This is a genomic window from Geobacillus sp. 47C-IIb, from assembly GCF_014679705.1.
Taxonomy (GTDB): Bacteria; Bacillota; Bacilli; order Bacillales; family Anoxybacillaceae; genus Geobacillus; species Geobacillus thermodenitrificans.
The window spans coordinates 2,541,669-2,599,339 of record NZ_CP061473.1; the positions used below are offsets into that span (position 1 = coordinate 2,541,669).

The 57,671-nt window shown below is 49.0% G+C and carries 49 protein-coding genes, 21 tRNA genes, 3 rRNA genes and 2 riboswitches (2 of these 75 cut by a window edge); of the genes, 61 read left to right on the top strand and 12 right to left on the bottom strand.

From position 1 onward, the window contains the following. From IC804_RS12780 to IC804_RS12895, 24 genes are all read left to right on the top strand, one after another. A 16S ribosomal RNA gene (locus IC804_RS12780) occupies nucleotides 1-1,543 on the top strand (it extends 14 nt beyond the left edge of the window). A gap of 387 nt (nucleotides 1,544-1,930) precedes the next feature. Then, a 23S ribosomal RNA gene (locus IC804_RS12785) occupies nucleotides 1,931-4,859 on the top strand. Between the two features lie 281 nt (nucleotides 4,860-5,140). Further along, nucleotides 5,141-5,257 (top strand): 5S ribosomal RNA (gene rrf, locus IC804_RS12790). The 16S, 23S and 5S rRNA genes sit together here with 21 tRNA genes alongside, the layout of an rRNA operon. 9 nt (nucleotides 5,258-5,266) lie before the next feature. Further along, nucleotides 5,267-5,342: transfer RNA gene (locus IC804_RS12795), tRNA-Val, on the top strand. Between the two features lie 11 nt (nucleotides 5,343-5,353). Further along, nucleotides 5,354-5,430 (top strand) — tRNA-Met (locus tag IC804_RS12800). 4 nt (nucleotides 5,431-5,434) lie between these two features. Continuing rightward, nucleotides 5,435-5,510: transfer RNA gene (locus tag IC804_RS12805), tRNA-Asp, on the top strand. 177 nt (nucleotides 5,511-5,687) lie between these two features. Further along, a tRNA-Phe gene (locus IC804_RS12810) sits at nucleotides 5,688-5,763 on the top strand. A 13-nt stretch (nucleotides 5,764-5,776) separates the two neighbouring features. Next, a tRNA-Thr gene (locus IC804_RS12815) sits at nucleotides 5,777-5,849 on the top strand. Between the two features lie 10 nt (nucleotides 5,850-5,859). Further along, a tRNA-Lys gene (locus IC804_RS12820) sits at nucleotides 5,860-5,932 on the top strand. 7 nt (nucleotides 5,933-5,939) lie between these two features. After that, a tRNA-Gly gene (locus IC804_RS12825) sits at nucleotides 5,940-6,014 on the top strand. A 7-nt stretch (nucleotides 6,015-6,021) separates the two neighbouring features. Then, nucleotides 6,022-6,107 (top strand) — tRNA-Leu (locus tag IC804_RS12830). 3 nt (nucleotides 6,108-6,110) lie between these two features. After that, nucleotides 6,111-6,184: transfer RNA gene (locus IC804_RS12835), tRNA-Arg, on the top strand. Nucleotides 6,185-6,188: 4 nt separating this feature from the next. Beyond that, nucleotides 6,189-6,262: transfer RNA gene (locus IC804_RS12840), tRNA-Pro, on the top strand. Nucleotides 6,263-6,271: 9 nt separating this feature from the next. Further along, nucleotides 6,272-6,347 (top strand) — tRNA-Ala (locus IC804_RS12845). 17 nt (nucleotides 6,348-6,364) lie between these two features. After that, nucleotides 6,365-6,438: transfer RNA gene (locus IC804_RS12850), tRNA-Met, on the top strand. Between the two features lie 8 nt (nucleotides 6,439-6,446). Then, nucleotides 6,447-6,523: transfer RNA gene (locus tag IC804_RS12855), tRNA-Ile, on the top strand. 17 nt (nucleotides 6,524-6,540) lie between these two features. Next, a tRNA-Ser gene (locus IC804_RS12860) sits at nucleotides 6,541-6,631 on the top strand. 30 nt (nucleotides 6,632-6,661) lie between these two features. Then, a tRNA-Thr gene (locus tag IC804_RS12865) sits at nucleotides 6,662-6,737 on the top strand. Between the two features lie 8 nt (nucleotides 6,738-6,745). Next, a tRNA-His gene (locus IC804_RS12870) sits at nucleotides 6,746-6,818 on the top strand. A 30-nt stretch (nucleotides 6,819-6,848) separates the two neighbouring features. Next, nucleotides 6,849-6,919: transfer RNA gene (locus IC804_RS12875), tRNA-Gly, on the top strand. 5 nt (nucleotides 6,920-6,924) lie between these two features. Next, a tRNA-Ile gene (locus IC804_RS12880) sits at nucleotides 6,925-7,001 on the top strand. Between the two features lie 242 nt (nucleotides 7,002-7,243). After that, nucleotides 7,244-7,318: transfer RNA gene (locus IC804_RS12885), tRNA-Asn, on the top strand. Between the two features lie 4 nt (nucleotides 7,319-7,322). Next, a tRNA-Ser gene (locus tag IC804_RS12890) sits at nucleotides 7,323-7,415 on the top strand. Between the two features lie 5 nt (nucleotides 7,416-7,420). Then, nucleotides 7,421-7,492: transfer RNA gene (locus IC804_RS12895), tRNA-Glu, on the top strand. A gap of 180 nt (nucleotides 7,493-7,672) precedes the next feature. On the opposite strand, the gene IC804_RS12900 is transcribed toward IC804_RS12895, so the two are convergent. Further along, nucleotides 7,673-8,338, bottom strand: coding sequence for a B3/B4 domain-containing protein (locus IC804_RS12900; protein ID WP_081157345.1), 666 nt, complete (start codon nucleotides 8,336-8,338; stop codon nucleotides 7,673-7,675). Between the two features lie 52 nt (nucleotides 8,339-8,390). Here IC804_RS12900 and queG point away from each other — a divergent pair, with 52 nt between their 5' ends. The 5 genes from queG to yhbH all read left to right on the top strand — a co-directional run bounded on the left by queG (nucleotide 8,391) and on the right by yhbH (nucleotide 14,558). Continuing rightward, the gene (queG, locus tag IC804_RS12905) at nucleotides 8,391-9,533 is read left to right on the top strand and encodes a tRNA epoxyqueuosine(34) reductase QueG (RefSeq protein WP_008881667.1); all 1,143 of its coding nucleotides are present in this window, start codon (nucleotides 8,391-8,393) and stop codon (nucleotides 9,531-9,533) included. A gap of 58 nt (nucleotides 9,534-9,591) precedes the next feature. Continuing rightward, nucleotides 9,592-10,458 (top strand): amidase domain-containing protein, encoded by an 867-nt coding sequence (locus IC804_RS12910; protein ID WP_011886819.1) that lies wholly within the window; start codon nucleotides 9,592-9,594, stop codon nucleotides 10,456-10,458. A gap of 23 nt (nucleotides 10,459-10,481) precedes the next feature. Further along, on the top strand, nucleotides 10,482-10,955 hold the full coding sequence (gene trmL, locus IC804_RS12915; RefSeq protein WP_008881664.1) for a tRNA (uridine(34)/cytosine(34)/5-carboxymethylaminomethyluridine(34)-2'-O)-methyltransferase TrmL: 474 nt from the start codon (nucleotides 10,482-10,484) through the stop codon (nucleotides 10,953-10,955). A gap of 324 nt (nucleotides 10,956-11,279) precedes the next feature. Beyond that, a complete protein-coding gene (locus IC804_RS12920) occupies nucleotides 11,280-13,175 on the top strand; it encodes a PrkA family serine protein kinase (RefSeq protein ID WP_011886821.1) in 1,896 nt (631 codons plus the stop codon). A 225-nt stretch (nucleotides 13,176-13,400) separates the two neighbouring features. Further along, nucleotides 13,401-14,558 (top strand): sporulation protein YhbH, encoded by a 1,158-nt coding sequence (gene yhbH, locus IC804_RS12925; RefSeq protein ID WP_008881660.1) that lies wholly within the window; start codon nucleotides 13,401-13,403, stop codon nucleotides 14,556-14,558. A gap of 72 nt (nucleotides 14,559-14,630) precedes the next feature. Here the strand turns inward: yhbH and IC804_RS12930 are convergent, their stop codons facing one another. After that, nucleotides 14,631-15,320 carry a hypothetical protein gene (locus tag IC804_RS12930; protein ID WP_011886822.1) on the bottom strand — a complete coding sequence of 230 codons (690 nt, stop codon included), beginning with the start codon at nucleotides 15,318-15,320 and terminating at the stop codon, nucleotides 14,631-14,633. A 277-nt stretch (nucleotides 15,321-15,597) separates the two neighbouring features. Between IC804_RS12930 and IC804_RS12935 the strand changes: the two genes are divergently transcribed. Further along, nucleotides 15,598-16,575: a LacI family DNA-binding transcriptional regulator gene (locus tag IC804_RS12935; RefSeq protein WP_029761470.1), complete on the top strand. Its 978-nt coding sequence runs from the start codon at nucleotides 15,598-15,600 to the stop codon at nucleotides 16,573-16,575. A gap of 1 nt (nucleotide 16,576) precedes the next feature. On the opposite strand, the gene IC804_RS12940 is transcribed toward IC804_RS12935, so the two are convergent. Next, a complete protein-coding gene (locus IC804_RS12940; RefSeq protein WP_011886824.1) occupies nucleotides 16,577-17,257 on the bottom strand; it encodes a response regulator in 681 nt (226 codons plus the stop codon). A gap of 65 nt (nucleotides 17,258-17,322) precedes the next feature. Next, complete coding sequence (locus IC804_RS12945; protein ID WP_008881655.1) at nucleotides 17,323-18,900, bottom strand: ATP-binding protein; 1,578 nt, start codon at nucleotides 18,898-18,900, stop codon at nucleotides 17,323-17,325. Nucleotides 18,901-19,006: 106 nt separating this feature from the next. Here IC804_RS12945 and IC804_RS12950 point away from each other — a divergent pair, with 106 nt between their 5' ends. The 5 genes from IC804_RS12950 to IC804_RS12970 all read left to right on the top strand — a co-directional run bounded on the left by IC804_RS12950 (nucleotide 19,007) and on the right by IC804_RS12970 (nucleotide 24,964). Beyond that, the gene (locus IC804_RS12950; protein ID WP_011886825.1) at nucleotides 19,007-20,053 is read left to right on the top strand and encodes a TRAP transporter substrate-binding protein; all 1,047 of its coding nucleotides are present in this window, start codon (nucleotides 19,007-19,009) and stop codon (nucleotides 20,051-20,053) included. A gap of 179 nt (nucleotides 20,054-20,232) precedes the next feature. Then, nucleotides 20,233-21,498 (top strand): dicarboxylate/amino acid:cation symporter, encoded by a 1,266-nt coding sequence (locus tag IC804_RS12955; protein WP_011886826.1) that lies wholly within the window; start codon nucleotides 20,233-20,235, stop codon nucleotides 21,496-21,498. A gap of 309 nt (nucleotides 21,499-21,807) precedes the next feature. Beyond that, nucleotides 21,808-22,635 (top strand): aldo/keto reductase, encoded by an 828-nt coding sequence (locus tag IC804_RS12960; protein ID WP_008881652.1) that lies wholly within the window; start codon nucleotides 21,808-21,810, stop codon nucleotides 22,633-22,635. A 156-nt stretch (nucleotides 22,636-22,791) separates the two neighbouring features. Then, nucleotides 22,792-23,481, top strand: coding sequence for a zinc metallopeptidase (locus IC804_RS12965; RefSeq protein WP_008881651.1), 690 nt, complete (start codon nucleotides 22,792-22,794; stop codon nucleotides 23,479-23,481). Between the two features lie 130 nt (nucleotides 23,482-23,611). Then, entirely contained in the window at nucleotides 23,612-24,964 is a 1,353-nt protein-coding gene (locus tag IC804_RS12970) for a hemolysin family protein (protein ID WP_011886828.1), read from the top strand. A gap of 76 nt (nucleotides 24,965-25,040) precedes the next feature. Here the strand turns inward: IC804_RS12970 and IC804_RS12975 are convergent, their stop codons facing one another. Continuing rightward, nucleotides 25,041-25,940 carry an RluA family pseudouridine synthase gene (locus IC804_RS12975; protein WP_008881649.1) on the bottom strand — a complete coding sequence of 300 codons (900 nt, stop codon included), beginning with the start codon at nucleotides 25,938-25,940 and terminating at the stop codon, nucleotides 25,041-25,043. A 138-nt stretch (nucleotides 25,941-26,078) separates the two neighbouring features. On the opposite strand from IC804_RS12975, the gene IC804_RS12980 reads away from it, so the two are divergent. Further along, nucleotides 26,079-26,477 carry a YhcU family protein gene (locus IC804_RS12980; protein ID WP_008881648.1) on the top strand — a complete coding sequence of 133 codons (399 nt, stop codon included), beginning with the start codon at nucleotides 26,079-26,081 and terminating at the stop codon, nucleotides 26,475-26,477. 36 nt (nucleotides 26,478-26,513) lie between these two features. On the opposite strand, the gene IC804_RS12985 is transcribed toward IC804_RS12980, so the two are convergent. After that, nucleotides 26,514-26,990, bottom strand: coding sequence for a thioredoxin family protein (locus IC804_RS12985; RefSeq protein ID WP_008881647.1), 477 nt, complete (start codon nucleotides 26,988-26,990; stop codon nucleotides 26,514-26,516). Beyond that, nucleotides 26,987-27,424, bottom strand: coding sequence for a disulfide formation protein C (locus IC804_RS12990; protein ID WP_060475651.1), 438 nt, complete (start codon nucleotides 27,422-27,424; stop codon nucleotides 26,987-26,989). Before IC804_RS12990 ends, IC804_RS12985 begins: the two co-directional genes overlap by 4 nt. Nucleotides 27,425-27,665: 241 nt before the next feature. Between IC804_RS12990 and IC804_RS12995 the strand changes: the two genes are divergently transcribed. Together IC804_RS12995 and IC804_RS13000 are read left to right on the top strand one after the other, a co-directional pair. Further along, nucleotides 27,666-28,112 carry a CBS domain-containing protein gene (locus tag IC804_RS12995; RefSeq protein ID WP_008881645.1) on the top strand — a complete coding sequence of 149 codons (447 nt, stop codon included), beginning with the start codon at nucleotides 27,666-27,668 and terminating at the stop codon, nucleotides 28,110-28,112. Nucleotides 28,113-28,225: 113 nt separating this feature from the next. Further along, nucleotides 28,226-29,983: a phospho-sugar mutase gene (locus IC804_RS13000; RefSeq protein WP_011886832.1), complete on the top strand. Its 1,758-nt coding sequence runs from the start codon at nucleotides 28,226-28,228 to the stop codon at nucleotides 29,981-29,983. Nucleotides 29,984-30,035: 52 nt separating this feature from the next. Here the strand turns inward: IC804_RS13000 and IC804_RS13005 are convergent, their stop codons facing one another. Further along, nucleotides 30,036-30,293 carry a YhdB family protein gene (locus IC804_RS13005; protein WP_008881643.1) on the bottom strand — a complete coding sequence of 86 codons (258 nt, stop codon included), beginning with the start codon at nucleotides 30,291-30,293 and terminating at the stop codon, nucleotides 30,036-30,038. A gap of 180 nt (nucleotides 30,294-30,473) precedes the next feature. Here IC804_RS13005 and IC804_RS13010 point away from each other — a divergent pair, with 180 nt between their 5' ends. After that, a complete protein-coding gene (locus IC804_RS13010; protein ID WP_029761466.1) occupies nucleotides 30,474-30,722 on the top strand; it encodes a hypothetical protein in 249 nt (82 codons plus the stop codon). A 30-nt stretch (nucleotides 30,723-30,752) separates the two neighbouring features. Here the strand turns inward: IC804_RS13010 and IC804_RS13015 are convergent, their stop codons facing one another. After that, nucleotides 30,753-31,358, bottom strand: coding sequence for a DedA family protein (locus IC804_RS13015; protein ID WP_029761465.1), 606 nt, complete (start codon nucleotides 31,356-31,358; stop codon nucleotides 30,753-30,755). Between the two features lie 158 nt (nucleotides 31,359-31,516). Between IC804_RS13015 and IC804_RS13020 the strand changes: the two genes are divergently transcribed. From IC804_RS13020 to IC804_RS13050, 7 genes are all read left to right on the top strand, one after another. Continuing rightward, a complete protein-coding gene (locus IC804_RS13020) occupies nucleotides 31,517-32,938 on the top strand; it encodes a SpoVR family protein (RefSeq protein ID WP_011886835.1) in 1,422 nt (473 codons plus the stop codon). A gap of 284 nt (nucleotides 32,939-33,222) precedes the next feature. Further along, nucleotides 33,223-34,569 (top strand): cytochrome ubiquinol oxidase subunit I, encoded by a 1,347-nt coding sequence (locus IC804_RS13025; protein WP_008881637.1) that lies wholly within the window; start codon nucleotides 33,223-33,225, stop codon nucleotides 34,567-34,569. Then, nucleotides 34,566-35,594, top strand: coding sequence for a cytochrome d ubiquinol oxidase subunit II (locus IC804_RS13030; RefSeq protein WP_011886837.1), 1,029 nt, complete (start codon nucleotides 34,566-34,568; stop codon nucleotides 35,592-35,594). Before IC804_RS13025 ends, IC804_RS13030 begins: the two co-directional genes overlap by 4 nt. 186 nt (nucleotides 35,595-35,780) lie before the next feature. Then, on the top strand, nucleotides 35,781-36,071 hold the full coding sequence (locus IC804_RS13035) for a hypothetical protein (RefSeq protein ID WP_008881634.1): 291 nt from the start codon (nucleotides 35,781-35,783) through the stop codon (nucleotides 36,069-36,071). 107 nt (nucleotides 36,072-36,178) lie between these two features. After that, nucleotides 36,179-36,281: riboswitch (guanidine-I (ykkC/yxkD leader) on the top strand. A 56-nt stretch (nucleotides 36,282-36,337) separates the two neighbouring features. Beyond that, complete coding sequence (gene sugE / locus IC804_RS13040; RefSeq protein WP_008881633.1) at nucleotides 36,338-36,658, top strand: quaternary ammonium compound efflux SMR transporter SugE; 321 nt, start codon at nucleotides 36,338-36,340, stop codon at nucleotides 36,656-36,658. Nucleotides 36,659-37,071: 413 nt separating this feature from the next. Beyond that, on the top strand, nucleotides 37,072-37,344 hold the full coding sequence (locus tag IC804_RS13045) for a YkvA family protein (protein ID WP_008881632.1): 273 nt from the start codon (nucleotides 37,072-37,074) through the stop codon (nucleotides 37,342-37,344). 12 nt (nucleotides 37,345-37,356) lie between these two features. Continuing rightward, nucleotides 37,357-38,049, top strand: a complete 693-nt coding sequence (locus IC804_RS13050; RefSeq protein WP_029761461.1) for a TerC family protein — start codon at nucleotides 37,357-37,359, stop codon at nucleotides 38,047-38,049. A gap of 38 nt (nucleotides 38,050-38,087) precedes the next feature. On the opposite strand, the gene IC804_RS13055 is transcribed toward IC804_RS13050, so the two are convergent. After that, nucleotides 38,088-38,537: a hypothetical protein gene (locus tag IC804_RS13055; RefSeq protein ID WP_011886839.1), complete on the bottom strand. Its 450-nt coding sequence runs from the start codon at nucleotides 38,535-38,537 to the stop codon at nucleotides 38,088-38,090. Between the two features lie 286 nt (nucleotides 38,538-38,823). Between IC804_RS13055 and IC804_RS13060 the strand changes: the two genes are divergently transcribed. From IC804_RS13060 to IC804_RS13085, 6 genes are all read left to right on the top strand, one after another. Further along, nucleotides 38,824-40,902, top strand: a complete 2,079-nt coding sequence (locus tag IC804_RS13060; RefSeq protein ID WP_011886840.1) for a carbon starvation CstA family protein — start codon at nucleotides 38,824-38,826, stop codon at nucleotides 40,900-40,902. Next, nucleotides 40,895-41,098: a YbdD/YjiX family protein gene (locus IC804_RS13065; RefSeq protein WP_011886841.1), complete on the top strand. Its 204-nt coding sequence runs from the start codon at nucleotides 40,895-40,897 to the stop codon at nucleotides 41,096-41,098. Before IC804_RS13060 ends, IC804_RS13065 begins: the two co-directional genes overlap by 8 nt. A gap of 202 nt (nucleotides 41,099-41,300) precedes the next feature. Next, nucleotides 41,301-42,227 (top strand): ketopantoate reductase family protein, encoded by a 927-nt coding sequence (locus tag IC804_RS13070; RefSeq protein WP_011886842.1) that lies wholly within the window; start codon nucleotides 41,301-41,303, stop codon nucleotides 42,225-42,227. A 137-nt stretch (nucleotides 42,228-42,364) separates the two neighbouring features. After that, entirely contained in the window at nucleotides 42,365-44,032 is a 1,668-nt protein-coding gene (locus tag IC804_RS13075; RefSeq protein WP_029761458.1) for a glycoside hydrolase family 13 protein, read from the top strand. Between the two features lie 56 nt (nucleotides 44,033-44,088). Continuing rightward, nucleotides 44,089-44,625, top strand: a complete 537-nt coding sequence (locus IC804_RS13080) for a YfiT family bacillithiol transferase (protein ID WP_011886844.1) — start codon at nucleotides 44,089-44,091, stop codon at nucleotides 44,623-44,625. Between the two features lie 140 nt (nucleotides 44,626-44,765). Then, nucleotides 44,766-45,971: an MFS transporter gene (locus IC804_RS13085; protein ID WP_008881624.1), complete on the top strand. Its 1,206-nt coding sequence runs from the start codon at nucleotides 44,766-44,768 to the stop codon at nucleotides 45,969-45,971. Between the two features lie 23 nt (nucleotides 45,972-45,994). Here the strand turns inward: IC804_RS13085 and IC804_RS13090 are convergent, their stop codons facing one another. After that, nucleotides 45,995-47,179 carry a class I SAM-dependent rRNA methyltransferase gene (locus IC804_RS13090; RefSeq protein WP_008881623.1) on the bottom strand — a complete coding sequence of 395 codons (1,185 nt, stop codon included), beginning with the start codon at nucleotides 47,177-47,179 and terminating at the stop codon, nucleotides 45,995-45,997. Between the two features lie 146 nt (nucleotides 47,180-47,325). Further along, nucleotides 47,326-47,433, top strand: a riboswitch (TPP riboswitch). Nucleotides 47,434-47,691: 258 nt separating this feature from the next. On the opposite strand from IC804_RS13090, the gene IC804_RS13095 reads away from it, so the two are divergent. The 9 genes from IC804_RS13095 (at nucleotide 47,692) to IC804_RS13135 (ending at nucleotide 56,046) form a co-directional block, all read left to right on the top strand. Beyond that, complete coding sequence (locus tag IC804_RS13095; protein WP_011886846.1) at nucleotides 47,692-48,282, top strand: ECF transporter S component; 591 nt, start codon at nucleotides 47,692-47,694, stop codon at nucleotides 48,280-48,282. A gap of 15 nt (nucleotides 48,283-48,297) precedes the next feature. Then, nucleotides 48,298-49,752: an ABC transporter ATP-binding protein gene (locus IC804_RS13100; protein WP_008881621.1), complete on the top strand. Its 1,455-nt coding sequence runs from the start codon at nucleotides 48,298-48,300 to the stop codon at nucleotides 49,750-49,752. Continuing rightward, complete coding sequence (locus IC804_RS13105; RefSeq protein WP_008881620.1) at nucleotides 49,749-50,531, top strand: energy-coupling factor transporter transmembrane component T family protein; 783 nt, start codon at nucleotides 49,749-49,751, stop codon at nucleotides 50,529-50,531. The genes IC804_RS13100 and IC804_RS13105 overlap by 4 nt, the downstream gene beginning before the upstream one ends. Nucleotides 50,532-50,547: 16 nt before the next feature. Beyond that, entirely contained in the window at nucleotides 50,548-51,159 is a 612-nt protein-coding gene (gene tenI / locus IC804_RS13110; protein ID WP_008881619.1) for a thiazole tautomerase TenI, read from the top strand. Continuing rightward, nucleotides 51,156-52,295, top strand: a complete 1,140-nt coding sequence (thiO, locus tag IC804_RS13115) for a glycine oxidase ThiO (protein ID WP_011886847.1) — start codon at nucleotides 51,156-51,158, stop codon at nucleotides 52,293-52,295. Before tenI ends, thiO begins: the two co-directional genes overlap by 4 nt. Continuing rightward, the gene (gene thiS / locus IC804_RS13120; protein ID WP_008881617.1) at nucleotides 52,292-52,495 is read left to right on the top strand and encodes a sulfur carrier protein ThiS; all 204 of its coding nucleotides are present in this window, start codon (nucleotides 52,292-52,294) and stop codon (nucleotides 52,493-52,495) included. The genes thiO and thiS overlap by 4 nt, the downstream gene beginning before the upstream one ends. A 1-nt stretch (nucleotide 52,496) precedes the next feature. Further along, nucleotides 52,497-53,264, top strand: coding sequence for a thiazole synthase (locus IC804_RS13125; protein WP_081157341.1), 768 nt, complete (start codon nucleotides 52,497-52,499; stop codon nucleotides 53,262-53,264). After that, the gene (locus tag IC804_RS13130; protein ID WP_081157342.1) at nucleotides 53,261-54,286 is read left to right on the top strand and encodes a thiazole biosynthesis adenylyltransferase ThiF; all 1,026 of its coding nucleotides are present in this window, start codon (nucleotides 53,261-53,263) and stop codon (nucleotides 54,284-54,286) included. Before IC804_RS13125 ends, IC804_RS13130 begins: the two co-directional genes overlap by 4 nt. 488 nt (nucleotides 54,287-54,774) lie before the next feature. After that, nucleotides 54,775-56,046, top strand: a complete 1,272-nt coding sequence (locus tag IC804_RS13135; protein WP_081157343.1) for a hemolysin family protein — start codon at nucleotides 54,775-54,777, stop codon at nucleotides 56,044-56,046. A 119-nt stretch (nucleotides 56,047-56,165) separates the two neighbouring features. Here IC804_RS13135 and IC804_RS13140 read toward each other — a convergent pair whose 3' ends face one another. Continuing rightward, nucleotides 56,166-57,671, bottom strand: partial view of an IS1182 family transposase gene (locus IC804_RS13140; protein ID WP_190300613.1) — the 3' portion only. It continues 63 nt past the right edge of the window; only the last 1,506 of its 1,569 coding nucleotides appear in the window; its start codon lies beyond the right edge, outside the window; the stop codon is at nucleotides 56,166-56,168.

Here is a 57,671-nt window from a genome sequence, read left to right on the forward strand (position 1 = left end):
GATCCTGGCTCAGGACGAACGCTGGCGGCGTGCCTAATACATGCAAGTCGAGCGGACCGGACGAGAGCTTGCTCTTGTTTGGTCAGCGGCGGACGGGTGAGTAACACGTGGGCAACCTGCCCGCAAGACCGGGATAACTCCGGGAAACCGGAGCTAATACCGGATAACACCAAAGACCGCATGGTCTTTGGTTGAAAGGCGGCTTCGGCTGTCACTTGCGGATGGGCCCGCGGCGCATTAGCTAGTTGGTGAGGTAACGGCTCACCAAGGCGACGATGCGTAGCCGGCCTGAGAGGGTGACCGGCCACACTGGGACTGAGACACGGCCCAGACTCCTACGGGAGGCAGCAGTAGGGAATCTTCCGCAATGGACGAAAGTCTGACGGAGCGACGCCGCGTGAGCGAAGAAGGCCTTCGGGTCGTAAAGCTCTGTTGTGAGGGACGAAGGAGCGCCGTTTGAATAAGGCGGCGCGGTGACGGTACCTCACGAGAAAGCCCCGGCTAACTACGTGCCAGCAGCCGCGGTAATACGTAGGGGGCGAGCGTTGTCCGGAATTATTGGGCGTAAAGCGCGCGCAGGCGGTCCTTTAAGTCTGATGTGAAAGCCCACGGCTCAACCGTGGAGGGTCATTGGAAACTGGGGGACTTGAGTGCAGGAGAGGAGAGCGGAATTCCACGTGTAGCGGTGAAATGCGTAGAGATGTGGAGGAACACCAGTGGCGAAGGCGGCTCTCTGGCCTGTAACTGACGCTGAGGCGCGAAAGCGTGGGGAGCAAACAGGATTAGATACCCTGGTAGTCCACGCCGTAAACGATGAGTGCTAAGTGTTAGAGGGGTCACACCCTTTAGTGCTGCAGCTAACGCGATAAGCACTCCGCCTGGGGAGTACGGCCGCAAGGCTGAAACTCAAAGGAATTGACGGGGGCCCGCACAAGCGGTGGAGCATGTGGTTTAATTCGAAGCAACGCGAAGAACCTTACCAGGTCTTGACATCCCCTGACAACCCAAGAGATTGGGCGTTCCCCCTTCGGGGGGACAGGGTGACAGGTGGTGCATGGTTGTCGTCAGCTCGTGTCGTGAGATGTTGGGTTAAGTCCCGCAACGAGCGCAACCCTTGCCTCTAGTTGCCAGCATTCAGTTGGGCACTCTAGAGGGACTGCCGGCTAAAAGTCGGAGGAAGGTGGGGATGACGTCAAATCATCATGCCCCTTATGACCTGGGCTACACACGTGCTACAATGGGCGGTACAAAGGGCTGCGAACCCGCGAGGGGGAGCGAATCCCAAAAAGCCGCTCTCAGTTCGGATTGCAGGCTGCAACTCGCCTGCATGAAGCCGGAATCGCTAGTAATCGCGGATCAGCATGCCGCGGTGAATACGTTCCCGGGCCTTGTACACACCGCCCGTCACACCACGAGAGCTTGCAACACCCGAAGTCGGTGAGGTAACCCTTACGGGAGCCAGCCGCCGAAGGTGGGGCAAGTGATTGGGGTGAAGTCGTAACAAGGTAGCCGTACCGGAAGGTGCGGCTGGATCACCTCCTTTCTAAGGACGAAAAGCGGAAGCGCCGCGGTCGGCTCTCGAAGCCAAATGTTCTTCACCCGTAGGGGTGCTTGCACCCCGAGGGGGGAAGGTTATTTGGCAGAAGAGAGCCAGGCGCTGGAGCTAGACATCACGAAAAGCGGAGGCCGTTAATGGCCAATCATTAACAAATTGCGCTTTCGTTTCGTTCAGTTTTGAAGGAATGAGAATTCCTTCAAATCGTTCCTTGAAAACTAGATAACCGGAAAAGCTGAGGTGCCGCGGTCAGCTCTCGAAGCCAAATGTTCTTCACCCGCAGGGGTGCTTGCACCCCAAGGGGGGAAGGTTATTTGGCGGAAGAGAGCTAGGCGCCGAAGCTAGACAATAAGGAAGAAGCCGAAACGCGCTGTAGGTTAAGCTAGAAAGGGCGCACGGTGGATGCCTTGGCACTAGGAGCCGATGAAGGACGGGGCAAACGCCGAAACGCTTCGGGGAGCTGTAAGCAAGCGTTGATCCGGAGATGTCCGAATGGGGAAACCCCCTGCCCGTAATGGGGCAGGATCCATGCCTGAATCCATAGGGCATGGAGGGCACACCCGGGGAACTGAAACATCTTAGTACCCGGAGGAGAAGAAAGCAAATGCGATTCCCTGAGTAGCGGCGAGCGAAACGGGAACAGCCCAAACCAAGAGGCGTGCCTCTTGGGGTTGTAGGACCGCTCAGATGGGAGTGAGAAAGGAACGGGGTAGACGAACCGGTCTGGAACGGCCGGCCAGAGAAGGTGACAGCCCTGTAGTCGAAACTTCGTTCCCTCCCGAGCGGCTCCTGAGTACGGCGGGACACGGGAAATCCCGTCGGAAGCAGGGAGGACCATCTCCCAAGGCTAAATACTCCCTAGTGACCGATAGTGAACCAGTACCGTGAGGGAAAGGTGAAAAGCACCCCGGAAGGGGAGTGAAAGAGAACCTGAAACCGTGTGCCTACAAGTAGTCAGAGCCCGTTTATGGGTGATGGCGTGCCTTTTGTAGAATGAACCGGCGAGTGACGATGGCGTGCGAGGTTAAGCCGAAGAGGTGGAGCCGCAGCGAAAGCGAGTCTGAATAGGGCGTTTGAGTACGTCGTCGTCGACCCGAAACCAGGTGATCTACCCATGTCCAGGGTGAAGGCCGGGTAACACCGGCTGGAGGCCCGAACCCACGTACGTTGAAAAGTGCGGGGATGAGGTGTGGGTAGGGGTGAAATGCCAATCGAACTTGGAGATAGCTGGTTCTCCCCGAAATAGCTTTAGGGCTAGCCTCAAGGTGAGAGTCTTGGAGGTAGAGCACTGATTGGGCTAGGGGCCCTCATCGGGTTACCGAACCCAGTCAAACTCCGAATGCCAATGACTTATCCTTGGGAGTCAGACTACGAGTGATAAGATCCGTGGTCAAGAGGGAAACAGCCCAGATCGCCAGCTAAGGCCCCCAAGTGCACGTTCAGTGGAAAAGGATGTGGAGTTGCGAAGACAACCAGGATGTTGGCTTAGAAGCAGCCACCATTTAAAGAGTGCGTAATAGCTCACTGGTCGAGTGACTCTGCGCCGAAAATGTACCGGGGCTAAACGTGCCGCCGAAGCTGCGGGATGACCGTTGGTCATCGGTAGGGGAGCGTTCTAAGGGCATCGAAGCCAGACCGGAAGGACTGGTGGAGCGCTTAGAAGTGAGAATGCCGGTATGAGTAGCGAAAACAGAGGTGAGAATCCTCTGCGCCGAAAGCCTAAGGGTTCCTGAGGAAGGTTCGTCCGCTCAGGGTTAGTCGGGACCTAAGCCGAGGCCGAAAGGCGTAGGTGATGGACAACAGGTTGAGATTCCTGTACCACCTCCTTCCCGTTTGAGCGATGGGGGGACGCAGGAGGATAGGGTGAGCAGGCGGCTGGAAGAGCCTGTCCAAGCAGTAAGGCTGGCCAGTAGGCAAATCCGCTGGCCGTAAAGGCTGAGCTGTGATGGCGACGGATTTGATCCGGAAGTCCCTGATTCCACACTGCCAAGAAAAGCCTCTAGCGAGGGAAGAGGTGCCCGTACCGCAAACCGACACAGGTAGGCGAGGAGAGAATCCTAAGGCGCGCGGGAGAACTCTCGTTAAGGAACTCGGCAAAATGACCCCGTAACTTCGGGAGAAGGGGTGCTCTTTGGGGTGATGAGCCCCGAAGAGCCGCAGTGAAAAGGCCCAAGCGACTGTTTATCAAAAACACAGGTCTCTGCGAAGCCGAAAGGCGAAGTATAGGGGCTGACACCTGCCCGGTGCTGGAAGGTTAAGGGGAGCGCTTAGCGCAAGCGAAGGTGCGAACCGAAGCCCCAGTAAACGGCGGCCGTAACTATAACGGTCCTAAGGTAGCGAAATTCCTTGTCGGGTAAGTTCCGACCCGCACGAAAGGTGTAACGACTTGGGCACTGTCTCAACGAGAGACCCGGTGAAATTATACTACCTGTGAAGATGCAGGTTACCCGCGACAGGACGGAAAGACCCCGTGGAGCTTTACTGCAGCCTGATATGGAATTTTGGTATCGCTTGTACAGGATAGGTGGGAGCCAGGGAAGCCGGAGCGCCAGCTTCGGTGGAGGCGTCGGTGGGATACCACCCTGGCGGTATTGAAATTCTAACCCGCACCCCTTATCGGGGTGGGAGACAGTGTCAGGTGGGCAGTTTGACTGGGGCGGTCGCCTCCCAAAAGGTAACGGAGGCGCCCAAAGGTTCCCTCAGAATGGTTGGAAATCATTCGGAGAGTGCAAAGGCACAAGGGAGCTTGACTGCGAGACGGACAGGTCGAGCAGGGACGAAAGTCGGGCTTAGTGATCCGGTGGTTCCGCATGGAAGGGCCATCGCTCAACGGATAAAAGCTACCCCGGGGATAACAGGCTGATCTCCCCCAAGAGTCCACATCGACGGGGAGGTTTGGCACCTCGATGTCGGCTCATCGCATCCTGGGGCTGTAGTCGGTCCCAAGGGTTGGGCTGTTCGCCCATTAAAGCGGTACGCGAGCTGGGTTCAGAACGTCGTGAGACAGTTCGGTCCCTATCCGTCGTGGGCGTAGGAAATTTGAGAGGAGCTGTCCTTAGTACGAGAGGACCGGGATGGACGCACCGCTGGTGTACCAGTTGTCCCGCCAGGGGCACCGCTGGGTAGCTATGTGCGGAAGGGATAAGCGCTGAAAGCATCTAAGCGTGAAGCCCCCCTCAAGATGAGATTTCCCATCGCGTTAAGCGAGTAAGATCCCTCGAAGATGACGAGGTTGATAGGTCCGAGGTGGAAGCGTGGCGACACGTGGAGCTGACGGATACTAATCGATCGAGGGCTTAACCTAGAAAAGCGGAGGCCGCCCGCCTATCGGCGAGACGTGCTGGAGGGCCTGCGAGGAGGCTCGAACCAAGCAAAGCTTGGTTCTGCGTGGGTGGTGCCACAGGAGCGTATGCAATGTGTCGCCGCCACAGCAGGACCGAAGCGTCGCGAGCCGATGGCGGCCGGAGCTAGACAGTACGAAAAGCGGAGGCTTCTTCCCCCAAAAACGGTTATCTAGTTTTGAAGGAATGAAAAAAAGCTTGACAATAAGCTGTTTTTCATTATAATAATACTTGTCTGTTGTTGCCTAGTGGTGATAGAGGAGAGGAAACACCCGTTCCCATCCCGAACACGGAAGTTAAGCTCTCCAGCGCCGATGGTAGTTGGGGCCAGCGCCCCTGCAAGAGTAGGTCGCTGCTAGGCATGATAAATGGAGGATTAGCTCAGCTGGGAGAGCACTTGCCTTACAAGCAAGGGGTCGGCGGTTCGATCCCGTCATCCTCCACCACTTTCAATCGTCGCGGGGTGGAGCAGTCCGGTAGCTCGTCGGGCTCATAACCCGAAGGTCGCAGGTTCAAATCCTGCCCCCGCAACCAAAATGGTCCCGTAGTGTAGTGGTTAACATGCCTGCCTGTCACGCAGGAGATCGCGGGTTCGAGTCCCGTCGGGACCGCCATTATTTCAAAACTATGAAATAAAAAATCACATGCGGCTCGGCAGCTCAGTCGGTAGAGACGAGCATCAGCATCATCGAATTTGCTGCGAGTTGCCTCGACGCATCATACTTCCTCGAATCCGCTAGTAGAGGAAGAGGCACAGGGTAATTCAATGAACGAGGTAGAAAATAACATATGGCTCGGTAGCTCAGTCGGTAGAGCAAAGGACTGAAAATCCTTGTGTCGGCGGTTCGATTCCGTCCCGAGCCACCATCATTGTGGATATGCCGGCTTAGCTCAATTGGTAGAGCAACTGACTTGTAATCAGTAGGTTGCGGGTTCAAGTCCTGCAGCCGGCATCCCTCATATGAGCCATTAGCTCAGTAGGTAGAGCATCTGACTTTTAATCAGAGGGTCGGAGGTTCGAGTCCTCCATGGCTCATCACAATGCGGAAGTAGTTCAGTGGTAGAACACCACCTTGCCAAGGTGGGGGTCGCGGGTTCGAACCCCGTCTTCCGCTCCACTCGTTTGCCGGGGTGGCGGAATTGGCAGACGCACAGGACTTAAAATCCTGGGGTAGGTAACTACCGTGCCGGTTCGAGTCCGGCCCTCGGCACTTGCGCTCGTAGCTCAATTGGATAGAGCATCTGACTACGGATCAGAAGGTTAGGGGTTCGAATCCTCTCGAGCGCGTTGACGGGAAGTAGCTCAGCTTGGTAGAGCACACGGTTCGGGTCCGTGAGGTCGCAGGTTCAAATCCTGTCTTCCCGATTTTCCTGTGGGGCCTTAGCTCAGCTGGGAGAGCGCCTGCTTTGCACGCAGGAGGTCATCGGTTCGATCCCGATAGGCTCCACCATTCAAATATATAAATTTGGCGGTGTAGCTCAGCTGGCTAGAGCGTACGGTTCATACCCGTGAGGTCGGGGGTTCGATCCCCTCCACCGCCATTATTATCGGACCTTTAGCTCAGCTGGTTAGAGCAGACGGCTCATAACCGTCCGGTCGTAGGTTCGAGTCCTACAAGGTCCACCATTATTACGTTACTTTTTGGAGGAGTACCCAAGTGGTTGAAGGGGTCGGTCTTGAAAACCGAGAGGCGTCGCAAGGCGCGCGGGGGTTCGAATCCCTCCTCCTCCGCCATCCATTTATCCATGAATAAATTTACATCATGCCGGCTTAGCTCAATTGGTAGAGCAACTGACTTGTAATCAGTAGGTTGCGGGTTCAAGTCCTGCAGCCGGCACCATCAATGTGGCGGCTATGGCGAAGTGGTTAACGCACCAGATTGTGGCTCTGGCATGCGTGGGTTCGATTCCCACTAGTCGCCCTTTCTCTTCTTCCTTAATTTATATTTGTTGCGGGTGTAGTTTAGTGGTAAAACCTCAGCCTTCCAAGCTGATGTCGTGGGTTCGATTCCCATCACCCGCTTTTATGGGCCTATAGCTCAGCTGGTCAGAGCGCACGCCTGATAAGCGTGAGGTCGGTGGTTCAAGTCCACTTAGGCCCACCATTTTCCATTGCATATTGTCAGATGATTCGATATAATACTAATCGAGCATTTCTTGATTATTCCGCAATAGCTCAGCGACGAGCCCTTACTTCATCGAATAGGCTACGAGTTGTCCCGACGCATTCAGCTTCTTTGAATTGGCTAGTAGAGGAAGGGACACTGAGCATAAACATCCTCGAATAAGCTGAATCAGCTAGTAGAGGAAGAGACGAAGTAGATTTGGAAGAATGTTTCTTAGTTATTCCGCAATAGCTCAGCGGTAGAGCAACCGGCTGTTAACCGGTAGGTCGTAGGTTCGAATCCTACTTGCGGAGCCATTATGGAGAAGTACCCAAGTGGCTGAAGGGGACGGTTTGCTAAACCGTTAGGTCGCAGTTTTGCGGCGCGCGGGTTCAAATCCCGCCTTCTCCGCCATGATTGGCCCGTTGGTCAAGTGGTTAAGACACCGCCCTTTCACGGCGGTAACACGGGTTCGAATCCCGTACGGGTCATCGTTGTTGGCACCAGATATTCTGGTGCCCCTTTTATACGACGAATTTTGTCGATTTTTGCGTTTTTTCTTGCCATGTACGTACTGTTTTGTTATAATGAGTTTCGTTAAGTTTTAAATAAAATATTGGGGACAACGCAGTGTTTCGTTTCGTCATAGAACGAGGCATTGCGTTTTTTTATTATACTAGCAATTGTGCGTCGGCCTCACCGCCATGGATTTGCGTAAACATCGTTTGAATAGCCTGAAGTTGGCGATTGGCAACATCTTCAGGAATCGATGGAAGAAAATAAACGATTTGCAAAGCGTTTTTCGTTCCTTTTGTCACCGCTGTGCGTTTGGAATCGACGATTGGGCTGCCGAACGGACCGTGTTCATCTTTGCTGACGAGTTTATTCGCAAAGTTGACGGTGCGTCCATTTAGAGCTATGTATTCATCTTGTTCTGTACCTACGGTAATCATCACGGATCCTTGGATACAATCAAGATCGTAAATGCCGAGTGGTATTTTATAATAGAGCGAAAAGAAGTTGTTTACATCGACTGCTGAATGGATCGATGGAACAAAGTTTTTTTTCTGGATACGACGGTATAAGCTTTCACTTGAGGGTCGGTAACGCCCTGGATCCGTGCCGATTTGTTTGAATGCCTGACGCCATTCGGCGAGCTCGGGAATGTCGGCGATGGCTTTTTCCTGTAGCTCAAAGTAAATCGACTTTTGAAACAGTTCAAGCCGGCCTTTTAACATTTGCGGCGAGTCGCCGATTTCGATATGGTGGTAGCGGATCACGCCAAATTTGCCCGAAGGAAGACGTTGTTTTAATTCTTCTGATATGATGCATTTCATATGAATCACCCCGTGTTTCATTTTACCATATACCTCGAAGGGAGGGAAAATAATGGACATTGTCTCTTTGAAACAGGAAGTGATTGAATACAGCCGGTCGATCGGCATCGATAAAATCGGTTTTGCAAGCGCTGATCCGTTTGTGGAACTAAAGGAGCGGCTTCGTCGGCAACAGGAGCTTGGCTATCAATCCGGATTTGAGGAACCGGATATTGAAAAGCGGACAAATCCGTCGTTGCTTCTTCCCGAGGCGAAATCGATCATTGCCATTGCGCTTGCCTATCCATCAAAAATGAAAGATGCTCCACGCGGGACGAAAAATGAGCGGCGTGGCCTTTTTTGTCGTGCATCGTGGGGAAAAGACTATCATGATGTGTTGCGGGAACGTTTACGCCAACTTGAAGAATTTTTACTTGCGAAGGTACCACATGCCCGTGTTCGTTCGATGGTGGATACGGGAGAACTCGCTGACCGGGCCGTGGCAGAGCGGGCAGGGATCGGTTGGAGTGGGAAAAACTGTTCCATTATTACGCCGGAGTTTGGTTCGTACGTGTATTTGGGTGAGATGATTACAACGATTCCGTTTCCGCCCGATGAACCGATCGAAAACCGGTGCGGCACATGTACGAAATGCATCGATGCGTGCCCCACAGGGGCGCTCGTGCAAGGGGGACAACTGAATGCGCAGCGGTGCATCTCATTTTTGACGCAAACGAAAGGCTTTTTAGCCGATGAATTTCGTGAGAAAATCGGCAATCGGTTGTACGGTTGCGATACGTGCCAGTTGGTCTGCCCGGAAAACAAGAAGAAAGATTTCCACTTGCATCCGGAATTCGAGCCGGATCCCGAGGCAGCGAAACCGAAGCTCATCCCGCTTCTTCAGGTAAGCAATCGTGAGTTTAAAGAGAAATTCGGCGCAATGGCAGGCTCATGGCGCGGGAAAAAACCGATCCAGCGCAACGCCATTTTGGCGCTCGCCCATTATAAAGACCGGACAGCTGTTCCGCATTTATTGCGGCTGCTGAAAGAAGACAGCCGTCCCGTCATCCGTGGGACAGCAGCGTGGGCGCTCGGGAAAATCGGGGATGTAAGTGCCAAGCCATATCTCGAAGAGGCAAGACAAACGGAAACAGATTCAGATGTAGTCGCCGAAATCGAAAAAGGGTTGAAACTGTTGACAGAGGTAAAGGAATAGGGAAAAAACTGCCGCTTCCTCACATAAGGTAGTAACAAAAACGAAAGTGGGGAGCGGCATGAAAAAGCGGCTGCATGATTGGCTCGATAAGCGGGCGCACTCATTTGTCTCGGAAAGCAATATCCAAGGCGATGAAGAAATTACTAGGAAGCAGCAACTTTGCCAAAGGCGTGGGGCAGAAATTGTCCGTTGCACTATTCGAGGGCAAATTATCGGCAGACAGACAGTCGAGCGAGAGACAAAAATGGTTTATATTGCCCATCATCAATTTTTAATTAAGCACGGGGCAACTTTATATATTGAGGAGCAAGTCGAGGAGCGATGCGCCCGTTTTTTAGGCACCGAGTTGGTGGATGATAAACGGGTTAGCCGGATGGGGGAATACGTTGAAGCGCCTCGTGTCGAACGTGAGCAATGGACAGGAGAGCGCCTTTCTTACCAATATGACCGTGCTCAGGCGGTACGGTATGCAGAAACGTGGTGGAATCGGCATAACCCGGCGTTTCCGTCTTTTTCTGTTGATTGCACGAACTTTGTTTCCCAATGTTTGTATGCGGGCGGAGCGCCAATGACCGGCTATCCGAACAGGGCGCGGGGATGGTGGTGTCAAAACGGAAGCTGGAGTTACAGCTGGGCGGTCGCCCATTCGCTGCGCTGGTATTTGAGTGGATCGCGCATCGGTCTACAGGCGGTGGAAGTCCCTGAACCAGAACAATTGATGGCAGGTGATGTCATTTGTTATGATTTTCAAGGGGATGGACGCTTCGACCATTCCACCATTGTGGTGGCCAAAGACCAAGATGGGATGCCGCTTGTGAATGCCCATACGACGAACAGCCGAATGCGGTATTGGTCATACGAAGATTCGAGCGCCTATACGCCGAACATCCGGTATAAATTTTTTCACATCATTGATCGCAAATAAACGACGTTGTTGAGGTGAACGAAATGCCGCTTCATGTAGTACTATACCAACCAGAAATTCCAGCAAATACAGGGAATATCGCCCGCACATGTGCGGCGACGGATACAGCGCTTCATTTGATTCGTCCGCTCGGGTTTTCGACGGATGATAAAATGTTAAAGCGCGCCGGGCTTGACTATTGGCCATATGTCAATATTTCGTATTACGACTCCATTGACGAGCTGTTTGCCCGATTTCCGGGGGGAGAATTTTACTTTATTACGAAGTTTGGCCAGCAATATTATGACTCGTTTGACTTCAGCGATCAGAAAAAAGACATTTTTTTTGTATTTGGCCGCGAGACGACCGGGTTGCCGAAGGAGCTCCTCGAGGCCAACAAGGATCGTTGCTTGCGCATCCCGATGAACGACAAAGTCCGTTCGTTGAATTTATCAAATACGGCGGCTATTTTAGTGTATGAGGCACTGCGTCAGCAACGGTTTCACGGATTGTCGTAAACAAAAAAACGACCTTCGCTATGGAGGTCGTTTTTTTGGGCTTTATTGTTTGACACCCGGTTTGTCTTCGTACCCAGCCGTGAAAATGGCTGTTAAAAAGGCGATGATAACTCCTAACATCAGCAATGTGCGCATCGTTTTTTCCTCCCTTGCAATGAAAGTGGCAGGCGTTTCCCCTTTATTATAACGAATATGGCCGAGCATGTGAATGACTGCCGCGAACTGTTCGAAGACAAAATTTTTTTTGTGGCGAATGATACGGGACATCCTCGCATAAATTGTAATAATCTTGCTGTAAGACATCCAAGGGTGAGGAGGTCCTTTATGGATATTTTAAGAAAGATCGCACGGTACCGGGAAGAGGAAGAGAGGCTGAGATGGGAAGGAACGTTCGCTGAGTATTTAGAGATTTTAAAAGAAAAGCCGTGGGTCGCCCAGTCGGCTCATTCGCGCGTTTATAATATGATTAAAGACGCTGGGGTTGAAGAGGTGAACGGGCGGAAACGGTATAAGTTTTTCAGCCAGCATTTGTTTGGGCTCGAGGAGGCGCTCGAGCGGCTTGTTGAAGAATATTTCCACCCAGCGGCAAAACGACTTGATGTACGCAAACGGATTTTGCTGCTGATGGGGCCGGTTGGCGGCGGGAAGTCAACGTTGGTAACGCTCCTGAAGCGCGGGCTTGAGGAGTATTCAAAAACGGAGCGCGGCGCCGTTTATGCGATTAAAGGTTGCCCGATGCATGAAGATCCACTTCACCTCATTCCTCACCATTTGCGCGACGATTTTTACCGTGAATACGGCATTCGCATTGAAGGGGAGCTGTCGCCGCTCAATATGATGCGGCTTGAGAAAGAATACGGTGGTCGGATTGAAGACGTGATGGTCGAACGCATTTTCTTCTCAGAAAATCGGCGTGTCGGCATCGGGACGTTCAGCCCGTCCGACCCGAAATCGCAAGATATCGCTGATTTGACGGGAAGCATCGATTTCTCGACCATTGCTGAATATGGTTCAGAATCCGACCCGCGGGCGTATCGGTTTGACGGCGAGCTGAACAAAGCAAACCGCGGCATTATGGAATTTCAAGAGATGTTAAAGTGCGATGAAAAATTTCTTTGGCATTTGCTATCGTTGACGCAAGAAGGCAATTTCAAAGCGGGAAGGTTTGCGCTTATCAGCGCTGATGAACTGATCGTTGCCCATACAAATGAAACAGAATACCGATCGTTTATTTCCAATAAAAAGAATGAAGCGCTCCATTCGCGCATTATCGTGATGCCGATCCCGTACAACTTGCGTGTCTCGGAAGAAGAGCGCATTTATGAAAAAATGATTCGAGAAAGCGACGTTGCTGATGTGCATATTGCCCCGCACACGCTGCGCATTGCGGCCATGTTTACGATTTTGACGAGGCTGAAAGAATCGAAACGGCCGGATGTGGATTTATTGAAGAAAATGCGCCTGTATGACGGAGAGATGATCGAAGGGTTCAACGAAGTCGATGTAGAAGAGCTGAAAAAAGAGCATCCAGACGAAGGAATGAGCGGCATCGACCCTCGCTATGTCATCAACCGCATTTCGGCTTGCATCATCCGAAAAGAAGTGCCATCGATTAATGCGCTCGATGTGCTTCGTTCACTGAAAGAAGGGTTGGATCAACATCCATCCATCTCAAAAGAAGATCGTGAACGATATTTGAACTTCATCTCGCTTGTGCGCAAAGAGTATGACGAAATCGCCAAGCAAGAGGTACAAAAGGCGTTCGTGTATTCGTATGAAGAGTCGGCGAAAACGTTGATGGATAACTATTTGGATAATGTCGAAGCATATTGCAACAAAACGAAACTGCGCGACCCGCTCACTGGCGAGGAAATGAATCCGGATGAAAAACTGATGCGCTCGATTGAAGAACAAATCGGCATTTCTGAAAATGCGAAAAAGGCGTTCCGCGAAGAAATTTTAATCCGCATCTCCGCCTACGCGCGCAAAGGACAAAAGTTTGATTACAATTCGCACGAACGGTTGCGCGAAGCGATCCAGAAAAAGCTGTTTGCTGATTTGAAAGACATCGTGAAAATTACGACATCGACGAAGACCCCCGATGAGCAGCAATTGAAAAAAATCAACGAAGTTGTCGCCCGTTTGATTGATGAGTACGGGTATAATTCCACATCAGCGAATGAATTGCTCCGATATGTCGGCAGCTTGTTGAACCGTTAGGCATGCCTCGAGTATTCGGGCATGCTTTTTTTACGCCGATAATCGGGCTTGTCCACTTCTTGATTCCTTGTCCATTTTCCACATTCATCTGTCAATTATTTCGAATTTTTGCATAGGATAAAATAAACAACTTGGCATAGTGATGGTCCGTTTTGATGACGCCAACATAAGTATATGCGGGAAAATGAAAAGTGTGAAAATGATTTTAACAAAGGAGGGGAAAAAATGAAGGGGAATTTTATTGTATCGAAAGAAGACTGGTCCCTCCACCGCAAAGGATATGACGATCAAAAGCGCCATCAAGAAAAAGTAAAAGAAGCGATCAAAAATAACTTGCCGGATTTAATTACGGAAGAAAGCATTATTATGTCCAACGGACGTGACGTCATTAAAATTCCGATTCGCTCGCTTGATGAGTATAAAATCCGCTATAACTACGAGAAAAATAAGCATGTCGGTCAAGGAAACGGGGACAGCCAAGTCGGTGACGTGGTAGCCAGAGATGGAAGCGGGGAGGGGAAGGGGCCAGGAAAAGGCCAAGGAGCTGGCGACTTGCCAGGCCAAGACTATTACGAAGCCGAAGTGTCGTTGATGGAAATTGAAGAGGCGTTCTTTAGTCAACTGGAACTCCCGAACTTGAAGCAGAAAGAGCGCGACCAAAACGTTGTTCAGCATATCGAGTTTAACGATATTCGCCGCACCGGACTGATGGGGAACATCGATAAAAAGCGGACGATGCTCGCTGCGTTCAAACGCAATGCCATGAGCGGCAAACCGGGCTTTTATCCGATTTACCGCGAAGATTTGAAGTTTAAAACGTGGAACGAAGTCGTCAAACCGGAATCGAAAGCAGTCGTCTTAGCGATGATGGACACAAGTGGTTCAATGGGCATGTGGGAAAAATATATGGCGCGCAGTTTCTTCTTCTGGATGACACGCTTTTTGCGCACGAAGTACGAGACGGTGGACATCGCCTTTATTGCCCACCATACCGAAGCGAAAGTCGTCAGTGAGGAAGAATTTTTCACCAAAGGGGAAAGCGGTGGAACGATTTGTTCGTCGGCTTACCGCAAGGCGTTGGAACTGATTGAAACAAAATATTCGCCGTCACGCTACAACATTTATCCGTTCCACTTCTCTGACGGGGACAACTTGACATCTGACAACGCCCGTTGCGTCAAGCTTGTTCAAGAGTTGATGAAAGTGTCGAACATGTTTGGGTACGGGGAAGTTAACCAGTACAACCGCCATTCAACGCTCATGTCAGCGTACCGTAATATTAAAGATGAAAAATTCCGCTATTATATTTTAAAGCAAAAATCAGATGTGTTTCATGCCATGAGAACGTTTTTCCGCAAAGAAGAAAGCGAGCAGCCGGTTTGACCCTCTTGCAAATGAAAAAGGGGGTTTTTCTTTATTAAAAAGGAGGGGAGGGCGATAGCCCTCCCTAGCAAGTTATTGCTTTTGCAGTGTGGCCACCATGGCGAGCACAGCGCCAAGCACATCTTTTCCCTTAGGGGCGTGCACTGTCAAAAGCATCGGCGCCGGTTGGGTGCTGGCGATCACATGGACGGTAACACCGTCAGCTTGAGCGATGTACCAAAGAGCATCAGTGAACGGTTTTGGAAGTTGATTAGTTTGCTGACGGGCGGCGTTGGCGTCAATCGCTTGGGCATGTTCTTTGGCCAATTGTTCATAGTTTGTCTCCTCATTAGGAAGAAGGCGGATGCGGGCAAACGTGTCTCCATGGAGCAGTACATCAGCATGCGGTTCTTCGGCGTCGAGTGTCCATCCCTCTAGGACATAGAGCGAAAAATGTTGGTTGTCGCTTGTTGTCAACGTTGCTGTTCCTGTGACCGTTTGATTTCCAATTTGATAAGACAACGAAGTCGTCGGGCGGGAAAAGTCGGTTTCATCCCCCTTCGACCCATTTTGCCCCCCTCCTGCTTGCTTTTGTTCATCAACAGGGGGAATTTCTTGGCCGGTTGGTTCTGATGGTTGCATGTTGGTAGAAGTCTCGTCTAGACTAACTGTTTGTTTTCCTTTCGCTTCTTCCTCTTTTGATGAAGGTGTCTCCGTACCGCAACCGGCAAGAAAGGCAGCGGTGACGGCAATCAAGAAAAGCGATTTCCAATATGGAACCATCTTGATTCCTCCTTGCTATCCATATACCATTCATTATAGCAGTTGAAACAGTGGAAACAAACTGAATCTTCCCCTTACTTTTCCTTTTTTCTTACTTTCTTTTTATTTTCCGCGTTCAAGGCGATATGTGCGCCTCCCCAAATGATAGTGACGAGCAGAGCGAGTAAAGCAAATCCGTGAAGCATATGAACCCCTCCTTTTGTATACTAGATGGTGAAATCAACATAATGGATGAAACGCGTTTCAAGTCAAGCGTTTTTTAGGAAGGGGTGGGAACGTGGCGAACATCCGTGATTTGGCGAAAGAAGCGGGTGTGTCAGTATCTACCGTATCAAGGGTATTAAACGGGTATCCATATGTGAGTGAGGAAAAGCGGAAGGCAGTTTGGGAAGCAGTTGAGAAGCTCAATTATACAAAAAACATCCAAGCCGTTCATTTGGCAAAAGGAAGGACAATGATTGTCGGAGTCATGCTTCCGTACATTCATCATCCTTATTTTTCAGCGGTCATTGAAGGGATTTCCAAAGAGGCGCTTCGTTATGGTTATCAGTTGCTTTTGTTTCAGACGAATTATGACGTAGAGCGGGAACTCGAGGCGTTAGAGCGGTTGCGAATGAAGCAAATGGATGGCTTGATTGTCTGTTCTCATGAAGTGGGATGGGAAATTTTTGACGCATACCAAGAAGAGGCCCCCATCGTTTTATGCGAGCAAGTGACAGAATATGATTTTTTCACGGTCTATATCGACCACTATCAAGCGTTCGCCAAAGCTCTTCACTATTTGGTGAAAAAAGGACATCGACGGATTGGCTATTGCATCGGGAGAAGGACAGGACCGAACAGCCAAGCGCGAGAAGCGGCGTATCAAGATGTGTTGCGTGATGTCGGCGTTACGCCCCAGCGCCAATGGATTTTTGACGGCTGTCTATTTCTTGAAGACGGAAAACGCGTGATCGAACAATGGATGGCAATGGAAGAGCGTCCGAGTGCATTGCTTGTAACGAGCGACCAAGTGGCAGCCGGTATCGTATTGGAGGCACGACGCATCGGGGTGCGCATTCCAGAAGAGCTTACTATCATCGGGTTTGATAATGATCCGCTGGCCGAAATGTTGGGCATTACGACAGTGGCACTCCCTCATTTTACGTTGGGGGAAAAAGCGTTTCGGCTTCTTCACCATTGGCTGGAGACAGGAAATGTTCCTCGAAAACAAGAAGAGTTGCCTACCCGGTTGGTCGTGCGGGCTACCGGGTAAGCTATATTCGTTTCAACTGATAGCGGTTGACGGGGCGACCAATACTGCCATATTGCACATCGAGCACAACCTTTCCACTTTTCTCAAGGTATTCTAAGTAGCGGCGAGCGGTGACGCGGGCGATGCCGACGCCTTCAGCCACTTCTTCAGCGGAGACAGGGGAGCACTGTTGGCGCAAATAAGTGACGACTTTTTCCAATGTCACTTCGTTTAATCCTTTTGGAAGTTCAGGGAGTGGGTCGACATACCGTTCGGCCGTTTGCCGCAACGCATCGAGTTCTGCTTGAGTGAGCGACTGTTTTTCGGCGAGCGATTGGCGGAATGCCCGATAGTTTTCTAGCGCTTGCTTGAGCCGTTCAAATTTAAACGGTTTGACAATATAATCAAACGCGCCGTTTTGTAAAACGCGGCGTACTGTTTCAATATCACTTGCGGCCGTGATGGCTAGAATGTCGACTTCATGCCCACGGGCGCGAATTTCCTTTAACGTTTCAAGGCCATCTAATTGCGGCATGTAAATGTCAATGACCGCTACATCAGGGTGGAGCTCCTCGATGAGGCGCAGTCCTTCTTCTCCGTTCCCGGCGAGGCCGACGACGGCAAAACCGTTCACTTGTTCAATCATTTGTCGGTTCACTTCTTGGACCATTGGGTCATCTTCAATGAGCAATACACGGTACATTGTCTTTCCCTCCTTTGGCTTGGGGCAGGGGCTTGTCGAATGCGGCTGCCACTGTATGAATAAGGTTACATATCAAATGTAATGGTAAATACGGTCCCTTTCCCTTCCTCAGACTGAACATCGATGTGACCGTTTCCTTTTTCCACAATTTGCTTCACTAAATATAGGCCGATGCCGCGCCCGTTTTGTCCTTTTGTTGAAAAGCCTTCGTCAAAAATGCGATCGATATGCTCGCGAGCGATGCCTTGGCCGTTATCTTCGATTGAGAGGGAGCAAATGTCTTCATTTTGTTCAATACTAACGTAAATTTCTTTTTCCCGACCGGTTACCCCTTGGAACGCATCGAAGGCGTTTTCAATTAAGTTGCCAAGGAGAACGACGAAATCATGGTGGTCGAGGCGCGGCGGAAAACGATAAAGGTGGCTGTGCCGGTCGATCGTCACAAGAATGCCAAGCTCTTTGCCGCGGCGGATTTTGCTTAACAATAACCCTGAAATGCTTTCGTCCTTGATGTTGCGGCTTAAAAACTGCGTGAGTTCCTCCTGCTCTTCTGTAACTTGAAACACGTATTCAAGCGCCTTCTCAATATGGCCAAGCTGGATCAGTCCGGCAATCGTATGGAGCTTATTCATGTATTCATGGTTTTGCACACGCAAGGCATGGACAAACGCTTTTACCCCCGTTAGTTCTTCAGCCAGCCGTTTCACTTCTGTGCGATCTTGGAAAATGCCGATTGCACCAACGGTTTTCCCATTGACTTTAATCGGGATGCGATTGCTCCAGATCGTTAAATTGCCAAGCTGCAGCTCTTTGTTATAAATCGGCTTGTTCACTTTCAATATTTCGGGAAGATACGTATCAGGAATGACAGAACGGATGGGCTGCCCAATCACATCCCCTTCGATACCAAGCATTTGTTTCGCCCGATCGTTAAAAATAGTAATATTTTCATTGCTGTCGATGGCGATGACGCCTTCGTGCATAGCGTTAAACGCCTCTGTTCGCTCAACAAGCAGTTTGGCAATTTCATGCGGTTCTAGTTCAAACATTTGCCGCTTAATATGAGAGGCGAGCAGCCAAGCTCCACTTCCACCAGCGAGCAACGACAAAATAACGGCCATGGCGATTTCTTCTTTTAGCGTATCAATTGCTTCTAAAAACGTTGGCAATCGGTAGGCGGCGATGACGACGCCAATCTGTTCATGGTGGCGATTCATAATAGGGACGAAGGCGCGAACTACTGTCCCGATTTCTCCACGTGCTTTTGATGTGTATGTATGTTCCGCGAACGCCGGCCCTTCATCAGCCCCGCGGGAGACGGTGCCAATCATTGATGGAAGCGGATGAGAGAGACGAATTTTGTTCATATCGAGCACAACAATATAATCAGCGCTATGGATGATGCGTACCCGTTCGACGATCGGGTTTACGAGCGCCCGGTTTTCCTTTGGCCCGACAATGTGCTGCTTGACTTCCGGCAGTTCGGATACGGTGCGCGCTGTCAATAGGGCGCGTTGGCTTAACTCTTCTTCCTTTGTATGGAAAAAGTCGCTTATAATAAAAACACCACTCAGCAGCATCGAAAAGCTGACGATAACAAAAATTAAAATCGTAATTTTCCAACGGATCGGCAGTCGATTCATCGGTGAACTCCTCTGTTTAGGCAGAAAATTCATTATTATTTATTCTAACATGATTCCGGTGATATGATAAAAAAGAAGAAAACGATGGACGAAAACGGTGTGGACAATGGGAAAGCTATGGAAATTGTGGGTACTCCTTCTTATGATCGGCATCGGCCTTGTTGCTTGGAACGTCAGCCGCCAAGCCGATCAGGAACGGATTGTGTACGACGATGAACAAAAAGGATTGCAAAAACAAATTATCATCTATTTTAGCCACGTCGTTGCGGAAAATACGCCGAAGGGGCTAGCAGCGCAAAAGTTTGCCGAACTCGTGGAACAAAAGACGAACGGCCGTGTCAAAGTCGAAGTGTTCGCGAACGGTTCGCTTTACTCGGATGGGGAGGAGCTTGATGCGCTGCTGCGCGGTGATGTACAAATGATTGCCCCGTCATTTTCAAAGGTCACAGAACTGATTCCGGAGTGGCAAGTGCTCGATTTGCCCTTTTTATTTCGCGATGATGACGATGTGCGTCGTGTGTTCACTGGAAAAGTCGGAGCTGAACTGCTCGGAATGCTTGAAGAAAAAGGAATCAAAGGACTAGCGTTTTGGAGCAACGGCTTTAAACAGATGATGGGAACAACTCGTCCGCTTATCGAGCCTGATGACTTCCGGGGCTTGCGTTTTCGCATTATGCCGAGCGAAGTGATCGATAAGCAGTTCCGCTTGCTTGGCGGTGAACCGGTTGCCGTTTCGTTTGACCATGTATACCGGGCGCTTGAGCAACATGAGTTTGATGGTCAGGAAAATACGATTTCCAACATCTATTCAAAGGGGTTTTACAAGTTTCAACCATATATTACGATTAGCAACCACGGCTATCTTGGCTATGCAGTCATGATGAACCGATCGTTTTGGGACAGTTTGCCGAAAGAGATTCAACAAAAAATAGCCGAAGCGATGACCGAGGCGACCCAATGGAATTTGCGGCAGTCAAAGGCACAAAACGAGCGGGAATTGCAACAGCTGAAGCAGCAAAAGAGCGTCCAGCTTTACTTGTTATCGGAGGAGGAAAGAAAGAGATGGGAACAGAAATTTGCCCCGTTGTATAAGGAGTTTACGAGACAATTCGGTTCTAGAATGTTGAATGAAATCAAGGGATTCCGTGAATAAGCTTCCATCAGTGGAAGCTTTTTTTATGGGAATCAACGCAGTTTTGTAGTTGCAACTTCGCAAACGTTTAAGACCAAAAAGACCAAAATGACCATTATCACCATAATATTTTTATTTGGCTGACTTTTCTTTATGATGTTGTTGAAAGCGTTGTCAAGACGGTGAAAGGAGTGGGAGAAATGAGGGGGAAATTCAAAAATTTAACCGTACAAGTCATTATCGGTATTGTTTTAGGGATTATCGTCGGATTTTTATTTCCGGAATTTGGTTCTAAATTAAAAGTGTTAGCTGATGGATTTATTAAGTTGATTAAAATGGTGATTGCCCCGATCATTTTCTTTACCGTTGTGATCGGGATCGGCAATATGGGAGACTTGAAAAAAATTGGCCGCATCGGCGGAAAGGCCCTCCTTTACTTTGAGATTGTGACGACGTTTGCGTTGGCGATTGGAATTGTTGTTGTTAACCTCATCAAACCAGGGGTTGGCTTCAACACTGATGCAGCCAAAGGTGGCGACATTTCACAATATACGAAGCAAGCGGAAGAAACAAGCCATGGGTTTGTTGATTTTGTGCTAAGCATTATCCCGGATAACGTTGTCGCGGCGATGGCCAGCGGGGAATTGCTTCCGGTGCTCTTCTTCGCCGTTCTGTTTGGATTGGCGGCGGCTGGTTTAGGGGAAAAAGCCAAACCAGTGCTTTCCTTGTTTGAGCGGATCGCAGAAATTTTCTTTGGCGTCGTCAACATGGTCATGAAGGTATCACCGATCGCCGCATTTGGTGCGATGGCGTATACGATCGGCACGTTCGGTCTCGGCTCGCTCGTGTCGCTCGGCAAGCTGATGGGATCGGTATATATTACGATGGCGCTCTTTATTTTCATCGTGCTCGGCGGGATTGCCAAGTTTTACGGATTTAACATCTTTAAGTTTCTCGCCTATATTAAAGAAGAATTGTTGCTCGTTCTTGGCACGTCTTCATCTGAATCGGCTTTGCCGCGGTTGATGGAGCGGCTTGAAAAATACGGTTGCTCGAAGTCGGTCGTTGGCCTTGTCGTTCCGACTGGATACTCGTTTAACTTGGACGGCACATCGATTTATTTGTCGATGGCGGCCATTTTCATCGCCCAAGCATACGGGATTGATTTAAGCATTTGGCAAGAGTTGACGTTGCTTGGAGTGTTAATGCTCACCTCGAAGGGGGCAGCAGGGGTGACCGGTTCGGGCTTTATCACCCTAGCCGCCACGTTAGCGGCGTTCCCAATGATTCCGGTCGAGGGTATCGCCTTGCTGCTTGGGGTCGACCGTTTTATGTCCGAGGCGCGGGCGATTACAAACATTATTGGCAACGCAGTAGCCACGGTTGTCGTTTCGAAAATGGAAAATGAGTTTCATCCTTCTGCTGAACAAAAACTAGCGGAAGGGAATATGACCATTGCGAAGTAAGAAACATGGGGCTGCTCCAAAAGGCCGCACAGTTGGCCTTTAGAGCAGCTTTTTTCTAGTACATTTAAGAAACGGAGTGGACTTCACTTTATGTTTCCGGCGCTAAACGATTTTGGGTAGTGAAATACTACACTCCTATACAAACAACAAAGGGATGATGACAAGAGAGTGATGAATACTGCAGCCAAAATGAAAGTAAAGTAAGCACGTTTGAATCAAAATCCAAACGGCACCTTTGGGCATATATTTTGCTTTTTCTTGGCTGTTTTCCCATAATAAAACTATATAGATGTTGAAGGGGGAAGTAGAGTGAATAGTTTGCAAGATTGCACTGTATTACATAACGGTGTGAAAATGCCGTGGGTCGGTCTTGGTGTTTACAAAGTAAAAGAGGGAGAGGAAGTAAAAGGAGCGGTGCGTACCGCATTGGAGGTAGGATATCGCCATATTGATACGGCCGCTTTTTATGAAAACGAGGAAGGGGTCGGACAAGCGATCCGCGAATCGGGTATTCCGCGCGAGCAAGTGTTTGTGACAACGAAAGTATGGAATACGGACCAAGGATATGAAACGACGCTCAAAGCGTTTAATACAAGCTTGAAAAAGCTCGGCTTTGATTACGTTGACTTGTACTTAGTCCACTGGCCGGTGAAAGGGAAATATAAAGAAACGTACAAGGCGCTTGAAAAGCTGTATAAAGACGGCTATGTGCGCGCGATTGGTGTAAGCAACTTCCAAATTCACCATTTGCAAGATGTACTAGCCGATTGTGAAATTAAGCCTATGGTCAACCAAGTTGAGTATCATCCGCGCCTAACGCAAAAAGAGCTGCATGCGTTCTGTCGAGAAAACGGCATCCAGCTTGAGGCATGGTCGCCGCTTATGCGCGGGGAAATTTTAAACGAACCAACAATCGTTGAGATTGGGAAAAAATACGGAAAAACACCGGCGCAAGTCGTGCTGCGTTGGGATTTGCAAAACGGTGTCGTGACGATTCCGAAATCGGTGACGCCGGCGCGCATTAAAGAAAACGCTACTATTTTCGACTTTTCGCTGACAGATGAGGAAATGAGACAAATCGATGCGTTAAACTTGAACAAGCGGATTGGAGCCGATCCGGACAATTTCAATTTTTGATGAATGGATCGGTTAAACAGCGCCCATCGTCGGCGCTGTTTTTTCTAGAGATATGATGAAACCAAAGCGGTATGTTTGACGTATGAAACAATGAACAAGTACAATAAATAATAGTATATACATTGGATGATCATTAGAAAAACGGAGGGTGCTGCGATGCTATTCCATCCGATGGATATTTTCATTTTTATTGCTTTCTTGATCTCGCTTTGGGCACAATGGAAAGTGTCGAGCAACTTCAAAACTTGGTCCGAAGTCCCGGCTTCATCAGGCTTGACGGGAGCGGAAGTGGCGCGCATGATTTTGGATCGTCACGGCTTGCACCATGTGCCGGTTGAGGTCGTGCCGGGGCGGCTTTCTGACCATTACGATCCAATTTCCCGCGTCGTTCGTTTGTCCGAACCGGTCTTTTACGGGCGCTCAATCGCATCCATTTCCGTTGCCGCTCATGAAGTCGGCCATGCTGTTCAGCATCAGCAAGGGTACGCGGCGCTTGTTCTTCGCCACCGGATGTTTCCAATTGTGAACTTCGCTTCCGGTGTGGCTCCGTTTTTGCTGTTGGTGGGATTTTTGCTTCAACAATTTTCGTTGCTCGGTCTCGGCATTTTGTTCTTCTCACTGGCAGTGGCGTTTCAGATTATTACGCTACCCGTCGAGTTTAATGCAAGTGCACGGGCGAAACGGTTTATGCTCGCTGAAGGAGTGATCGCTCCAGATGAAACGCGCGGCGTGAACAAAGTGCTTGGGGCAGCAGCGTTGACGTATGTCGCTGCGACATTGATTGCTGTGCTTGAGTTGCTGAAATATGTACTCATTTTTACCCAAGCGAACAATAGCGAAGAGTAAACCGTTCGCCGCCGCTTCGGACCGCCCGCCGTTGGCGGCCGTTCGGCGGCATTACTGTCTATAGGGTGCTGTTGAAACTTTTATTCGCAGGAGGTGTAACCTGGGCGCTCCATCCGCGCTCAGAGACAAATTGGACATAGCCAGTTTGCTGTTAGTGGCATTGCTCATCGCTTGCACCGCCTTTTTCGTCGCTTCGGAATTTGCGATCGTCAAAGTGCGCAGTTCGCGCATCGACCAACTTGTTAATGAAGGAAATAAACAGGCGGTGGCGGCGAAAAAAGTGATTTCGAATTTGGACGGTTATTTATCGGCGAACCAGCTTGGCATTACTCTTACTTCACTTGGCCTTGGTTGGCTTGGGGAGCCGACGGTGGCGCGGATGTTGCTGCCGCTGTTTGAACGCCTCCATTTATCGGAATCCGTCTCCCACTTTTTAGCGTTTATTATTTCATTTTCACTCATTACGTTTTTGCACGTTGTTGTCGGTGAATTGGCACCGAAAACGTTTGCCATTCATAAGGCGGAAGCGATTACGTTGTGGACGGCTAAGCCGCTTATTTGGTTTTACAAAATCATGTATCCGTTCATTTGGACGCTCAACAATTCTGCGCGGCTCGTGACACGTCTGTTCGGCCTTAGGCCGGTGGCCGAGCATGAAATCGCCCACTCCGAAGAAGAGTTGCGTTTGATTTTATCGGAAAGCTACAAAAGTGGGGAAATTAACCAATCTGAGTACCGCTATGTTAACAACATTTTTCGTTTTGACGACCGTGTGGCCAAAGAAATTATGGTACCGCGTAAAGAAATCGTGGCGTTAGACATTAACAAGAGCGTCAAGGAGAATTTAGCCATTATTCAAGAAGAAAAATATACGCGTTACCCAGTTATCGATGGAGATAAAGACCATGTACTCGGGCTTATTAATGTAAAAGAAGTATTTACAGATTTTGTTGCTAACCCGTCAAACGAAAAACAAATGAAAGATTACATCCGTCCGATTATTCAAGTCATTGAATCGATTGCCATTCATGACTTGCTCGTAAAAATGCAAAAAGAGCGCATCCACATGGCGATTTTAGTGGACGAGTATGGCGGTACGTCTGGACTTGTTACGGTCGAGGACATTTTGGAAGAGATTGTTGGCGAGATTCAAGATGAGTTCGACATTGATGAAACGCCTTTGATCCAAAAAATTGATGACCGATTTATTTTGGATGGTAAAGTGCTCATTGGCGAAGTGAATGACTTGTTGGGGCTAGAGCTTGATGATGACGATGTCGATACGATTGGCGGTTGGGTTTTGACGAAATATTACGACATTCAGACGGGTGACAGTGTGGAAATTGATGGTTATCTCTTTACGGTGAAAGAAATGGATGGCCATCATGTCAAGACGTTGGAAGTGGTGAAAAAAGAACCAAAGCCGGATGAAGAGGAAAGCGAGCCGGCGGATGCGGGGGAAGAGGAGCAGTTGCGCTTGTAAGGCAGACGGGAGAACCGTCTGCCTTTTTATCATCTTTATCGACCACATCTCCATCCCAAGCAAAAACAGGGAGCGCTCAATGGTAAATGTGTGAGAGATCAACCGGGAAATCGTTCGTCGGCGCGAGGCAAACGATTTCTTCATTAGTAAACGGATGGCGGAACGTTAGTTTAACGGCATGAAGCGCATGGCGATGAAACGTTGGTTGGCCGCCATAAAGCATATCGCCGACAAGCGGGTGACCAAGATGGGCCAAATGGACGCGAATTTGGTGTGTCCGCCCGGTGTCAAGGTTTAGCTCAACGAGCGAGGCGGATGGAAACGTTTCAAGCACGCGATAATGTGTCACTGCCCTCGCTCCTGTTTTTGAGACGCGCCGGCGCGTCGGATGATGGCGGTCACGACCGATCGGCGCGGAAATCGTACCTGATTTCGGTGACAGGCGGCCATGAACGAGGGCGACATATGTCCGCTTAATGGTACGATGAGCAAGCATTCGGTCAAGCGTCGCCCCGGCGAGCGGATGTTTGGCAAATAAAATCGTCCCTGACGTATCACGGTCGAGCCGATGAATATGGCGCACTTTTGTCAAAATGGCCTGCGATTGCAAATAAAAGGCAACCGCATTGGCAAGTGTGCCCGTCTGTTCCGGCTCGGATGGATGGATATCGATACCAGCTTCTTTATTCAAGATGAGCAAGTGCTCGTCTTCCCATAAGACGGAAAGCTCCCGGTATTCCGGGATGATTAGTGACGGCTCTGGTTCATACGCATAAAGCTGAAGTCGATCCCGTTCACGAAGTGTCGTCTGCCAAGAGACGGCTTGGCCGTTCAGTTTGACGCCCTGTTCCATTCGCCAGCGGTGGGCGAGTTTTTTTGAAGCGGCCCAAACTTCTTTGAGCAGCTGCTCAATGGTCAGCCCACTCCATAGGCTGGGGATGATGCATTCAAGCCAATCGCCTTTTCTTGTCCACAAACGTTGCTATACCTCCCAGTTCCCTGTAGTCGAGGAAACACTTTCTACCTCTATAGGTGTATTGAATATGATACACTCATAGTATCGTTTTAGCGATGGAGAACGCAAGCATTGTAACAAGAAAAGGTGGTATGAACATTGAAAATTATGTACGCGGTGACTCCAGAGCAAGAAAATTACATGCATTATTTATTGAACTATTTCTACACTGACATTTTCCCATACTATTTTGATGATGAGCAAATTCACCAATTTGAGGAACTTGGCATTCTTTCGTTGGAACATGAGCATGTTACATATAACGGAACGATGAAAGAGGCGTTTCAAATCATCTCAGCGCTGCAGTCGTTGATTACGGTCATCGAACATATTGGTGAGCAAGGAGAGTGCGAACAATACGAGTGGTTGTTTGTGCGTAATCAAAACATTTTGGCTCGTCATGGCATCTCTTTTCCGTTTCAGGCAAAGCAGTTTACCCATAAGAAGGCGCTACGGTGCAGCGTCTATTTTCCTGCGACGAGCCAGTGGGTGATGTAAGGAAAAAGGAGCTAAGCCGCCATCGGGCGCAGCTCCTTAGTTTTTTTGCTCCGACAATGAGGAGAACCATTGGCGGAACGTTTGTTTATCGTGATACCCTTCAATGCGTTTCGTCTCTTTTCCGTTTTCGTAATGGACGATGGTCGGGGTGGATTCAATCCCATATGTATCCCAGCCATTTTCAAATTCGAGCAAGTTAAACAGTTTTAAATCGATGCCAAGCTGTTTGGTTAACGGCACGACAATTGGCGTTGTCCGCCGACAATGTGGGCATGTTGGACTGTAAAAATAAACGGTAAGAGACTTTCCATCGGCTAGCTGTTGTTTTAACTCGTCAGGCAAAATAATGTTTTGGTAATTCGGATCATCGAGTTGATCGATGGTGGCCGGATGCAGCTCGCTTTTCTGATAAGGATTATTTTTAGCTGCTTCTTTTTGTTCATACAACGTAACAAAAGCAATAGCAGCAAATAAAACGACAATTACCCCGCCAAATATGAGCAGTTTTTTCAACGTTCATTCTCCTCCTTTTGCTGCCGCATAACAGCAAGGCTCAAGAAAATGATAATGGTAAAGGCCGTCAACGCCAAAAATGGAATGGTAATAAAGCCGAGCCAGTTAATGTATTGTCCTGTACATGGGACACGGCCACAGCTGATGGCGTAGTCTTGGAAAAACGGGATCTTTTGTAAGGAATAGTGATATAAAGAAATCATGCCCCCGATAATCGATAGCGCCAAACTATAACGGGCAGCTGTAAAATCTTTGCGAACGATGGCGATTCCTAAAATGATGACTTGTGGATACATAAAAATACGTTGAAACCAACATAAGTCGCAAGGAATAAAACGAAGCACTTCAGAAAAGTATAAACTCCCAAGGGTGGCAACAAACGCTGTCGCCCAAGCGAACAACAATAAATGTTCTCTTCGTTTTTCTTCCTCCATGTGTGCACCTTCTTTCTTATGCAGTGCTGACGACAGTAGCCATCTTGGCGAGAAAATTAGCGGGGAAATCGTCATTTTCAGCTTTGGCTTCCCGATTACTGCTTTCTTTCAGCGAAAGAACTTAACTTCATTATAAGGGATGAAAAATGGCACGTCCATTCGCAACCGCCAAAGGGCATATTTTCTATCTATTATCCCCCAGCAAACGAGCCATACTAATCGGTGAAAGGGGAGGATTACATTGACCAACAACAATGCGAACAAAGTGCAGGACATTATGACGAAAAACGTCGCGACCGTTTCGCCGAATCAAACGGTGCAAGAAGCAGCGCAAATCATGAGCCAAAAAAATATTGGCGCGCTTCCGGTTGTGGAAAGCGGGCAAGTCAAAGGGATGATTACCGACCGCGATATTACGCTCCGCGTCACATCCCAAGGGAAAGACCCGGCGGCAGTAAAAGTATCAGATGTCATGACCAACCAAGTCGTCACTGGTACGCCAAACATGAGCGTCCAAGATGCGGCTAACGTCATGGCGCAGCACCAAGTTCGTCGTTTGCCAATTGTAGAGAACAACCAGCTTCAAGGCATCGTTGCTTTAGGGGATATCGCGACGAACAGCGCATCAAATGAAGCGGCTGAACAAGCGCTAACGAACATTTCCGAACCGTCACAGCCACAAGGATAATGGAAGAAAAAGGGTGTCCATATTTTCCAGGACATCCTTTTTCTTTTAGCAGGTATGTTGTATGATGGTAACGAATACATAAAGAGGAGAAATAAAGATTGGAGGTAACAGCAATGGAGTGGAGACAAAAATATGAACAATGGCTTCGCGAACCGCAGTTGGATCCAGAGCTGAAGCAGCTTCTGGAGCAACACCGTGACGATGAGCGGTGGCTCGAAGATTGTTTTTACAAAAATTTGGAATTTGGCACCGGCGGTATGCGCGGTGAAATTGGACCGGGGACGAACCGAATGAACATTTATACGGTTCGGAAAGCCTCGGAGGGTTTGGCACGATACATACAATCGTTTGGCAATGAGGCGAAACAGCGTGGAGTCGTCATTGCCTACGACTCCCGGCATAAATCGCCGGAATTCGCCATGGAAGCGGCGAAAACGTTAGCTACAAACGGTATTCAAACATACGTGTTTGATGAATTGCGGCCGACGCCGGAGCTGTCGTTTGCCGTTCGTCATTTGGGAGCATTTTCTGGCATTGTCATTACCGCCAGCCATAACCCACCGGAATATAACGGCTACAAAGTATATGGTGAAGACGGAGGGCAGCTGCCGCCGGATACTGCTGATGAAGTGATCCGCTACGTCAATGAAGTCGAGAACGAGCTCGCCATTCATGTCGAGGATGAAGAAACGTTAAAAGAAAAAGGGCTGATCCGCATCATTGGCCAAGAAATTGATGAGGCGTATGTGAATGCCGTAAAAACCATCTCGCTTCATCCGGAACTGGCTCAAGAGACGGATATTCGCATCGTGTTTACGCCGCTTCACGGCACGTCAAACAAACCGGTGCGCCGTGTGCTAGCTGAACTTGGCTACCAAAACGTTTTTGTCGTTCAGGAGCAAGAACAGCCGGATCCGAATTTTTCAACTGTTGCCTCACCAAACCCAGAAGAGCATGCAGCTTTTGCCTTAGCGATTGAGCTTGGCAAGCAAGTAAATGCCGACTTGCTCATTGCCACCGACCCGGACGCAGACCGGCTCGGCATTGCTGTAAAAAATGAGCAAGGAGAGTATGTCGTTTTAACCGGTAACCAAACGGGTGGGCTGCTGCTTCATTATTTATTGTCTCAGCGGAAAGAAAAAGGTTTACTGCCACAAAATGGCGTCGTCTTAAAAACGATCGTGACATCCGAGTTTGGCCGGGCGATTGCTGACTCGTTCGGTTTGGAGACGATCGATACGCTGACCGGATTTAAATTCATTGGTGAAAAAATCAAGGAATATGAACAAACGGGTCAGTATACGTTCCAGTTTGGCTATGAGGAAAGTTACGGATATTTAATCGGGGATTTTGCACGCGATAAAGATGCGGTACAGGCAGCCGTTCTTGCAGCGGAAGTGTGTGCGTTTTACAAACAGCAGGGGCTGTCTCTGTATGAAGCGCTTCTTCAATTGTTTGACAAATACGGGTATTACCGTGAAGGGCAACAGTCGCTCACGTTAAAAGGCAAGGAAGGAGCGGAAACGATCGCTGCTATTTTATCGTCATTCCGCGAGCAACCGCCGGTTGAGGCAGCTGGGAAAAAAGTGACAGTGATCGAGGATTACAAAACGAAGGAGCGGACGAATACGTTAACTGGGGAGAAAACTGCCATCACACTTCCAACTTCGAACGTCTTGAAATACGTATTAGAGGATGGCTCTTGGTTTTGTCTGCGTCCATCAGGGACGGAGCCGAAAATGAAAGCGTACTTTGGTGTCAAAGGAACATCACTGCAAGATAGTGAAGAAAAATTGGCGAACCTTACTGATGCTGTCATGCAACGAGTGCATGACGTCTTGCGTACCGTTTCGCCTTCTTATGCTCAATAATCAATGAACAATCAACGGCGGGGAATTGGACGAAACCAATTCCCCGTTGCTTTTACGAGTAAAAATATGCGTACTGCTCGACTCCCATTTTTTGTTCACTCACCTCAAGCGCATGATCAATATAGCGCAATAAGGCAGTGAGCCTCTCCTGAATGACGGAGTAGTCGTGCTCGAAATTATAGGCGTGGAGAAATTTCTCAATTTTTTTCGACAGCATGTCATCAGGCGTGCGCACCATTAAAATGAGCAAATTGTCCCATTCGGAGCGATGCGTATAATAAAGCGCCCTATCATAGTCGATGGTGTTCAAGCGGCATGCCTCCTTTATCAAGAAGGAGTCATTGTTAGTGTATGACGGCTAAACGTTTTGTTGCGCTGTAAATGTTGTGTCATGAGGGAAAATATAAATTATAACCGAAATGGAGAGAAAAAAGGAAAAGTAAATGTTTTAATTTTTCGACAATAATAGTATCCTCTAAGCAAGGGGATGATGAGAATGAACAAACGACACGAGGGACAAGAAATGATAAAGATGTGCAAATGGATGGCGTCTGTCGGCTTAATCGTTGGAATAGCACTTTTTTTGCTCAGTTTTATCGCAAACGCTTACAATAAAGACTTTTTCCTAACGATCGTCAGCCTCGGAATCATCGGAGCCTCCATGGTCATGTTTGGATTTGGCTTGTTTATGGGCTTGTTGATAGAAACGTATCAACGCGATTCGACCGAAAATGTATAGTGCGGGTAGAGAAAGAAAAAGCACCGGCGTTCAATCCGGTGGTTTTTGTTTTTGTTGGGCATGCCAGTAGAAAACCGTGAAAATGAAAACGGCCAGAAAAACGGAAAATAAAAATGGACGGTAGGCATCGATGTACTGCCTGAAAGCCATCCAGCGGCTTTCGAAATAGGTGCCGATCGTCAAAAAAACCGCGACCCACACCACCGCTCCACTGTAGGCGAACAAGGCAAATTTTCTCCAATCGTAAGCATTCACGCCGGCCCAAAAGGCGGCGAGATGCCGAACGCCCGGGATGAAATAGCAAATGAATAATACGGCTGGGCCGAGCTTCGAGAAGAGTGTTTTCGTTTGTTGGAGCCGCTTTTCTGTTATATGGAGCTTTGGGCCGAATTTATGCAAAAACGGCAAGCCGAGCGTAATTCCAAGAATGTAACCGAGCGAAATGCCGGTAGTTGCCCCAAACAAGCAGACAAGAAAGGCGAGCGGATACGAAAATGCGCCGGTGGAGACGCGGTAACCGGTATAGATCAACAATAGTTCGTCAGGAATCGGCAGCCCGACGATGCCAAGCATAAGCGCGATCATAATGCCGACATAGCCAAAGTGATCGATGAGATGGTGCAAATAATGTTGCAAATCATCACCACGCTTTGCTGCAATTTTTATATGACCATTATAATGAAAAAAGTGAAAAATGAAAATGAGTGGCAGCCGGGGAACGATGACAAACGATTGAACGTATCAAAACGCCTTTTTCCTCATACATTGTGATAAGGGGAAAAGGGGGGATTAGGATGCGGCAGGACGAGCTGAAAGAGCTGGAACGGGCGATTGCTGAGATTACGGAAATTGCTGAAGGATTTGGTCTGGATTTTTACCCGATGCGCTATGAAATTTGCCCGGCGGACATTATTTACACGTTCGGCGCCTACGGAATGCCGACGCGTTTTTCCCATTGGAGTTTTGGAAAGCAGTTTTACAAAATGAAGCTGCATTACGACTTAGGGTTAAGCAAAATTTACGAACTCGTCATCAATTCGGATCCTTGTTATGCATTTTTGCTTGATACGAACACGCTTATTCAAAATAAGTTGATCGTCGCCCACGTGTTGGCGCATAGCGACTTTTTCAAAAACAATATTCGCTTCAGCAACACGAAGCGCGATATGGTTGAGAGCATGGCGGCGACAGCTGAACGGATTAAGCGTTATGAACATCAATATGGAAAGCTGGAAGTGGAAAAATTTTTAGATGCCGTCTTGGCCATTCAAGAGCATATCGACCCGTCGCTGTTGCGGCCGAAATTGTCATGGACATGGGAAGATACGGAGGTGTACGAGGAAGAAGAACAGCCAAAAACATCAACGCCATACGATGACTTATGGTCGCTTGATGAACGGAACAAGCCAAAAACGCCGCCACGGAAAAAACGGCGCAAGTTTCCGCCGCAGCCGGAAAAAGATGTGCTATTGTTCATTGAAGAATATAGCCGCGAGCTCGAGGACTGGCAGCGTGATATTTTGACGATGATGCGCGAAGAAATGCTCTATTTTTGGCCACAGCTCGAGACAAAAATCATGAATGAAGGCTGGGCGACGTATTGGCATCAGCGCATTTTGCGCGAGATGGATTTGACGAGTGATGAAGCGATCGAATTTGCTAAACTGAACGCCAACGTCGTGCAGCCGTCGCGCACCGGCATCAACCCGTATTATTTAGGATTGAAAATTTTTGAAGACATTGAAGAGCGATGGAACAATCCGACGGAAGAAATGAAAAAATATGGCGTCAAACCAGGATCGGGACGAGCGAAACTTTTTGAAGTGCGTGAGTTGGAGTCCGACATCTCGTTTTTGCGTAATTATTTGACGAAAGAGCTCGTCATGCGTGAAGATATGTATTTATTCCAAAAGCAAGGAAAAGATTACAAAATTGTGGATAAAAACTGGGAGAATATCCGTGATCAGCTCGTCAGTATGCGGGTGAACGGCGGATTCCCATACATTACAGTGAATGATGGCGATTATATGCGCAATGGGGAGCTATACTTAAAGCATTGGTACGAGGGAATTGAATTAGATTTGAAGTATTTGGAAAAGGTATTGCCATACATTTATCAGTTGTGGGGACGCCCCGTTCATATGGAGACGGTCGTCGAAGAAAAACCAATGCTGTTTACGTATGACGGGAAGACGGTGCATCGCAAATATTTATAATTCAGGGCAGGGATATCCTGCTTTTTTTGTTTGTCACGATGGATATGTGAAAAATGACACAAATTATTCGAAATTATGCCGGATAATGTTGCTGATCTTATGAAATAATATGAAGTGGATTATTTGTGATAATTGTCACAAACTCATCAATATTGTCTGTTCGTCCGGGGGGATGGTTATGTGGGAGAGGCATGAAAAAACGCTTGTATTTATTAGCTTTGCTGTTGCGGCAGTGGCGTTGCTTTCCTTGATTGGCCGCTTGTTTTCATAAGGGGGGATGAATCATGAACGGCTATGATCCAGTGCTGCTTAGCCGTATTTTGACAGAATTGACGTTAACGGTCCACATTATTTACGCCACGATTGGTGTCGGGGTCCCGCTTATGATCGCTATTGCTCAGTGGGTCGGGATTCGCAAAAACGACATGCATTACATCTTGCTCGCCCGACGTTGGACGCGCGGCTTTGTCATCACTGTAGCGGTCGGGGTGGTGACTGGAACGGCGATCGGCTTGCAGCTGTCGCTTTTATGGCCGAACTTTATGCAGCTAGCTGGTCAGGTGATCAGCTTGCCGCTATTCATGGAAACATTTGCTTTCTTTTTTGAAGCCATTTTCTTGGGCATTTATTTGTACACATGGGATCGGTTCGAAAATCAAAAAAAACATTTGCTTTTGCTCATTCCGGTGGCCATCGGCTCTTCGGCATCAGCCATGTTTATTACGATGGTGAACGCGTTTATGAATACGCCGCAAGGGTTTGAGTTGAAAAACGGAGAGCTTGTCAACATTGATCCTATCGTGGCTATGTTCAACCCAGCGATGCCGACAAAGGTCGCTCATGTGTTGGCAACGTCATATATGACGTCGGCATTCGTGCTCGCCTCGATCGCTGCTTGGCATTTATGGAAAGGCAACCGCCACATTTACCATCGTAAAGCACTTCATTTAACGATGAAAACAGCTTTTATTTTTTCCGTAGCTAGTGCGTTGGTCGGTGACTTATCCGGAAAATTTTTAGCCGAATATCAGCCAGAAAAGCTGGCAGCCGCTGAATGGCATTTTGAAACGAGTTCCCACGCGCCGCTTATCTTGTTCGGCACGCTTGAAGAAGACAACGAAGTGAAATATGCTTTGGAAATCCCATATGCTCTTAGTATTTTGGCCCATAACCATCCCGCCGCAGTTGTGACTGGACTGAATGATATTCCGGAAGATGAGCGTCCGCCGCTGTACATTCATTACTTATTTGATGTGATGGTTACGATCGGTGTGTTTTTAATGGTTGTCGCAGCCGTATATTGGCTTGGATCAATTTTCCGATGGAAATGGACGGCGAAAAATTGGTTTTTTGGGCTGTTAGTGGCAGGAGGGCCGTTGGCGATGATCGCGATTGAGGCTGGATGGTACTTAGCGGAAGTCGGGCGGCAACCGTGGATTTTGCGCGGCTATATGAAAACCGCAGAAGGGGCGACAACGTCCGCGCATGTTGATACGATGCTTGTTTTGTTTTGCCTTTTGTATATAGTGTTGGTCATTGCAAGTGCAACAGTGCTCATTCGCATGTTCCGCCGCAACCCGGTCGAACGGGAGCTGGAAGAACGCGCGAATAGGGGGGAGGTGGCGCCATGACGCTCGAAGTCATCGGCATCTCGGTACTATGGCTGTTTTTGTTTGGCTACATTATTGTTGCCTCGATTGATTTCGGAGCCGGGTTTTTCAGCGTTTATAGCCATTGGGCAAACCAACAGCATATTTTGCATCGCATCATTCAGCGTTATCTTTCCCCTGTATGGGAAGTGACGAACGTCTTTCTCGTCTTTTTCTTTGTTGGCATTGTCGGCTTTTTTCCAAAAACAGCGTATTATTACGGATCGATTTTGCTTGTTCCTGCAAGCATTGCCATTGTTTTGTTAGCCATCCGCGGCTCGTACTATGCGTTTCATACGTACGGGGAGACAGAGCGAAATTGGTATTTGCTCGCTTATGGATTGACGGGTTTGTTTATTCCCGCCTCGCTGTCAATCGTGTTGACGATTTCCGAAGGCGGATTTGTAGAAGAAAGCGCGGCGGGTGTTGCGCTTGACTATGGGAAGCTGTTTGCGAGCCCGTTGTCATGGAGTGTTGTGTTGTTAAGTGTGACGAGCGTTCTTTATATTTCTGCTGTTTTTTTGACGTATTATGCGGACGCGGCTGGGGATGAACAAGCGCGGGCGCTGTTACGCCGCTACGCCCTTCTTTGGAGCGGGCCAACGATGTTGTCAGCGCTGCTCATTATATACCAGCTCCGCTACCATAATCCTGAGCATTATGACAATCTATGGAATGTAGCATGGATGTTGGTTATTTCCTTTTTGTTTTTCGTCATCACAGTTTGGCTGCTTGGACGGCAGCGGCGATTCGGATGGGCGTTTATTGCGCTTTTGTTTCAATATGCGTTCGCCTTTTACGCCTATGGCATTTCGCATTATCCGTATTTGCTATATCCCTATTTGACGATTTATGACGGGTTTACGAATGAAACGATGGCCATGGCGTTGATCGTCGCGTTTATTGCAGGCTTACTGTTGTTAATTCCGTCGCTTTATTTACTTATGCGTCTCTTTTTGTTTAACAAAGCGTACGTCAAAGGAAAATGGGAAGGAGGAAAAGGGTGATGCAAACATTTTTGATCATGTATGCGCCGATGGTTGTCGTCGCACTGTCGGTCGTTGCTGCGTTTTGGGTTGGCTTGAAAGATGTGCACGTGAATGAGTAAACACTTTCAATGTTTGATGATGCATAGTTTGCCGTCAATCGCCCACACTAGCGGATGATAACGAATCAAGAAAGGGTGGGCGATCATGAAAGAAACATTGCAGCGTGTGAAAGAGCAGTTGGAACAATCGTTTAACGAACCACACTCGACGAGCCTTGACGGGGCGATTCATGAACTGGAGCAGTTAAAAGCGAACGCTGGAGACAAACAGAAAATGATCGAAGATGTGATCCGTGCGGTGACTCACGCGCGAAATGCACGAATAGAGCTTGCCGAGGCTGGCGATGAATCGGCAACGAACGCTTTCGCTGAGGCCTACCGTGCGCTCGATCAAGCGATTGAATCATACAGCGATGTTGATAACGATCCGGTGTAAGGCAGGTGGGAATGTCCCATCTGCTTTCTTCTATGACGGTAATGCGGTAGGTCAAATCAGTAGACGATTGGCAACAAACATGATACAATAACAGCGGATAAAGGAAGAGAAAGGTTTTCTAGGGTTCCGCGGCTGCTTTGTGGCCGGCCTGTGACCGAGAGAAAACGCGCGGCATTCTCGCGTACACGGAGGGACAAAAGCCCGGGAGGAATATCATGTTGATATTTCTCACGGCTTTTTTTATTTTTCAAAAGGAGGAATGAAACGTGGCGTGGGTATACCTAGTTGTCGCCGGGATATTCGAAGTCGTCTGGGCCATTTCGCTGAAATATACGGATGGGTTCACCCGCCTGTGGCCGTCTGTCATGACCGTTGCCGGGATGGCAGCCAGCTTTTATTTTTTATCGATGGCGATAAAAACGTTGCCGATTGGCACCGCCTACGCGGTATGGACAGGAATCGGGGCGTTTGGGGCGGTTGTCATTGGCATGCTATTTTTAAATGAGCCGGTTAATGCGCCGCGGATCGTCTTTTTATTATTCATTCTCGTCGGAATCATCGGTTTAAAGTTTACAGCTGGTCAGTAAAAAGGTGGAAGGATCAAGAGATGATCAGCCGGTTTCGAAAACAAGAATCCATTCCCACTTTCCGTTTGGCGTGGAAAAGATTGATTTTTTGTTGTCATTGGGAAAAATTGAGTTGACAGGACGCATAAACATTGAATATTATGTAATTGAAAGGTAAATATCCTTTTGTTAAAGGGGAGTAGCTTTAACAGCAAAGTCGTCAGTTCAGGGTGTACGCCCTCGGCTTTGTTGGCAACAGTAATGTTGTTAGCGAGACCTTTACCTGTTGTGGTAAAGGTCTATTTTATTTAAAGACCTTTACCAAGCGTGGTAAAGGTCTTTTTCATTTTATGAAACGAAAGGGGGAGGATAACCGTAAAGGAAAGTAGGCTCGACTTCGTGGGGGGGTTGTGGGAAAAATGGAGGGAAATGTCATGCGCAAGTGGTTGAGGTGGCTTCGTTTTGTCGTTAACGTTCGGCGTTTTCTTCCGTTTTTATTTGAATTTTTTGTTTCGAGCGAGGTATCAGTGTGGAAAAAGACGTTCTTCGTTGGATTGTTGCTGTTGTATATTGCGTTGCCGTTTGATCTCATTCCTGATTGGTTTGCGCTATTTGGCTTTATCGATGATTTTACCGTTTTCATGTTTATTTTGCAGCAAATCATTAAGATGGCTCCGGCTTCATTAAAGGAAAAATATAACTTGTAAAGGGGGATGTCTGTGGATTTATTTTCTCCAGAATTTTGGACGGCGTTGCTGTCGATTGTTATTATTGACCTTGTGTTGGCAGGGGATAATGCGATTGTCATTGGATTGGCAGCCCGCAATTTGCCAAAACATCAGCAAAAAAAGGCGGTGATTTGGGGGACTGTCGGTGCTGTCGTTATCCGAGCGATGGCAACGATTTTCGTTGTATGGCTCCTTAAAATTCCAGGTCTCTTGCTTGTCGGTGGTCTTTTACTTATCTGGATCGCTTATAAGTTGCTCGTTGAGGAAAAGGGGCATGATGATATAGAAGCGGGGGGGAGTTTATGGGAAGCAGTCCGCACGATTATTATTGCTGATGCATTGATGGGACTTGATAACGTGTTGGCGGTGGCTGGTGCCGCGCATGGGCATTTCCTCCTCGTTATCTTAGGGCTGTTGATTTCCGTTCCGATTATGGTGTGGGGCAGCACGCTCATTTTAAAATGGATCGAACGCTTCCCGATCATTATTACGATTGGTGCTGGCATTCTCGCTTGGACGGCATCAAAAATGATCGTCGACGAGCCGTTTTTGAAAGGATACTTTGCCAACCCTGTGATTAAATACGGATTTGAGCTGCTTCTTGTCGCTGCTGTCATTGCGATTGGAACGCAGAAAAAAAGAAAGGCCGCCAAAAAACCGCATTTGAAAGTCGCCAATGAATAATTGGCGGCTTTTATAATGGGCGGTGACGGGACAAACAGCTACTTCCATTTCAACAAAAGGATTTGTAACAGCCGACCGATGGCTACCCCAGGGATGACCGATAATATTGGCAGCCAAATGGGCCCGAAAAATATGCCGGCAATCGTGACATCGAACGAGTATATTAAGCCAACCGTCACAGAGTAGGCGGAACAAACAAACGGCAAAAATGAGTATGGTGTTTGTCCGCCACCAGCATCTTTGAATGCATCCCACAAGGTGAAAAAATATAAACAAGGGTAAAACATCAGCCAATTAATTTTCACGATGTTCGCTGCTTCATATGTGCGGCCCAAAAAGCTGAGCCAGATCGCTTCATTAAATTGTGATTGTGTGTTAATGAGCAGTTCCAAAAAAATAAACACGATTCCTTTTATATACTTCCTGTTTAACAATTGTCCGAAACCGGGCAAAGCAATGCTCCACAACAACGTTTCCATCGCTTTCACTTTCTCGACCCTTTACTGAAATAATGATCATTGCTTCAACTGGTGCACCATGAAGCGGAGCGAAGAGCAGCAGAGGAGGATTTAATGGACAAAATGTGGTGCACATTTACATTTTTTGCAATGAAGACCTATTTTATACTTTTTGGTAATAGTAAATCAGGGAAATTCTACCTGATGATTTAAACAGTACAAAAGTAGAGGAAAAAATATATTTGATTTTTTCAGAATAATAAATATAATTGTAATATAAATAATTTTGGTAAGAGACGTAGCAAGGAGGAAGCATATGAAAGGACTAAAATCGATTTTGTTATGGGGATTGATTTCTGTTCTCGGGGCTGCAGGGTTTGCCATTTTGGCGTTAAGCCGCGGCGAGTCAATCAATGCGATTTGGCTCATCGTTGCCGCTGTCTGTACATATGCGGTTGCTTATCGCTTTTACAGCCGGTTTATCGCTCGTAAAGTGTTTGGACTTGACGATAACCGAAAAACGCCGGCGGAAGTGTTTAATGACGGGAAAGACTATGTTCCGACGAACAAATGGGTGCTGTTTGGCCATCATTTCGCTGCTATTGCCGGTGCGGGACCGCTTGTCGGACCGATTTTGGCCGCACAAATGGGGTATTTGCCGGGAACGCTTTGGATTATCATCGGTGTCGTCCTCGGTGGAGCGGTGCAAGATTTCATCATTTTATTCGCTTCCATGCGCCGCAACGGAAAATCGCTTGGCGAGATGATTAAAGAAGAAATGGGGCCGGTGACGGGCTTTATCGCAGCGCTTGGTATTTTAGGTATTATGATTATTTTATTGGCTGTGTTGGCGCTCGTTGTTGTGAAAGCGCTTGTTGGAAGCCCGTGGGGAATGTTTACGATTGCGGCAACGATTCCGATTGCGATTTTAATGGGGATTTACATGCGCTTTATCCGTCCGGGACGTGTCGCAGAGGCATCGCTTGGAGGGGTTATTCTTCTGATCTTGTCCATCGTGGCTGGACAATATGTATCGGAACACCCGACGCTTTCTGCAATGTTTACGTTGAAAGGTGAAACAATTGCCATCTTAATGATTATTTACGGTTTTGTCGCTTCGGCGCTGCCGGTATGGTTGCTTTTGGCGCCGCGGGATTATTTGAGCACGTTTTTGAAAATCGGAACGATCGTCGGTCTTGCGCTTGGCATTTTAGTCGTCATGCCAGATTTGCAAATGCCGGCGGTGACAAAATTTATCGATGGTACAGGACCGGTCTTCGCCGGTAACTTGTTCCCGTTCTTGTTTATTACGATTGCTTGCGGTGCGGTGTCCGGATTCCATGCGCTCGTTTCGTCCGGCACCACACCGAAGATGATCGAGCTTGAAAGCCATTCGCGGCCGATCGGTTACGGCGCGATGTTGATGGAATCGTTCGTCGCTGTCATGGCGATGATCGCCGCTTGCATTTTGACACCAGGAGCATACTTCGCGATTAACAGCCCGGCGGCAGTGATCGGCACGGATGTTGCGCAGGCGGCAAAAGTTGTGTCATCGTGGGGATTTACGATCACCCCTGACATGTTGACGGAGCTGGCGAAAGACGTTGGCGAGCAAACCGTGTTGTCGCGCACGGGCGGGGCTCCAACGCTGGCGATTGGTATGGCGGTCATTTTATCAGACATCATTGGCGGTAAGGCGCTCATGGCATTTTGGTACCACTTCGCCATCTTGTTTGAGGCGCTCTTCATTTTAACGACAATTGATGCCGGCACGCGCGTTGGCCGCTTTATGATCCAAGATATTATGGGGACATTTTATAAACCGCTTGGCAAAACGGATTCGCTCGTTTCAAACTTAATCGCGACAACTCTTTGTGTATTGGCGTGGGGCTATTTCTTGTATCAAGGTGTTGTTGATCCGCTTGGCGGCATTAACACACTATGGCCGCTGTTTGGCATCGCCAACCAAATGCTCGCTGGCATCGCTTTATTATTCGCAACGACAGTTCTGTTTAAAATGGGCAAAAAAGCGTATGTCTGGGTCACGCTTGTGCCGACGACATGGCTGCTCGTTGTCACATTGACGGCCGGGTACCAAAAGCTGTTCCACGAAGATGTGAAAATTGGATTTTTGTCGCATGCCAAACTGTTTAAAGAACATTTGAGTCAAGGAAAAGTGCTGGCGCCGGCAGCGAATGAGGCGCAAATGCGGCAAATTATTATGAACGACTATATTGATGCTGTGCTATGTGCGATTTTCATGCTTGTTGTGATCGCAATGCTCATCTCGGCGCTAAATATATGGATCAAAGTGTTGCAAAACAAACATGTGCCGCTCAAAGAAGCGCCATACGTGCCGCGCGACAGTGAAGAAGGAGCGAAGAACTATGCCTAAATGGTTGCAAACCATTTTGTCTTACCGTCGGCAGTTTCTTGACTTGCTTGTCGGTGTGCCGAACTATGAAAAATATGTCGAGCATATGAAAACTCATCACCCAGGTGAGCCGATTAAATCACGAAAAGAATTTTTTTGTGAGGCGCAAGAGGCACGTTATAACGCCAAAGGCGGTAAAGTGTCGCGCTGTTGCTAGAGGTGGGAGGGAAGAAGGGGCTGATCTCCCTTCTTCTTTTTTGTCTTTGTGAAAGTGAGAGAACGCCTTAACTTTCCAATTTGAGAAAAGAAAGACCACCTTCACAAAACAGCTTGACTCATCTATAAGATGTGGGACTAGTGCTTCGGTAAAAAGAGATTGGCCATGCCGGCCAATAAAACAAGAAGAAAGGGGTTATTATATGCGAATTCTTGTCGTTGGTGCTGGCGCTGTTGGAGGGTATTTCGGCGGTCGATTGCTTGAAAAAGGGGGGGATGTGACATTTCTCGTCCGTGAGCGGAGAAAACGGGAACTTGAGGAACATGGACTCGTGATTCACAGTGTACATGGTGATGCGGTGCTGAAGCCGAAACTGATGGTTGCCGGGGAACCGTCCGAGCCGTTTGACGTTGTCATATTTTCTAGCAAAGCGTATCACCTGGCGGGCGCTATCGCCGATGCTAAGCCATATATTGGCCAAGAGACGATGATTTTGCCGCTGCTAAACGGCATGGCTCATATGGATACTCTATGGGAGACGTTTGGACGCAGGAATGTCCTCGGCGGCCTTTGTTTTATTGAAACGACACTGAATGAGAAGGGGGAAATCGTGCAGACAAGTTCAGCGCATGATGTCCGTTTTGGCGAGTGGTCAGGGGAACGAACGGAGCGGACCGAAGCGCTTGAATCGCTGTTTGCGGGAGCCAATGCCCGCTTTCGTTTGAGCGAACGAATTGCCGCTGATATGTGGAATAAATACTTGTTCATCGCGACGATGTCGGGCGTGACAACGCTGTTTCGTGCTCCGATTGGGCCAATTCGTTCCGGTGAATACGGGGGAGCCATCATCGATCGGCTGCTTGGGGAAATTAAGGAGATTATGCAGGCACACGGTGCACCGCTAACTGATGAGATGGCCGAGCGGCAGCGCATTCAGCTCGAACAAATCGCCCCGACGATGAAATCATCGATGCAACGCGACATGGAAAAAGGGCAGCTGATTGAAGCCGACCATTTGCAAGGGTATTTGCTGCTGCTTGCTAAGCGATATGGCATTCAAGCGCCGCTGCTTGAAACGGTGTACCATAATTTGAAAATTTATGAAGCGAGTCGTGCGGCTGGTGAATAACCGATGCTGGCTGTTTGGCGGGAGCTTGTAAGTTCTTTGCCAAATGGCCGCTTTTTTTGTAAAAGAGAGTTGTTTCTCACAGTAATGTAGTGTACAGTTAGTAGTGAAAACGTGTGCACAAAAAGGGGGAGGCAGCCTTGAAGAAAACATGGTGGAAAGAGGGCATCGCCTATCAAATTTATCCGCGCAGCTTTATGGATGCAAACGGCGACGGCATCGGTGATCTTCGCGGGATTATGGAAAAACTGGATTACTTAGTGGAGCTTGGAGTTGACATCATCTGGATTTGTCCGATTTACCGGTCGCCGAACGCCGATAACGGATATGATATTAGCGACTATCATGCGATTATGGATGAGTTCGGAACGATGGACGATTTTGATGAACTGCTCGCTGAAGCCCACCGGCGCGGGCTGAAAGTCATTTTAGATTTGGTTATCAACCATACGAGCGACGAACATCCGTGGTTTATTGAATCGCGTTCATCGCGGGACAATCCGAAGCGTGATTGGTATATTTGGCGCGACGGCAAAGATGGGCGTGAGCCGAACAACTGGGAAAGCATTTTCGGAGGTTCGGCGTGGCAATACGACGAGCAGACAGGACAATATTATTTGCATATTTTCGACGTGAAGCAGCCTGACTTGAACTGGGAAAATGACGAAGTTCGCCAGGCGCTGTATGAGATGATTAATTGGTGGCTCGACAAAGGAATTGACGGGTTCCGTGTTGATGCCATTTCCCATATTAAGAAAAAGCCGGGTCTTCCCGACTTGCCGAATCCGAAAGGGTTGAAATATGTACCTTCGTTTGCTGGCCATATGAATCAGCCGGGGATTATGGATTATTTAAAAGAATTGAAAGAGCAAACGTTTGCACGTTATGATATTATGACGGTCGGCGAGGCGAACGGGGTGACCGTTGACGATGCTGAACAATGGGTGGGCGAAGAAGACGGCATCTTTAATATGATTTTTCAATTTGAGCATTTAGGGCTATGGCAGCGGCGGACTGATGGCTCGATCGATGTTCGGCGGCTGAAGCGGACGTTGACGAAATGGCAAAAAGGGTTAGAAAACCGTGGATGGAACGCGCTTTTTTTAGAAAACCATGACTTGCCCCGTTCTGTTTCAACATGGGGGGATGACCGTGATTATTGGTTGGAGAGCGCGAAGGCGCTCGGCGCGCTCTACTTTTTCATGCAAGGGACGCCGTTCATTTACCAAGGCCAAGAGATTGGTATGACCAATGTGCAGTTTTCAGATATTAACGATTACCGTGATGTCGCTATTTTACGGCTGTATGAGCTCGAACGGGCGAAAGGACGAAATCATGATGACATTATGCGCATCATTTGGCAAACAGGTCGAGATAATTCGCGCACGCCGATGCAATGGTCAGACGCTCCGAATGCGGGATTTACTAGCGGAACGCCGTGGATCAAAGTGAACGAAAATTATCGCACCATTAACGTAGAGGCCGAGCAGCGTGATCCGAATTCAATATGGTCGTTTTATAAACGAATGATTCAGCTGCGGAAAACAAACGAACTGTTTGTTTACGGAACGTATGATTTACTTTTAGAAAATCATCCGTCCATTTACGCGTATACAAGAACGCTCGGCCATGAACGGGCGCTTATCATTGTCAATTTATCTAACCGTCCTTCGCTTTACCGCTATGACGGCATCCGCCTTCAGTCGGACGATTTAGCGCTTGGCAACTATCCGGTTCGGCCACATAAAAACGCGACCCGCTTTAAGCTCAAACCGTATGAAACCAGGGTCTACGTCTGGAAAGAATAAGGAGGAGTCTTCCTATCCGCGTTGAATAAATAAAGGTGGAAGGGAGATGAGCAACAATGTCAACGATCGATCCGATTCGTTATCCAATCGGAACGTTTCAAGCGCCGGCACAGTTTCGTGCTGAGGACGTAAAAGAATGGATTGCGGCCATCCGCGAGCTTCCAGATGCATTGCGGGCCGCTGTTGCGGGTTTGAATGATGAACAGTTGAACACGCCGTATCGCGATGGCGGTTGGACCGTGGCTCAAGTTGTTCACCATTTAGCTGATGCGAGCATGAACGCATTTTTGCGTACGAAATGGGGCTTGACAGAGGATAAGCCAGCCATTAAGCCGTTTGAAGAGAGTGAATGGGCGAAAACGGCCGACGCCCGTTCGTTGCCGATCGAGCCGTCACTCATGTTGCTTGAAGGGCTGCACGTGCGGTGGGCGACGCTGCTTGAGTCCATGACGGAAGCGGACTTTCAACGTCTTATTTGCCCTGAAGGGGCGAAACAAGCGATGCCGCTGTACGTGCTGACCGCGCTGTATACATGGCATGGGAAGCACCATACTGCGCAAATTATGTCATTGCGCAAACGGAAAGGATGGTAAAAGCTGCCGAATTGGCGGCTTTTTCATTTGTATGAAAAAATATGGCTCGAAAACATTTTGTTTAAACAGAAGCATACAGTTATGTTATACTGACAAATATTAAGGGACACGAAATACATATTTTATTAAGGGGGATCGGCATGAATGCGCAACAAAAACATGTTGTTGCGGAGCAGAAAGAAAAAATTTGGACGCGCAATTTCGTTTTAATTTGCTTAGCTAACTTTTTCATCTTTCTTGGGTTTCAAATGACGTTGCCGACATTGCCGCTGTTTGTCGAATATTTAGGAGGCAACGATCAGTTAATTGGCCTTGTTGTCGGAGTATTTACGTTTTCGGCGCTTATTGTCCGTCCGTTCGCTGGCCATGCGCTTGAGACACGAGGGCGCCGATTTGTGTTTTTGTTCGGATTGTTGATCTTCGTCATTTCGGTTGGCTCGTACAGCTTCATCTCTAGCATTTTCCTTCTCTTCTTAATGCGGGTTGTTCAAGGGATTGGCTGGGGGTTTTCGACAACGGCATCCGGCACGGTGGCGACAGATATCATCCCAGCGAACCGCCGTGGGGAAGGGATGGGTTATTACGGGTTGTCAGGGAATATTGCCCTCGCCTTTGGGCCGTCTCTCGGACTCGTGCTGGCGGCTGCCATTCCGTTCAGCCATTTATTCATGATTTGTGCGGCGCTTGGCGTGGCGTCTTTGTTGTTTGCCGCGGCCATTACATATAAAAAAGCAGAAGCGGGACATGATAAAGGTGAAAAAAAATGGGATCTTTACGAAAAGACGGCCTTGATTCCGTCGGTGCTGCTGTTCTTTTTAACGGTGACATTTGGCGGCATTGCCTCGTTTTTGCCCTTATATACAGCGCAAAAACAGATCGGAGGCTTACAGCTTTACTTTTTGCTTTACGCCCTCGCTTTAATGGTAACCCGGACGTTCGCCGGCCAGCTGTATGACCGGAAAGGACATCGGGCCGTCTTTCTTCCTGGTGCGGGGCTCGTTTTGCTGGCGATGCTTATGCTCGCTTGGCTGCCAGGGGAATGGGCGTTATTGACCGCAGCGGTGCTGTATGGGTTTGGATTTGGCATGGTGCAGCCGGGGCTGCAGGCATGGTCGGTTGAGCGGGCGCCTGTTCACCGAAAAGGGATGGCGAATGCAACATTTTTCTCGTTTTTTGATTTAGGCGTTGGCATCGGAGCGATCGTCTTCGGTCAAATCAGCCATTGGTTTGGCTACCCGAGCATTTATTTAGCTGCCGCCGGTTCGGTGCTTATTTCGATGCTCGTTTATTTGAGTGTGCTGCGCAAAGAACAGCCGCTCCGCTCAGGACAAAAAAGAAACGCTTAAGGTCAGCCCTTAAGCGTTTTTCTTTAACGTCGCGAATGCACTTCATAAATGGCGAATTTTAAATAGTCGCCTTCATCAGCAGCGAGTAGCTTCGGGTGGTCATAGCCGGCGCCGCTCCAGTATACTTGGCGCAGCACTTTTTTGGCGTCAAACGCCGCGTCGGCAACCATCTCTTGAAACATGTGCGGACGGACATGGTAAGAGCAGCTCGAAGTGACGAAAAAGCCGCCGTCTTTGACAAGCTTCAGCCCATTTAAGTTGATATCTTTATAGCCGCGCAACGCTTTCGGAACCGCATGGGCGGATTTGGCGAACGCCGGTGGGTCGATGATGACGACATCCCACTGTTTGCCGGCGCGCACTGACTCGCGCAAATAATCAAAGGCGTTGGCGACGACAAAATCAACGTTTGTAAAGCCGTTTAAGGCTGCGTTTCGCTTCGCCGTTTCAATCGCATGTTCGGAAATGTCGACAGCGGTGACGTGTTTTGCTCCGTACAGACAGGCGTTTAGCATAAATGAACCGGTATGAGTGAAGCAGTCAAGCACGGTTGTCTCCGGGCCGATGAGCGGGCGGAGGGCGGCGCGGTTTTGCCGCTGGTCGAAGAAAAAGCCGGTTTTTTGACCACCTTCAATATCGACAATATATTTGACGCCGTTTTCCTCGATTTCGATTTCTGTTTCTGCTTCTCCATACCAAAAGCCTTTTTCTTGTTTAAGTCCCTCAAGTTCCCGAACGTACACATCGTTGCGCAAATAAATGGCTCTTGGTGCGAACACATCAAGCAAGCCGCGCAAAATCCAATCTTTACGTTTTTCCATTCCAAGCGCCAAAATTTGTACAGAGAGCACATCCTCGTATTTATCGACGATGAGCCCAGGCAGAAAATCGGCCTCTCCATAGATGGCGCGGCAAGAGCGGATGCCGGGAATCATCCGTTCACGGTACGCCCATGCCTGGCGGATGCGCTCGATAAAAAACTCCTCATTCAGTTCGTCATCGGGGTTTTGCGTCAGTATGCGCACAATGATTTGTGAGGCCGGGTTAATGTATCCTTTCGCCAGCCAATAACCTTGGTGGTTATAGACATCGACGAAATCACCTGGCGTAATGTCCCCTTCAATGCGGTCGACTTCACTTTGGAAAATCCATGGATGACCTTGTTCAAGCCGCTTTTTTCGTTGGCGTTTTAAAATGACTTTTGCCATCAATTCCACTCCCATTCGATAGTCAGTCGTTGCGTTTTAATCATAGCGAATCATGGTGGGCGGCGCAACGCCGGACGGAAAAAAGAGTTGACAATCACCGCTGCCGTGATATGATAAATTTGAATAGGAAAATGTCATCATGATGGGACATCCACTAGGGGGGCCTTTAGAAAGGCTGAGATCAAAGTGTGCCTTTGAGACCCTTAGCACCTGATCTGGGTAATACCAGCGTAGGGAAGTGGAGAGGAGCTACACATGGGGTAAGGATGGTTTTGCCTTGCCTTGCGAAATGGTATGCCCAAGCCGCTTTCTTTACGCTAGTTAGTAAAGGAAGCGGCGTTTTTATTTTTTGGAAAAGGGGGAGAAAGAATGTCAATTGCCAAGCAAATTTGTGAAGCCGCCGAGCGGCGGCGAATATAAGTTTTTGAAGATGGCGTACCCGTTCGAATGATGACAGTCCGTTAGACTGACATTGATGGAGCGGGGGACGATTGTGGAAGGAGAGGCATGCGATGGTGAAGACAGCAAGAGGATTGAAGTTGGCTGACATTTTGACAACGATTGTGATTGCAATCGTGTTTGGTGTCATTTACAAAGTATGGTCCCCAGTATATGAAGTCGTGAAAGTGTTCGGGGTTCATGCCGATCAATTGGTTTACGGCATGTGGTTTATCGCTTCATCGCTTACCTATTTGCTCATCCGTAAGCCAGGAGTGGCGCTGCTTGCCGAAATTGCGGCTTCGTCCGGCGAATTGATCATGGGGTCGCAATGGGGGCTTGAGGTGCTCATTTATGGAGTTGTTCAAGGATTGTTTGCTGAGCTTGTGTTTGCGGCGTTCCGCTATCGGCGCTTTGACGTGTTCGTCGTATCGTTAAGCGCAGTCAGCGCCACGGTCGGTTCGCTCATCATGGACTTTTACAAAGGATATATCGAGGCGCTAGCCCCATGGAATATGGCGCTCTTTTTGCTGGCACGTTTTGTTGGTGCCATCCTCATTTCCGGCGTGTTCGCTGTCTCGTTGGCCAAGGCGCTTGAGAAAGCCGGGGTGACACAGATGTGGCGGCCAGCTTCAAAAGAAGATTATGATGCGCTGAACCGATAAGGCGGCTGATAAACGATGGGACATGGAATTACAATCGATCGGCTGCGCCTCAAATTTCCCGGACATCGTGAGCTGTTGTTTCACGATTTATCACTGTCGATTACCGCAGGGGAGAAAGTGCTCTTTCTTGGCCCATCTGGATGTGGCAAGTCAACGTTGTTGCAAGTGATGGCTGGCATCATTCCCAACTCAGTCGATGTGCCGATGAAGGCGGAACATCTCGAGCTGCCAAAACGGTGGGGCTATGTGTTTCAAGACCCGGATGCACAATTTTGCATGCCGTACGCGGATGAGGAAATCGCATTCGCTCTTGAAAATAGAGGGGTACCGCGCGAGGAGATGCCCGCCCGCATTCGCGCTCTTTTGGATCAAGTTGGGTTGACAATCGAACCGCATACGGATATTCATACACTCTCCGGCGGGATGAAACAGCGGCTGGCGCTCGCTTCCGTGCTTGCGCTTGAGCCGGAGGTCCTGTTTTTGGATGAGCCGACCGCACTGCTTGATGAGGAAGGGACAAAAGCAGTATGGCAAACTGTCAAGAAGGTGAGCCGCGATAAAACGGTCATCATCGTCGAACATAAAATCGATCATGTCCTTGACTTTGTTGATCGGATTGTGCTGCTCGGCCGTGATGGAAGAGTCATGGCTGATGGCAAGGCAAGAACAGTATTTTCCCAATATAAAGATGTCATCAGCGCTGAAGGCATTTGGCATCCGGGCGTTTGGGACGAATACGACCGGAGGGTACAGCGGCGGAAGTGGCGGGAAGGAGAAGAACTCCTTTGTCTTCGCGATTTTCGTGGTTTTCGCAAGCGGGAAGTGAAAATTAGCGTTTCCGAAGCGGTGGTGCGGGCAGGTGAATGGATTGCTGTCACTGGCCGAAATGGTGCCGGTAAGAGTACACTCTTGCACGCACTCATGCAGCTCATCCGTACACAAGGAGATTATCGGTTGTTAGGAGATGATGTCAAGCAGCGGCAGCCATTGCATCGTCATATCGCTTTTGTGTTTCAAAATCCGGAGTTCCAATTTGTCACCCATTCCGTACGGGATGAGCTCGCTTATTCGCTCCGGCTCGAGGGGCGTTCGAGCGAGGAAACAGAAGAAACAGTCGCCCGTCTTTTGCGCGAATTTGACCTTGTCGGCCAACAAGATACGCATCCGTACCAGCTGTCAGTCGGCCAAAAGCGTCGATTGAGTGTGGCTGCCTCCGTTGTTGCCGGCCAACGACTCTTTTTGCTTGATGAGCCGACATTTGGGCAGGATGCGAAAAATACGTTCGCTTTGCTCGAGATGCTTGAATCGTACCGTGAACAAGGGGCAGCGATTGTGATGGTCACTCACGATGAACAAATCGTCCGCCGCTTTGCGACGAGACGTTGGGTGATTGAAGGCGGAGCACTTGTCCAGGACGAGCGGTTAGGTATCCGGGAGTTGGCGTTCGCCGAAGGAGGAGCCGGGCAATGAAATGGGAGATTCACCGCCGTGAGACATGGCTTCATGAGACGAATCCGAGCTTGAAGTTGATCGTGCTCGTTATTCTCTTTTTTGCTGTTTTGTTCATTCATAATCCGAACGTACTGATCAATTTCTCGCTCGCCCTTTTTGTTTTGTTTTGCTTTGGGACGGGTTATTCGGCGAACGCACTTGTTTGGATGTTTTTGCCGTTCTTTCTCATCTTTGTTTCTACCGCTTCATCAATGATGATGTTTGGTGAAGGAAAGACGACATGGTTTCGCTGGGGGCTCATCCATGTTACGGAAGAGAGCTTTTGGCGCGGTGTGCATCTTGGGTTTCGCGCCTTGGCACTCGGGCTATTGGGTTTAATTTTTTCCTTGACGACCCGGCCGGTGCATCTATTTTACTCGCTGATGCAGCAGCTGAAGCTCAAGCCGAAATATGCGTACAGCTTTCTAGCAGCTGTCCGTTTGCTGCCGATGATGATTGAGGAGTTTCAAAACGTGCATTATGCTTTGAAAGTACGCGGCGTGCCGAATCGTGGAGGGTTTAGCAAAGTGAAACGCTACGCCATTCCGCTTTTATCGCAAAGCATTCGGCGCGCTCAGCGCATCGCGGTGGCGATGGAGGCGAAACAGTTTTCAGGCAGCGGCCCGCGCACGTTTTACTATGAAATCGGGTTTGGCAAATATGACGTTCTGTTTGTTATTTTGTTTGTCGTTTTGTTATTTGTTTCCTATCATGTTGGCATTCATTATCCGTACATTTCTATAAACGATGTACGGTAGAAAGAAAGGGATCTAGATGGGAACGCTTCATTTCGTTTCGACCGGTCGGCAGACGGCCGATGAGTTCGCCGCCATTTGTCAGCACATCCATCCGTACGCCGATTGCATTCATATTCGTGAAAAAGAGAAAACAGCGCGCGAGGTTGCCGCGTTTGTCACTGCGCTGCTTCGTGTCGGGGTGCCACCCCAAAAAATCATCGTCAATGACCGCGTCGATGTGGCTGCAGTGTATGGCGTCCATGGAGTGCAACTCGCCTACCATAGCCTACCGGTGCGGGCTGTCCGCCGCTCATTTCCGAGTTTGACAGTCGGATGCTCGGTGCATGGGCTGGCGGAGGCGAAGCAGGCGGAAGAGGACGGTGCCCACTTTTGTTTATTCGGCCATATTTTTCCGACCGCCAGCAAACCGGGGGTGCTTCCGCGCGGCGTAGACTTGCTGAAGGAAATAGCCGCTGCTGTACATATTCCCGTCATTGCCATCGGCGGCATCCATGCCGGCAATGCCCGCCGAGTGCTAGAAGCGGGGGCAGCGGGAGTGGCGGTGTTGTCGGCGATTTTTTTCGCAGCTGATCCGGTCAGTGAAGCGAAACGGCTAGCTGAAATTGTCAAGGGGGAGAGGATCAAGTGACTATACATTATTATGACGTTGCCATTGTTGGCGGTGGGGTGATCGGGGCGGCGGTGGCCTTCGAGCTTGCCAAACGGAAGTATCGCGTCGCGATTTTAGAAAAAGGAACGATGGCTGGTGAGTCGTCGAGCGCAGCCGCCGGCATGCTCGGAGCACAAGCAGAATTTTCTACGCCAAGTCCGCTCGTGCCGCTCGCCTTAAAAAGCAGGACCCTTATGCCGTCCTTGGCGGAAGAGTTGAAGGAACGAACGGGGATTGACATCGGCCTCGTCGAAAAAGGGATGATCAAAATAGCGACAACGGAGGAAGAGGCGGAAGATCTCCGCCGGCATTATACATTTTGGAGCGCGACGGACCAGCCGGTGCGCTGGCTGACGAAAGAGGAAGTGCTTGAGATTGAGCCCCGCCTCGCAATGGAAGCGATTGTTGGGGCCATGTACATTGAAGGCGACGGACAAGTGAGCGCCCCGGATTTGGCTGCTGCTCTCGTCCATGCTGCTGTATCAGCCGGCGCTCGCTTATATGAGTATACAGAAGTATTGAACATCCGTTCAGACGCCGGTGGGCATCACCTTGACACAACGGATGGAACATTTTCGGCTGAGGCGGTCGTCATCGCCTCGGGCGCCTGGGCGTCGCAGCTTGGCAACCTGCTTGGGCTTCCTCTTTCTGTGTCCCCAGTCAAAGGGGAGTGCGTCATGGTGCGTACACCGGTTCCGTTGTTGCAGGCGACCGTGTTTGCCAAAAACGGTTGCTATATTGTGCCGAAGCGAGGCAACCAACTGTTGATTGGTGCGACGTCCACTCCGGGCACATACGACCGGCATGTGTGCGCCGGCGGGGTCATGAATTTGCTTCATCGCGCTGCCCGCCTGCTTCCGGATGTCAAACAGGCAGAATGGGTGAGGGCGTGGAGCGGCATCCGTCCGCAGACGAAAGACGGTTTGCCATATATCGGCGAACATCCGGAGCGACACGGCGTGTTTGTCGCTGCCGGCCATTATCGAAACGGGATTTTGCTCAGCGCGATTACCGGGCAGCTAATGGCCGACTTAATCGAACGGAAAGAGCCTGAGGTTGATTTGTCACCGTTTTCTTTGACACGCCATTCAGAAGAAAAGGTGGGGATTGAATGACATTGATCGTTAACGGGGAGACGATCACCGTGCCCGATGAGGTGAAAACGGTTAGTGATTTGCTTTCGCATTTCCGGCTTGATAATAAACTGGCGATTGTGGAAGTCAACGTCCGCATTATTCAAAAGCATGAGTACGGAATAACGACGCTCGCGAATGGCGATCGCGTCGAAATCGTTCATTTTGTGGGAGGCGGTTGAGATGTTGAAAATCGGTCCATATGAATTTTCTTCACGGTTGTTGCTTGGAACGGGCAAATATCCGAGCCTAGATGTGCAAAAAGAAGCGGTGGAAGCATCGGGAGCGGAAATTTTGACGTTTGCGGTTCGGCGGATGAACATTTTTTCTCCGGAGCAGCCGAACTTTTTAGAGCAGCTCGACTTAAGCAAATATAAGCTGCTGCCAAACACTGCCGGGGCGAAAACAGCCGAAGAAGCGGTGCGCATCGCGCGGCTAGCGAAAGCATCGGGGTTATGTGATATGATTAAAGTAGAAGTGATTGGCTGTGACAAAACGTTGCTCCCGGATCCGGTTGAAACGTTAAAGGCAGCAGAAATGCTCCTTGAAGAAGGGTTTATCGTGTTGCCGTATACGTCTGATGACGTTGTGCTGGCAAGACGGCTGCAGGAGCTTGGCTGTCATGCGGTCATGCCAGGGGCGTCGCCAATCGGGTCAGGGCAAGGCATCATCAATCCGCTCAATTTGAGCTTCATCATCGAGCAAGCGACTGTGCCGGTTATTGTTGACGCCGGCATCGGCGGCCCGGCGGATGCAGCGCTGGCGATGGAGCTTGGTGCGGACGGGGTGTTGCTAAACACCGCTGTTTCTGGTGCAGCTGATCCAGTGAAAATGGCAAAAGCGATGAAGCTGGCGATTGAAGCGGGCCGACTTGGCTATGAAGCCGGGCGTATCCCGAAAAAGCGCTATGCGTCAGCGAGCAGCCCGATGGAAGGAATGAGTGTTGTTTGAACGAACGATATTCCCGACAGCAATTGTTTGCCCCAATCGGTGAGGCAGGACAAAAGAAAATACGGGAAAAGCATGTTGTCTTAATCGGCGCTGGAGCGCTTGGCACGGGCAATGCTGAAGCGCTCGTACGCGCTGGGATTGGCAAATTGACGATCATTGACCGCGACTACGTCGAATGGAGCAATTTACAGCGCCAGCAGTTATACAGCGAAGGGGATGCGAAAGAGCGGCTGCCAAAGGCGATCGCTGCCAAGCGACGTCTCGAACAAGTAAACAGTGATGTCCAGATTGAGGCCATTGTCGGGGATGCCGGTCCAGAGGAGTTGGAGGCGCTTGTGGCTGAGCAGCGCCCCCATTTACTGATTGATGCAACCGACAATTTTGACGCGCGCATGGTCATCAATGATGTCGCCTATAAATACAGCATTCCGTGGATCTACGGTGCCTGTGTCGGCAGCTACGGCTTAAGCTACGCCTTTATCCCCGGGCGCACACCGTGCCTATACTGCCTGCTAGAAACGGTGCCGCAAGGGGGCTTGACGTGCGACACGGCCGGTATTATTAGCCCGACGGTGCAAATGGTTGTTAGTTACCAGACGGCAGAAGCGTTGAAAATTTTAGTCGAAGACAGGGAGGCGTTACGCGGCAAGCTCGTCTCGTTTGATCTTTGGACGAACGAATATGCGGCCATTCGCATTGATGCAGTGAAAAGAGATAATTGTCCGACGTGCGGTCATGATCCGTCCTATCCGTTTCTTTCTTATGAACAGCAGACGAAGACGGCCGTGTTGTGTGGGCGTGATTCCGTGCAAATTCGCCCGTCTGCCCGTCGGCAATACGATTTAGATGAACTGGCAGCGTTATTTCGACGTCAAGGGCTTCAAGCTGAAGCAAACCCATATCTCGTCTCTGTTTCGATCGGCGACAAGAGGCTCGTCGTATTTGGTGACGGCCGTGCACTTGTGCACGGTACAAAAGACGTGCAAGAGGCGAAAACGATTTATTACCGGTATTTAGGGTAAAACCGTTGAGCATGAAGGGAGCATCTCTCGAACATACGGAATGGGGACGTCCGTGTCAAGGGGCGTCCCTCTCTTTTAGCTGTCACGAAACTGTCAAAAAACGTTCTTTCTTTGCCCGCTTCTCCCGCTTGTTAATATGGTACGATGAGAACGGGAGGGAAAGATGAATGGTTGAGTGGTCAATTACGCTGAATATCGCTTCATTGTTGGTGCTTATGTATTTTATAGGAGCTTGTTGGCTTGAATCCTAAAACGCGTCGGCGCGTCCCGGCGCGTTTTTATTTGGATGTATATGGAAATGAAACGCGTCAACTATAGCCAGTTGGCGAAAAATTTGTTATATTTAAAGTAAGGAATGGAAACCGACTGCGAACGACATGTGCAGCCATTTCCGCCCGGTGAAGCAAACTTTGCTTTCACAGGCATGTTTCGGTGAAAAAATGGATATGAATAACATAGTCATGTTCCTATAGGAGTGTGAAGATTCTTTGGAAGAGTGGCCGTTAAGGTTGTTCGGTTGGTTTTTTCTTTTCCTGCTCGTCAACGCATTGTTTGCTTCAGCCGAGGCGGCTTTTTCATCAGCAAGCAAAGCCCGGTTAAAGCATTATGCGGAAGAGCACCCACACAACCAGCGTCTCCAGGCAGTGATCGAACAGCTTGATCGTGCATTGTTGGCGCTTGCCATTGCCAACCGTCTGACGAGCATTACAGCGGTTGCGCTGTTTATTTATATCGCTGCTTCACTACTTGGGGAACAGACTGGTTTATTTGTCTCGATTGCGGTGATGACCATTTTGTCCATCGTCTTCAGTGACATTTTGCCAAAATCGATGGCGAAAGAGCAGGCAGAAACGCTTGCGATTCGGTATGTCAGCCTCGCCTATGGACTGATGAAACTCATGGCGCCCGTAACGGCATTGTTTCAAGCGATGAGGGAACGAATTTCCCGACGGTTCACCAACGGAGCTACGGCGCCGGCCGTCACGGAGGAAGATATCAAAGTGATGGTCGAGTTAAGTGAAGAAGAAGGAGTCATTGACAACAAGGAAAAAGAACTGATTCAACGTTCGCTCGATTTTGATGAGATTTTAGTCGAAGAAATTTTCACACCGCGTGCCGATATGGTGGCGGTTGAGGTGAATCAGCCGATTGAAGAGATTCGTGACGTATTTTTGGAAGAAAGGTACTCCCGCATTCCAGTATATGAAGGGGATATTGATAACGTCATTGGTATTTTATCGGAGAGTGACTTTTTCAGCGAACTTGTACAAAACCACGATGTGCGCATCCGTGAATTGTTGCGCCAGCCGCTGTTTGTCGTCGAGTCGATGAAAGTGTCCGACTTGCTGCCAGAACTGCAAAAAAGCAAAGTACACATGGCGATCGTCGTCGATGAGTTCGGCGGCACAGCCGGCTTGATTACGCTCGAGGATATTATCGAGCAAATCGTCGGCGAAATATGGGATGAACATGACGAAGCGGTGAAAACGGTGCGCCAAATCGATGAACATAGCTTTGAATTCAGCGCCGAACTACCGCTTGACGAATTTTGTGAAGTGATGAAGATCGATGTGCCAGAAAGCGAATCGCGTACGTTGGGTGGCTGGATTTTTGAAATGTTTGAACGCATTCCGGCAGTCGGCGAAACGTTGCAGTACGGTCCGTTGACGCTGACCGTTCGCCAAGTTGATAATCGACGCATTCGCAAAGTGCTTGTCTCTTTGAATCAACCACTCGCCGGACAGGCGGGAGGCATGTGACAGTGAGATGAAAGAGAGGCTGTCTCAAAAGGTCGTTAAACCGACCTTTTGGGGACAGCCTCTGTTTCTTTTCTTTACTATTTGGTTATTTATTCCTTTTTTGAAGCAGGAATTTCTCCTTATTTCTGAATTTTATCCTGTTTTTTCTTTGTTGGATCGGTTGTGGCCGCCCACTTTCTCAAATTGTGAGCAGCACAAATAAGCCCCCATTCCAAGGTAATTTTTGGGAGCCCTCTTAACAAAAAGCGCTGAAATTGCTGGTTGTGCTTGATTTGCCCAAACACCGGCTCGTTTTCGATTTGTCGTTTTCGGTACGTCGCCGCCCCTTCTTCCGTGGACAGCCGTTTACGGATCTCCTGCCGTTGTTGTTGATTTTTCAAGGAAACGCGGATGGTTTTCGTGTCTTTGCCTTTGGCGCATGCCGTCTGAAACGGGCATCCGGCACAAGCCGTACAACGATACGTCCGTTTGACGGTAACGTACCCGTTGTCGGTCGTTTCCTTCCGTTCATACACAAACACCAACCGTTCCCCTTTGGCGCAAATCCACTCATCCAGCTCCTCATCATACGTCATGTTCTCGATTCGGCCGATCTCCTTCGCCCACGCTTTCGTTTGTTCCCGATCCAACGTGTTGTACTTGATCAGGGCGACTATCTCCTTTTTCTCACAGTACGTGTAGTTCTCCTCACTCCCATAGGCGGAATCCGCAATGGCTTGTTTAGGCATTGGACGCCCATAGGCGGCCAATTGCTCCAAATGCGGAATGAAACATCCGGCATCCCCTGCCCGTTGATGCACGCTAAATCCAGTGATGAATTGGTTCTCTGTCCCAATCTGCACATTGTACCCCGGTTTGAGCTGGCCGTTTTTCATATGGTCGTCCTTCATCCGCATAAACGTGGCATCCGGATCCGTTTTCGAAAAACTGTTCCGTTCGCCTAATCTTTCTTTGTATTCTTCATATTTTTTCTTACGGGGGAGAAGATCTTGTTCCAATTGCCGTTTGGCTTTCTTTAACGTACGATTCTTCGGCTCTTTCTTTAGGCGCTCTTCCACTTGTTCGATGACGGCTTCGATCCTTTCGGACGTGATCGGTGAAGCTTCCAGCTTTTCTTGAAAATCCCCCTCTTGTTCCGCCTCTTCATCTTCTTTCGTCACCTGTTCGATCGAGGCAACGATTTTCCGGAATTTCTCCTCCAGTTTCTGATCGTACTTTTCCGTTGATTTGCGCCAAACGAATGTATATCGGTTGGCATTGGCCTCGATTTTCGTTCCATCCAGAAAATAATCCTCTAACTTGACCAACCCTTCTTGACGCAGAAGATCGACAATGGAGAAAAACGTTTCGTAAATGATGTCCTTCATCCGTTCCGACCGAAATCGGTTGATCGTGCGAAAATCCGGTGTTTGATGGCCGGATAGCCACATAAAGTAAATGTTTTCTTTCAACTGCTTGGCGATTTGGCGAGAGGAGTAGATCCGATTGGCGTAGGCATACAGGATGACTTTCAACATCATTTTCGGATGATAGGCTGGACGCCCTCCGCCAGGATAGAGGGAAACGAACAGAGCCGGATCCATTTTTTCCACTGCCAGATCCACGATCCGGCAAAGATGATGTTT

Coding starts and splice junctions, on each gene's coding strand:
- IC804_RS12900 (WP_081157345.1), bottom strand. CDS start 8,338: ATGAAATGCATCATATCAGAAGAATTAAAACAACGTCTTCCTTCGGGC.
- queG (WP_008881667.1), top strand. CDS start 8,391: ATGGACATTGTCTCTTTGAAACAGGAAGTGATTGAATACAGCCGGTCG.
- IC804_RS12910 (WP_011886819.1), top strand. CDS start 9,592: ATGAAAAAGCGGCTGCATGATTGGCTCGATAAGCGGGCGCACTCATTT.
- trmL (WP_008881664.1), top strand. CDS start 10,482: ATGCCGCTTCATGTAGTACTATACCAACCAGAAATTCCAGCAAATACA.
- IC804_RS12920 (WP_011886821.1), top strand. CDS start 11,280: ATGGATATTTTAAGAAAGATCGCACGGTACCGGGAAGAGGAAGAGAGG.
- yhbH (WP_008881660.1), top strand. CDS start 13,401: ATGAAGGGGAATTTTATTGTATCGAAAGAAGACTGGTCCCTCCACCGC.
- IC804_RS12930 (WP_011886822.1), bottom strand. CDS start 15,320: ATGGTTCCATATTGGAAATCGCTTTTCTTGATTGCCGTCACCGCTGCC.
- IC804_RS12940 (WP_011886824.1), bottom strand. CDS start 17,257: ATGTACCGTGTATTGCTCATTGAAGATGACCCAATGGTCCAAGAAGTG.
- IC804_RS12945 (WP_008881655.1), bottom strand. CDS start 18,900: ATGAATCGACTGCCGATCCGTTGGAAAATTACGATTTTAATTTTTGTT.
- IC804_RS12950 (WP_011886825.1), top strand. CDS start 19,007: ATGGGAAAGCTATGGAAATTGTGGGTACTCCTTCTTATGATCGGCATC.
- IC804_RS12955 (WP_011886826.1), top strand. CDS start 20,233: ATGAGGGGGAAATTCAAAAATTTAACCGTACAAGTCATTATCGGTATT.
- IC804_RS12965 (WP_008881651.1), top strand. CDS start 22,792: ATGCTATTCCATCCGATGGATATTTTCATTTTTATTGCTTTCTTGATC.
- IC804_RS12990 (WP_060475651.1), bottom strand. CDS start 27,424: ATGGAGGAAGAAAAACGAAGAGAACATTTATTGTTGTTCGCTTGGGCG.
- IC804_RS13000 (WP_011886832.1), top strand. CDS start 28,226: ATGGAGTGGAGACAAAAATATGAACAATGGCTTCGCGAACCGCAGTTG.
- IC804_RS13010 (WP_029761466.1), top strand. CDS start 30,474: ATGAGAATGAACAAACGACACGAGGGACAAGAAATGATAAAGATGTGC.
- IC804_RS13020 (WP_011886835.1), top strand. CDS start 31,517: ATGCGGCAGGACGAGCTGAAAGAGCTGGAACGGGCGATTGCTGAGATT.
- IC804_RS13025 (WP_008881637.1), top strand. CDS start 33,223: ATGAACGGCTATGATCCAGTGCTGCTTAGCCGTATTTTGACAGAATTG.
- IC804_RS13030 (WP_011886837.1), top strand. CDS start 34,566: ATGACGCTCGAAGTCATCGGCATCTCGGTACTATGGCTGTTTTTGTTT.
- IC804_RS13035 (WP_008881634.1), top strand. CDS start 35,781: ATGAAAGAAACATTGCAGCGTGTGAAAGAGCAGTTGGAACAATCGTTT.
- IC804_RS13045 (WP_008881632.1), top strand. CDS start 37,072: ATGCGCAAGTGGTTGAGGTGGCTTCGTTTTGTCGTTAACGTTCGGCGT.
- IC804_RS13060 (WP_011886840.1), top strand. CDS start 38,824: ATGAAAGGACTAAAATCGATTTTGTTATGGGGATTGATTTCTGTTCTC.
- IC804_RS13065 (WP_011886841.1), top strand. CDS start 40,895: ATGCCTAAATGGTTGCAAACCATTTTGTCTTACCGTCGGCAGTTTCTT.
- IC804_RS13070 (WP_011886842.1), top strand. CDS start 41,301: ATGCGAATTCTTGTCGTTGGTGCTGGCGCTGTTGGAGGGTATTTCGGC.
- IC804_RS13080 (WP_011886844.1), top strand. CDS start 44,089: ATGTCAACGATCGATCCGATTCGTTATCCAATCGGAACGTTTCAAGCG.
- IC804_RS13085 (WP_008881624.1), top strand. CDS start 44,766: ATGAATGCGCAACAAAAACATGTTGTTGCGGAGCAGAAAGAAAAAATT.
- IC804_RS13090 (WP_008881623.1), bottom strand. CDS start 47,179: ATGGCAAAAGTCATTTTAAAACGCCAACGAAAAAAGCGGCTTGAACAA.
- IC804_RS13095 (WP_011886846.1), top strand. CDS start 47,692: ATGGTGAAGACAGCAAGAGGATTGAAGTTGGCTGACATTTTGACAACG.
- IC804_RS13100 (WP_008881621.1), top strand. CDS start 48,298: ATGGGACATGGAATTACAATCGATCGGCTGCGCCTCAAATTTCCCGGA.
- IC804_RS13105 (WP_008881620.1), top strand. CDS start 49,749: ATGAAATGGGAGATTCACCGCCGTGAGACATGGCTTCATGAGACGAAT.
- tenI (WP_008881619.1), top strand. CDS start 50,548: ATGGGAACGCTTCATTTCGTTTCGACCGGTCGGCAGACGGCCGATGAG.
- thiS (WP_008881617.1), top strand. CDS start 52,292: ATGACATTGATCGTTAACGGGGAGACGATCACCGTGCCCGATGAGGTG.
- IC804_RS13125 (WP_081157341.1), top strand. CDS start 52,497: ATGTTGAAAATCGGTCCATATGAATTTTCTTCACGGTTGTTGCTTGGA.